Annotated in this window: 53 protein-coding genes (2 of these 53 cut by a window edge); 35 read left to right on the forward strand and 18 right to left on the reverse strand. The window is 63.0% G+C overall.

Going from position 1 to position 57438, the window contains the following annotated elements; genetic code table 11:
• Nucleotides 1-444: the beginning of a TonB-dependent siderophore receptor gene (locus tag Q8L25_RS13150; protein ID WP_308925247.1), read on the reverse strand. Its footprint begins 1803 nt before the window's first position; only the first 444 of its 2247 coding nucleotides appear in the window; its start codon is at nt 442-444; its stop codon lies beyond the left edge, outside the window.
• A gap of 280 nt (nt 445-724) precedes the next feature.
• Between Q8L25_RS13150 and Q8L25_RS13155 the strand changes: the two genes are divergently transcribed.
• Nucleotides 725-1924, forward strand: a complete 1200-nt coding sequence (locus Q8L25_RS13155; RefSeq protein ID WP_308925248.1) for an FAD binding domain-containing protein — start codon at nt 725-727, stop codon at nt 1922-1924.
• 35 nt (nt 1925-1959) lie between these two features.
• Here Q8L25_RS13155 and Q8L25_RS13160 read toward each other — a convergent pair whose 3' ends face one another.
• The 8 genes from Q8L25_RS13160 to Q8L25_RS13195 form a co-directional block, all read right to left on the reverse strand.
• Nucleotides 1960-2718 (reverse strand): glycosyltransferase, encoded by a 759-nt coding sequence (locus Q8L25_RS13160; protein WP_308925249.1) that lies wholly within the window; start codon nt 2716-2718, stop codon nt 1960-1962.
• Nucleotides 2715-3359, reverse strand: a complete 645-nt coding sequence (locus Q8L25_RS13165; protein WP_308925250.1) for a class I SAM-dependent methyltransferase — start codon at nt 3357-3359, stop codon at nt 2715-2717. The genes Q8L25_RS13160 and Q8L25_RS13165 overlap by 4 nt, the downstream gene beginning before the upstream one ends.
• Nucleotides 3356-4126: a PIG-L family deacetylase gene (locus Q8L25_RS13170; RefSeq protein ID WP_308925251.1), complete on the reverse strand. Its 771-nt coding sequence runs from the start codon at nt 4124-4126 to the stop codon at nt 3356-3358. Before Q8L25_RS13170 ends, Q8L25_RS13165 begins: the two co-directional genes overlap by 4 nt.
• A 1-nt stretch (nt 4127) precedes the next feature.
• Entirely contained in the window at nt 4128-5165 is a 1038-nt protein-coding gene (locus tag Q8L25_RS13175; RefSeq protein WP_308925252.1) for an acyl-CoA dehydrogenase, read from the reverse strand.
• Between the two features lie 119 nt (nt 5166-5284).
• Nucleotides 5285-5893: a hypothetical protein gene (locus tag Q8L25_RS13180; protein ID WP_308925253.1), complete on the reverse strand. Its 609-nt coding sequence runs from the start codon at nt 5891-5893 to the stop codon at nt 5285-5287.
• Between the two features lie 106 nt (nt 5894-5999).
• The gene (locus Q8L25_RS13185; protein ID WP_308925254.1) at nt 6000-8072 is read right to left on the reverse strand and encodes a methyl-accepting chemotaxis protein; all 2073 of its coding nucleotides are present in this window, start codon (nt 8070-8072) and stop codon (nt 6000-6002) included.
• Nucleotides 8073-8244: 172 nt separating this feature from the next.
• Nucleotides 8245-8682 carry a hypothetical protein gene (locus Q8L25_RS13190; protein WP_308925255.1) on the reverse strand — a complete coding sequence of 146 codons (438 nt, stop codon included), beginning with the start codon at nt 8680-8682 and terminating at the stop codon, nt 8245-8247.
• 238 nt (nt 8683-8920) lie between these two features.
• Nucleotides 8921-9154 carry a DUF3563 family protein gene (locus Q8L25_RS13195; RefSeq protein WP_374694268.1) on the reverse strand — a complete coding sequence of 78 codons (234 nt, stop codon included), beginning with the start codon at nt 9152-9154 and terminating at the stop codon, nt 8921-8923.
• A gap of 301 nt (nt 9155-9455) precedes the next feature.
• On the opposite strand from Q8L25_RS13195, the gene fucP reads away from it, so the two are divergent.
• Entirely contained in the window at nt 9456-10763 is a 1308-nt protein-coding gene (gene fucP, locus Q8L25_RS13200; RefSeq protein WP_308925256.1) for an L-fucose:H+ symporter permease, read from the forward strand.
• 50 nt (nt 10764-10813) lie between these two features.
• On the opposite strand, the gene Q8L25_RS13205 is transcribed toward fucP, so the two are convergent.
• Nucleotides 10814-11707 (reverse strand): LysR substrate-binding domain-containing protein, encoded by an 894-nt coding sequence (locus Q8L25_RS13205; protein ID WP_308925257.1) that lies wholly within the window; start codon nt 11705-11707, stop codon nt 10814-10816.
• A gap of 151 nt (nt 11708-11858) precedes the next feature.
• Here Q8L25_RS13205 and Q8L25_RS13210 point away from each other — a divergent pair, with 151 nt between their 5' ends.
• Complete coding sequence (locus Q8L25_RS13210; RefSeq protein ID WP_308925258.1) at nt 11859-13361, forward strand: acetyl-CoA hydrolase/transferase family protein; 1503 nt, start codon at nt 11859-11861, stop codon at nt 13359-13361.
• A gap of 24 nt (nt 13362-13385) precedes the next feature.
• Here the strand turns inward: Q8L25_RS13210 and Q8L25_RS13215 are convergent, their stop codons facing one another.
• Nucleotides 13386-13724 carry a hypothetical protein gene (locus Q8L25_RS13215; protein WP_308925259.1) on the reverse strand — a complete coding sequence of 113 codons (339 nt, stop codon included), beginning with the start codon at nt 13722-13724 and terminating at the stop codon, nt 13386-13388.
• A gap of 90 nt (nt 13725-13814) precedes the next feature.
• A complete protein-coding gene (locus Q8L25_RS13220; RefSeq protein ID WP_308925260.1) occupies nt 13815-14483 on the reverse strand; it encodes a TetR/AcrR family transcriptional regulator in 669 nt (222 codons plus the stop codon).
• Nucleotides 14484-14793: 310 nt separating this feature from the next.
• Between Q8L25_RS13220 and Q8L25_RS13225 the strand changes: the two genes are divergently transcribed.
• Together Q8L25_RS13225 and Q8L25_RS13230 are read left to right on the forward strand one after the other, a co-directional pair.
• Complete coding sequence (locus tag Q8L25_RS13225; RefSeq protein ID WP_308925261.1) at nt 14794-15915, forward strand: M14-type cytosolic carboxypeptidase; 1122 nt, start codon at nt 14794-14796, stop codon at nt 15913-15915.
• A gap of 10 nt (nt 15916-15925) precedes the next feature.
• Nucleotides 15926-16390, forward strand: a complete 465-nt coding sequence (locus Q8L25_RS13230; RefSeq protein ID WP_308925262.1) for a CYTH domain-containing protein — start codon at nt 15926-15928, stop codon at nt 16388-16390.
• A 68-nt stretch (nt 16391-16458) separates the two neighbouring features.
• On the opposite strand, the gene Q8L25_RS13235 is transcribed toward Q8L25_RS13230, so the two are convergent.
• The 5 genes from Q8L25_RS13235 to Q8L25_RS13255 form a co-directional block, all read right to left on the reverse strand.
• Nucleotides 16459-17712 carry a DUF2863 family protein gene (locus Q8L25_RS13235; protein WP_308925263.1) on the reverse strand — a complete coding sequence of 418 codons (1254 nt, stop codon included), beginning with the start codon at nt 17710-17712 and terminating at the stop codon, nt 16459-16461.
• A gap of 213 nt (nt 17713-17925) precedes the next feature.
• Complete coding sequence (gene acnA, locus Q8L25_RS13240) at nt 17926-20646, reverse strand: aconitate hydratase AcnA (RefSeq protein ID WP_308925264.1); 2721 nt, start codon at nt 20644-20646, stop codon at nt 17926-17928.
• Nucleotides 20647-20736: 90 nt separating this feature from the next.
• Entirely contained in the window at nt 20737-21288 is a 552-nt protein-coding gene (locus Q8L25_RS13245; RefSeq protein ID WP_308925265.1) for a hypothetical protein, read from the reverse strand.
• A 13-nt stretch (nt 21289-21301) separates the two neighbouring features.
• Nucleotides 21302-22300, reverse strand: a complete 999-nt coding sequence (locus tag Q8L25_RS13250) for an aldolase/citrate lyase family protein (RefSeq protein WP_308925266.1) — start codon at nt 22298-22300, stop codon at nt 21302-21304.
• A 121-nt stretch (nt 22301-22421) separates the two neighbouring features.
• On the reverse strand, nt 22422-23411 hold the full coding sequence (locus Q8L25_RS13255; protein WP_308925267.1) for a malate dehydrogenase: 990 nt from the start codon (nt 23409-23411) through the stop codon (nt 22422-22424).
• A 305-nt stretch (nt 23412-23716) separates the two neighbouring features.
• Here Q8L25_RS13255 and Q8L25_RS13260 point away from each other — a divergent pair, with 305 nt between their 5' ends.
• The 24 genes from Q8L25_RS13260 to rlmD all read left to right on the forward strand — a co-directional run bounded on the left by Q8L25_RS13260 (nt 23717) and on the right by rlmD (nt 50400).
• A complete protein-coding gene (locus tag Q8L25_RS13260; RefSeq protein WP_308925268.1) occupies nt 23717-24583 on the forward strand; it encodes a GntR family transcriptional regulator in 867 nt (288 codons plus the stop codon).
• A gap of 315 nt (nt 24584-24898) precedes the next feature.
• Nucleotides 24899-25321 carry a succinate dehydrogenase, cytochrome b556 subunit gene (sdhC, locus tag Q8L25_RS13265; RefSeq protein WP_152250053.1) on the forward strand — a complete coding sequence of 141 codons (423 nt, stop codon included), beginning with the start codon at nt 24899-24901 and terminating at the stop codon, nt 25319-25321.
• A gap of 2 nt (nt 25322-25323) precedes the next feature.
• Entirely contained in the window at nt 25324-25689 is a 366-nt protein-coding gene (gene sdhD / locus Q8L25_RS13270; RefSeq protein WP_308925269.1) for a succinate dehydrogenase, hydrophobic membrane anchor protein, read from the forward strand.
• A 2-nt stretch (nt 25690-25691) separates the two neighbouring features.
• Nucleotides 25692-27473 (forward strand): succinate dehydrogenase flavoprotein subunit, encoded by a 1782-nt coding sequence (gene sdhA / locus Q8L25_RS13275; protein WP_308925270.1) that lies wholly within the window; start codon nt 25692-25694, stop codon nt 27471-27473.
• Nucleotides 27474-27482: 9 nt separating this feature from the next.
• Nucleotides 27483-28193 carry a succinate dehydrogenase iron-sulfur subunit gene (locus tag Q8L25_RS13280; protein WP_308925271.1) on the forward strand — a complete coding sequence of 237 codons (711 nt, stop codon included), beginning with the start codon at nt 27483-27485 and terminating at the stop codon, nt 28191-28193.
• 127 nt (nt 28194-28320) lie between these two features.
• On the forward strand, nt 28321-28602 hold the full coding sequence (locus tag Q8L25_RS13285) for a succinate dehydrogenase assembly factor 2 (protein ID WP_034752073.1): 282 nt from the start codon (nt 28321-28323) through the stop codon (nt 28600-28602).
• Nucleotides 28603-28723: 121 nt separating this feature from the next.
• A complete protein-coding gene (gene gltA, locus Q8L25_RS13290) occupies nt 28724-30028 on the forward strand; it encodes a citrate synthase (RefSeq protein ID WP_308925272.1) in 1305 nt (434 codons plus the stop codon).
• 54 nt (nt 30029-30082) lie between these two features.
• A complete protein-coding gene (locus tag Q8L25_RS13295; protein WP_308925273.1) occupies nt 30083-30511 on the forward strand; it encodes a helix-turn-helix domain-containing protein in 429 nt (142 codons plus the stop codon).
• Between the two features lie 226 nt (nt 30512-30737).
• On the forward strand, nt 30738-31277 hold the full coding sequence (locus Q8L25_RS13300; RefSeq protein WP_308925274.1) for an NAD(P)H-dependent oxidoreductase: 540 nt from the start codon (nt 30738-30740) through the stop codon (nt 31275-31277).
• 283 nt (nt 31278-31560) lie between these two features.
• Entirely contained in the window at nt 31561-34413 is a 2853-nt protein-coding gene (locus Q8L25_RS13305) for a 2-oxoglutarate dehydrogenase E1 component (protein WP_308925275.1), read from the forward strand.
• 69 nt (nt 34414-34482) lie between these two features.
• Entirely contained in the window at nt 34483-35739 is a 1257-nt protein-coding gene (odhB, locus tag Q8L25_RS13310) for a 2-oxoglutarate dehydrogenase complex dihydrolipoyllysine-residue succinyltransferase (RefSeq protein WP_308925276.1), read from the forward strand.
• 106 nt (nt 35740-35845) lie between these two features.
• Nucleotides 35846-36217 carry a PspC domain-containing protein gene (locus Q8L25_RS13315; protein WP_308925277.1) on the forward strand — a complete coding sequence of 124 codons (372 nt, stop codon included), beginning with the start codon at nt 35846-35848 and terminating at the stop codon, nt 36215-36217.
• Nucleotides 36207-37637: a dihydrolipoyl dehydrogenase gene (lpdA, locus tag Q8L25_RS13320; protein WP_308925278.1), complete on the forward strand. Its 1431-nt coding sequence runs from the start codon at nt 36207-36209 to the stop codon at nt 37635-37637. The genes Q8L25_RS13315 and lpdA overlap by 11 nt, the downstream gene beginning before the upstream one ends.
• A gap of 69 nt (nt 37638-37706) precedes the next feature.
• Nucleotides 37707-38804: a cell division protein ZapE gene (gene zapE, locus Q8L25_RS13325; RefSeq protein WP_308925279.1), complete on the forward strand. Its 1098-nt coding sequence runs from the start codon at nt 37707-37709 to the stop codon at nt 38802-38804.
• Nucleotides 38805-38827: 23 nt separating this feature from the next.
• On the forward strand, nt 38828-39532 hold the full coding sequence (locus Q8L25_RS13330; RefSeq protein WP_308925280.1) for a hypothetical protein: 705 nt from the start codon (nt 38828-38830) through the stop codon (nt 39530-39532).
• 157 nt (nt 39533-39689) lie between these two features.
• Nucleotides 39690-39890 carry a YdcH family protein gene (locus Q8L25_RS13335; protein ID WP_065310554.1) on the forward strand — a complete coding sequence of 67 codons (201 nt, stop codon included), beginning with the start codon at nt 39690-39692 and terminating at the stop codon, nt 39888-39890.
• Nucleotides 39891-39951: 61 nt separating this feature from the next.
• Complete coding sequence (locus Q8L25_RS13340) at nt 39952-41973, forward strand: ATP-dependent DNA helicase (RefSeq protein WP_308925281.1); 2022 nt, start codon at nt 39952-39954, stop codon at nt 41971-41973.
• 267 nt (nt 41974-42240) lie between these two features.
• The gene (locus Q8L25_RS13345; RefSeq protein ID WP_308925282.1) at nt 42241-42846 is read left to right on the forward strand and encodes a toll/interleukin-1 receptor domain-containing protein; all 606 of its coding nucleotides are present in this window, start codon (nt 42241-42243) and stop codon (nt 42844-42846) included.
• A gap of 11 nt (nt 42847-42857) precedes the next feature.
• The gene (locus Q8L25_RS13350; RefSeq protein ID WP_308925283.1) at nt 42858-45191 is read left to right on the forward strand and encodes a tetratricopeptide repeat protein; all 2334 of its coding nucleotides are present in this window, start codon (nt 42858-42860) and stop codon (nt 45189-45191) included.
• A gap of 86 nt (nt 45192-45277) precedes the next feature.
• Nucleotides 45278-46015 (forward strand): 5'/3'-nucleotidase SurE, encoded by a 738-nt coding sequence (gene surE / locus Q8L25_RS13355; protein ID WP_308925284.1) that lies wholly within the window; start codon nt 45278-45280, stop codon nt 46013-46015.
• Nucleotides 46012-46902, forward strand: coding sequence for a protein-L-isoaspartate(D-aspartate) O-methyltransferase (locus Q8L25_RS13360; RefSeq protein WP_308925285.1), 891 nt, complete (start codon nt 46012-46014; stop codon nt 46900-46902). Before surE ends, Q8L25_RS13360 begins: the two co-directional genes overlap by 4 nt.
• 42 nt (nt 46903-46944) lie before the next feature.
• A complete protein-coding gene (locus Q8L25_RS13365) occupies nt 46945-47883 on the forward strand; it encodes a peptidoglycan DD-metalloendopeptidase family protein (RefSeq protein WP_308925286.1) in 939 nt (312 codons plus the stop codon).
• A gap of 8 nt (nt 47884-47891) precedes the next feature.
• Nucleotides 47892-48914 (forward strand): RNA polymerase sigma factor RpoS, encoded by a 1023-nt coding sequence (rpoS, locus tag Q8L25_RS13370; protein ID WP_308925287.1) that lies wholly within the window; start codon nt 47892-47894, stop codon nt 48912-48914.
• A 142-nt stretch (nt 48915-49056) separates the two neighbouring features.
• Nucleotides 49057-50400 carry a 23S rRNA (uracil(1939)-C(5))-methyltransferase RlmD gene (gene rlmD / locus Q8L25_RS13375; protein ID WP_308925288.1) on the forward strand — a complete coding sequence of 448 codons (1344 nt, stop codon included), beginning with the start codon at nt 49057-49059 and terminating at the stop codon, nt 50398-50400.
• Nucleotides 50401-50728: 328 nt separating this feature from the next.
• Here rlmD and Q8L25_RS13380 read toward each other — a convergent pair whose 3' ends face one another.
• The gene (locus Q8L25_RS13380; RefSeq protein ID WP_374694269.1) at nt 50729-51403 is read right to left on the reverse strand and encodes a Bax inhibitor-1/YccA family protein; all 675 of its coding nucleotides are present in this window, start codon (nt 51401-51403) and stop codon (nt 50729-50731) included.
• Between the two features lie 231 nt (nt 51404-51634).
• On the opposite strand from Q8L25_RS13380, the gene ndk reads away from it, so the two are divergent.
• The 6 genes from ndk to hisS all read left to right on the forward strand — a co-directional run.
• The gene (gene ndk, locus Q8L25_RS13385; protein ID WP_308925290.1) at nt 51635-52051 is read left to right on the forward strand and encodes a nucleoside-diphosphate kinase; all 417 of its coding nucleotides are present in this window, start codon (nt 51635-51637) and stop codon (nt 52049-52051) included.
• A gap of 117 nt (nt 52052-52168) precedes the next feature.
• Nucleotides 52169-53344, forward strand: coding sequence for a 23S rRNA (adenine(2503)-C(2))-methyltransferase RlmN (rlmN, locus tag Q8L25_RS13390; protein WP_308925291.1), 1176 nt, complete (start codon nt 52169-52171; stop codon nt 53342-53344).
• 11 nt (nt 53345-53355) lie between these two features.
• Nucleotides 53356-54132: a type IV pilus biogenesis/stability protein PilW gene (gene pilW / locus Q8L25_RS13395; RefSeq protein WP_308925292.1), complete on the forward strand. Its 777-nt coding sequence runs from the start codon at nt 53356-53358 to the stop codon at nt 54130-54132.
• 13 nt (nt 54133-54145) lie between these two features.
• Entirely contained in the window at nt 54146-55108 is a 963-nt protein-coding gene (locus Q8L25_RS13400; RefSeq protein ID WP_308925293.1) for a helix-turn-helix domain-containing protein, read from the forward strand.
• Between the two features lie 40 nt (nt 55109-55148).
• Entirely contained in the window at nt 55149-56423 is a 1275-nt protein-coding gene (ispG, locus tag Q8L25_RS13405) for a flavodoxin-dependent (E)-4-hydroxy-3-methylbut-2-enyl-diphosphate synthase (RefSeq protein WP_308925294.1), read from the forward strand.
• A gap of 58 nt (nt 56424-56481) precedes the next feature.
• Nucleotides 56482-57438, forward strand: the 5' portion of a protein-coding gene (gene hisS / locus Q8L25_RS13410; protein ID WP_308925295.1) for a histidine--tRNA ligase. 405 nt of this gene lie beyond the right edge of the window; 957 of the gene's 1362 nt are visible here — the first part of the coding sequence; the start codon lies at nt 56482-56484; its stop codon lies beyond the right edge, outside the window.

A 57438-nucleotide genomic window follows, 5' to 3' on the forward strand; every position in this document is an offset into this window, starting at 1 on the left:
CTGCATGGCGTCGATCGAATAGCCGCGCGAGAAATATTGCACCCGTTCGCTGTCGACATAGTCGACCGTCACGCCGGGTGTGTTCTGCAGCACTTCGTTCATGTCGAAGAAGGCGCGGTCATCGAGCAACTGGCGGGTGATGACGGTGACCGGTTGCGGGATCTCGCGGTTCGATTCGAAACCCTTGAACAGGGTCGACTTGCCGGAGGCGAGCGAGCGCGAGTTCTCGGTGGAGGTGCCCTTGTCGGCCGTGCCGGTAATGGTGATGGCGGGCAATGTCGCATCGGCGCCATTGGCCTGGGCGTCCGCCACGGCGGTCTCGGCCTGCGCCGAGGTGATCGGCAGCAGCAGGGCGGCGCTGGCGCACAGCAAGGTGATCCTGGCGGCATGCCGTACAGGATGGAGGACGAACATGGGGTGGGCAGTGGCGCGGTGGCGGGACATCGGAACTCCAGAGGGTAGCTTGGTAAATAAGAATCTAAATGATAATCAATCTCATTATAATTATGCCGATGTTGTTACGTCCATGCAATTGTGATTTTCTGTGACAATTAGTGGTGCCAGAGCAACGTTGTCAAAAGCGCTGCTGCATGGCGGCGTTAAGGCAGCACTCATACGCAAGGATGAGTAGCCCATACCCATGGGCGAGTGTGTTTTTTCGCCATTGAGATAAGCTCGGCGGCATGCCTGGATCACAGGCCGTGCCATCTCAAGGAGAAATATCATGCCACTGCTGCATCCCGCCACGTCCCGCCCGCGCGCCGTGATTATCGGCGGTTCGCTCGGCGGCCTGTTCGCCGCCGTTTCACTGCGCGCCATCGGCTGGGACGTGCGGGTGTTCGAGCGTTCGGCCGGCGTGCCGGACAGCCGCGGCGGCGGCATCGTGCTGCAGCCCGAGGTGGAAGCCGTGTTCGACTTCGCCCGGGTGCCGCACGCGGTGCCCCTGGGCGTGGCGTCGCGCGAGCGCATTTACCTCGACCGGCAGGACCAGATCGTCAGCCGCGCCATGATGCCGCAAGTGCAGACGTCCTGGAATACCCTGCATGGCAGCATGCGGCGCGCCTTGCCGCACGATGTGCTGCATGCCGGCGAACGCCTGCTGGGCTTCGAGCAGCAGGGCGCGCGCGTGACCGCGCATTTCGCCGGCGGCCGCAGCGAAGAAGCTGACTTGCTGATCGGCGCCGACGGCGCGCGTTCCACGGTGCGGCAGCAACTGCTGCCGCATATCGCGCCCCATTACGCGGGCTATGTGGCCTGGCGCGGCCTGGCCGCCGAACGCGGCCTGGCGGCGGACCTGCAGGCCAAGCTGAGCGACAGTTTTGCCTTCCAGCAGGGTGAAGATCATATGCTGCTCGAATACCTGGTGCCGGGCGACAATGAGTCGACCCTGGCCGGACAGCGCCGGCGCAACTGGGTCTGGTACCGCAAGATTGCCGCCGGTGACGCGTTGACGCAGGCGCTGACCGACCGCGATGGCGTGGCCCACGCCTTTTCGCTGCCGCCGGGGGCCATGCCGGATGCGGCCATCGCGGCCCTGCGCCACGATGCGGCGCAGCATCTGGCGCCCAGCTTTGCGCGCCTGGTCGAAGCCACGCCCGAACCTTTCGTGCAAGCCATCCTCGACCTGCAGGTGCCGCAGATGGTATTTGGCCGGGTACTGCTGGTGGGCGACGCCGCCTCCGTGCCGCGTCCGCATACGGCCGGCGGCGCGGCCAAGGCGGCCGCCAATGCCCTGAGCCTGGCGCGCAGCCTGCGTTCCGCCGATACGGGCATGGCGATAGACGCGGCGCTGGCGCGCTGGCAGGGGCAGGCGCTGCGCCACGGCAGGCAGATGAGCGAATGGGGTATCGCGCTGGGCGAGCGCATCATGGATATGGCGCCGCACGGCGCATCGGATGGGCGGCCGCGCGAGGGCATGTTTTAGTGTGCTGACTGGCTTCCAGGTCGATATGCCGCGTCTTACGCACTGAGCGTCGGTGCCGGCATCGCCACCGTCGACGCCACCAGTCCTTCGATCACTTCCGCCACCCCCATCGCCCCCACCACCTGCAACAGGGTATCGCCAAAGCCGCCCCTGGCCTTGGCGTCGCGGCGGGCGCTGGTGGTCACGCGCGGCGCGGCGCTCCAGGCGATGCGGGCGCCGCTGGCCTGCAGGGCGGCGACCAGGGCCACGTCTTCGCTGCAGGCCAGCGGCGCGAAGCCGCCGGCGCGCAAATAAGCCTTGGCGCAGACGCCGAAGTTGGCGCCGTGGATATGGCGGTGGCCGTCGCAATCGGTATAGGTGCGGGCAAAATGCTCGCGCAGCGCGCTCGCGTGATCCGCATGCGGCGACCAGTCGTCGACGGCGATGGTGCCGCAGACGGCGTCGGCTTTCTGCGTCAGTTGCATGCACAGCCAGTCGGGCGCGACGCAGGTGTCGGCGTCGGTGAACGCCAGCCAGCGCGCGCCGCGTTCGAGTAGCAGGCTGGCGCCGGCGGCGCGCGCGGCGCCCACGTTGCGCGCCTCGACGGCGATGCAGTCCAGGCGCCAGCGCGCGTCGGCCTGCATGGCGTGCGCGAGCACGATGCGCTGCGAGCGGTCGCTGCAGGCGTCGAGCACGATGACGATGCAGACCGCTTCGCCACAGAGCTGGGCGCAGGTGGCGGCCCTGGTCAGTGCTTCCAGGCAGGCGGCCAGGCAGGCTTCTTCATTATGTACGGGAACCACGACGCCGATCATGCGAAACCTTCTTTCTGCGCCACCGAGCGCTCATCGTTGGACCACACGCCGAGCAGGAAATCGGCTTCTTCGTGACGCACCAGGCAGTGCAGGCCAGGCGCATGCTGGAAGGCGTCGTGCACGCGCACGGTCGACAGGATGCGCTGCGCAAATGGCGCGCGCCAGTGGCACAGGACGATGCTGCCGCCCGGCGCCAGGCCGGCCACGCTGTGCTCGACCACCTGCGCCAGCTCGTCGGCCGACAGGTAATAGGCGATCTCGCTGATGACGATCAGGTCGAATTTTTCCACCCCCTTGGTGGTGCGCGGCCAGTCCTGCGGCAGGCGGTGGCGCTCGAGGGTGACGTTGTCTTCCTGCCGCGCGTCGGCCAGTCTTTGCCGCGCCAGCTGCAACGCTTCGGCGGAAAAATCGGCCGCCAGCAGGCGCTCGCAGCGGCGCGCCAGTTCGAGCGTCAGTTCGCCGTTGCCGCAGCCCGGTTCATAGGCGTTGCGGTAGCGCTGTTGCGGCAGGCAGGCCAGCAGCAGCGCGCGCTTGCGCGCTTCGTACCAGCGCTGGCGCACGCGCCATGGATCGGCATCGTCCTGGTACAGCTGTTCAAAATAGGCGCCGCGCGCGTCGCCGGTGGGTGATGTCAGGTTCATCGGAAGTAGACCTCGCTAGGGTGCAGCAGGCGTTGCAGGGCATGTGGGGCAAGGATGGCCGGCTGGCCGGTGGAAGCGTCGGCCTCGATCTGGCTGGCAAAGCAGCGCACGGCGTCGCGCTTGCGCCGCAGCAGATCGCCGGGCAAGAGCAGGCGGCGCGCGCGCTGCCAGGGCACGCGCGCGTCGCCGGGCACGGCCCAGTGCCAGGTCCAGACCGGCATTTCCACCAGCAGCGCGCCGCAGGCCGGCGCCGCGGCGGCACAGGCGCGCCCGCAGGCTTCATGGTCGGGGTGGCCATCGAAGCGCCAGGTGGTCAGCACGGTGTCGCCAGGGCGCAGGATTTCGCGCAGCATGGCGCCCAGGTGGGCTTCGCGCGCGCTGACGCCGCCGTCGGGCAGGTGCAGGCGCAGCCACGCTGGCGTGATGCCCAGCGCGGTAGCGGCCTGCACCGATTCATCGGGGCGCACGCGGCTCAAACGCTCTTTCGGCCACAGGCTGGAACCGGGATGGCTGGCGCCGCCGTCGGTGACGGCCACCAGCAGCACCTCGCTGCCTTGTTGCGCCAGCAGCTGCAGCAGGCCGCCACAGGCGAGGATTTCATCGTCGGGGTGGGGCGCAACCACCACCGCGCGCGCACTGCCCGGCACCAGTTCGCGCGCCGTGACGGGCGGCAGGGCGGCCAGGCCGGGCCAGGCCTGCCAGTCGGCGTCCGGCGTGCCTGCGCCTTCGATCTGGCGCTCTTGCTCGGGAATCATCAGCATGCGCATGTCACAGCCCCCACGGATGGTCGGCGGCGCCGGCGACAATGCCGCCGAGGGTAGCCTGGTCGCGCTCGGCATGGCTCTGGCGCAGGAAGACCGGCAGGTCGCTTGCCAGGCGGGCAAAGTGCGCATCGCGGCACAGCGGGCCGGCGCCCAGCGCGCGCGTGGTCAATTGCAGCACCAGGGTGGCGCAGTCTTCGACGGCCAGGCGCAGGCGCAGCGCCAGTTCCATCGCGTCGCGCTGGGGATGCTGGTCGATCTCGCGCGCGCCTTCGCGCAGCAGGGCGCCGGCGGCGCGCAGCGCGCAGTCGATCCGCCCCAGTTGCGCCAGGCGCACCGGGTCGGGCGTGGCATGCCCGGCGCGCGCATGCAGGTAGCCGGCCACGGCGCAGGCGGCGCCATACCAGCCGGCCGCGATGCCGGCGCCGCCATGCCAGAAGCCGGGCCGCGCCAGGTAGGCGCCCGGTGCGCCGACCGGGGTGGCATGGGCGGCGGAAAACAGCACGTCGACGCTGGCGCTGCCGGCCATGCCGACCGCCTGCCAGCCCTCTTGCGTGACGGTGACGCCAGCCTGGTTTAACGCCACCGACGCCAGGCAGGCCTCGCCGGCCTCATTCCAGCAGCTGACCAGGGCGTGGCTGAGGCCGGCCGCGCCCGAGCACCAGGCCTTGCGGCCATCGAGCTGCCAGTGGCCATTGGCGCCCTGGTGCAGCTTGACGCGCGCGCCCGGCATTTCCGCGCACCAGACGCCCCAGCTGCTGCCGGGCGCCTCGCCGGCGCCGTCAATTTCAGCCAGGATGGCCAGCGCGTCGGTATGGCCTTCATACAATTTGAGCAGGGACAAATCGACTGCCGCAATTGCCGCCAGCGCCTGCCAGCGCTGCAGGGTGGCGCCGTGGCCAGGGAGCGGCAATCGATCGAGCCCGGTGGCTATCAGGCGCTGCAATTGTTCCAGGGGCGGTTCAGCGTGGGCGGGCAGCAGGGCGGCCAGCGCTTCGGCGCTGAAGGCATCGGGTGGTGCGATGGAATGGGGGGTAGCAGACATTGCAAGCTCCTGTTTTTGGAACAGGTTAGCTTTGTATTTTTGCAATGTATGTACGATCCTGCACAGTCGCCGGCAAACAGAGGCATGTTTGCCGGCTTCCCGTCCAGCCCGGCCGCTGATTATTTGCGCGTGTAGATTTCGTCCGGCACCCAGGTGCCATTTGCCAGCGACAGCAGATACAGCGTGTTGCCATTGATATACATGGCACCCGATGTCGCCGAAGCCGGTTCCGTGCCGGTGTCCAGGATGCAGCTGCGCGACGACGAACTGAAGTTGATGCACCATTTTGCCTGGCCCAGTTCGGTCAGGTATTGCACGGCGCTGCCGGTAATCAGGGTCTTGTACGATGGGATGGCGACATTGACCTTGTCGAGCTTGACGGTGGTGGTCGCGCCGCTGGTGGTGAGCTTGATCGGCGAATCGGCCGAGCCCGTGAAGGTGATGCTGGCATTGGCCGATGTGGTTTGCGTGGCAAGCGGTGTGCCGCTGCAGTTCGACGCGACGAAATACTCGGCCTTGGTGACCACTTCCAGCGTGCCGTCGGCTTTGGCCGACAAGGTCACGCTATCGAGTTCATGATCGTCGCATGGCGCTTGCCAGGTGCCCGCATAGACGGAAAGAGGGGCGGTCACTGTGCCGGTCCCGGTCCCGGTGTCGGGACTGGAAGAACCGCCGCCGCAAGCGGCCAGCAGTGTCGAGGAAACCAGGATGGTCAGCGTCTTTTTCATGTTTTCCTTTGATTGTTGTCTGGCGCCGGAACACCGGCGCGCTTGGATTATATGAAATATTTCTTTGTTGAAACTAACCAAAACTATCCAGGCTTGTGCGTGTGCCTCAGAACGCTTCCCAATCATCGCCCGGCGGCGCCTTGGCACTGGCAGGTTTTGCGGCGGCCAGGCGTTTGGCCGGTGCTGGCGCCGCCTTTTGTGTCTTTATCGGCTGTGCCACGCGCGGCGCGGCGGTTGACGCTGGCGCCGGCTGGCGCAACTGTTCACCAAGCTTGAACACGCCGACCACGTCGGCCAGGTGGTGCGCCTGGTCCTGCAGGCTTTCGGCCGCCGCCGCCGCTTCTTCGACCAGCGCCGCATTCTGCTGCGTCACGCCGTCCATTTGCGCCAGCGCCTGGTTGACCTGGGCGATGCCGTCGCTTTGCTCGCTGGTGGCGACGCTGATGTCGGCCATGATGGCGGTCACCTTGCGCACGCTGTCGACCACTTGCTCCATGGTAGCGCCCGCTTCATCGACCAGCTTGCTGCCGGCCGCCACCTTGTCGACCGAATCGTCGATCAGCAGCTTGATTTCCTTCGCCGCCGCGGCGCTGCGCTGGGCCAGACTGCGCACTTCGGTGGCGACCACCGCGAAGCCACGGCCCTGCTCGCCGGCGCGCGCCGCTTCCACGGCCGCGTTCAGGGCCAGGATATTGGTCTGGAAGGCGATGCCGTCGATCACGCTGATGATGTCGACGATCTTGTTCGACGAGTCATTGATCGAAGTCATGGTGGCGATCACCTTGCCGACCACCACGCCGCTTTGCTGCGCCACTTGCGAAGCGGTGGCGGCCAGCTGATTCGCCTGGCGCGCATGCTCGGCGTTTTCCTTGACGGTGCCGGTCAGCTCCTCGACCGAGGCGGCGGTTTCTTCCAGGGAACTGGCCTGCTGTTCGGTGCGTGCCGACAGGTCGTTATTGCCCTGCGCGATCTCGGCGCTGGAACGGGCCACGTTGTCGGCGCTGGCCTGCACCTGCAGCAGCACGGCGTGGATTTTTTCAACGAACTGATTGAAGCCCTGGCCGATCACGGCCAGCTCGTCGGTGCCCTTGACGTCGAGCTTGACCCGCAGGTCGGCGTCGCCGCTGGACAGGTCGGTCATGGTCGCGCCCAGCCGGCGCAGCGGACGGGTCAGGCGGTTGACAGTGAGAATCAGGATGCCGGCCGTGGCGGCCGCGCACAGCAGGGCGACGATCAGGGTATAGGTGATCAGCTCGCGCGCCGGCGCGGTGGCGACGCTCTTCGGAAAGCTCAGCTCGACGCTCCACGGCGCGATCTCCGGGTGGATCAGCAGGGGTTGCAGCAGGTGGATGATGCCGTTACCGTCTTCATATTCGTAGGGCTGGCCCTGGCGCACCTTGTCCAGGCCGGCGGCCGGCACATCGTCGGCCGGCTTGCCCAGGCGGGCCGGCAAGGGGTGGCTGGCATACAGGCCGCCGTTGGAGATCAATGCCAGCTGGCCGCCTTCGATCACTTTCAGTCCGGCCAGGATGGTCGTCAGGCGGGTCAGCATGAAGTCGGCGCTGGCCGCGCCCTGGAAACCGTCGATCATGATCGGCGCCACCAGCGAGGCCATCAGCACGCTCTTGCCGTCGACCGGATACAGATACGGCTCGGTGAAGACGGGCTTGCCGCTGCGCTTGGGCACGTCATACCAGTCATTGGCGCCCGGCTTCGGGTCGAACACGATGGGTTCGGCCTGCATCTTGCCGCCGGCGCCACGGGTCCAGTAGGGCATGAAGCGGCCACTGGCGTCGTACAGGGGAGCTTGTCCTGCAAACTCGGCATCCTTGCCGTCGAGCGCGTTCGGCTCCCAGGTGACGGTCACGCCGATCAGGTCTTCCGAGCTGGCCAGGGTTGCCTTGCTGAGTTCGTTGATCTGTTCGCGCTGCAGCGCCAGGCTGGCACCGCGCGTGCCGCGCATGGCGCCGGCCAGGCTGGTGACGGCGGACAGGTTGCCGCTGATGCGCGCCTGCAAGGTGCTCGACACTTCGCGCGCCGTGGTGCGGGCCAGGGCCATGGAGGCGGCCTCGGCGTTGGCGCTGCTTTTGAAACCGATCACGGCGGCAGTGATGCCGAGGCTGAAGATGGCCAGCGCGGTGGCGGCGACGCAGATCTTGCTGTTTAAGGAGAGTTGCATGATGGCGTATCCCTGGCAGCGTGGGCGTGCTTGAAAGAGCGGATGGCGGCCGCAAGGGCCGATGGTCGGGCAAGCTGAATTCTCACCAAACGTCACTGAAAGGATAGGGCCGCCGCGTAGTGAAAGTCAATTAAGTTGTGATGCGGAAAATCACATTTGTTGTTTCGAAGCACTACGCGGGGCGTGCCTCATCGGCTGGCCGGCCCCGCTCCAGCGCCTGCCGCAGCGCCGCCAGCAAGGCCGGCAAGGCTGCGTGCAGCGCCGGCATGGACGCTTCCGCCAATGCGGCCTGCGCTTCGCAATGCCCGGACGGCGGGCCCCAGCGCACCTCGGCAGCAACGCTTGCATCGCCGTCCAGTCCCGACACGGTCACCAGCAGCGCCAGCTCATCGGGCTGGTGGTCCGGCACGGCGTCCAGCAGGCACGAGATGCCGAAGCGGTATTCAAGAAAAGCGCCTTGCGACCCGGTGGAAAAGGCAAACACGGACGCGAGTACCTGAGGTGACGCCTGCGCCAGCGACGGCAAGGCAGCCTGGAACAGCGGCAGCAGTTCCGCTTCCATGCGCAGGACAAGAGGATGGTGATGGCTGACGACGGTCATGGTGGACACAGTAGTACCTAAGTAGAATCTCGTAGTAAAACTAGCAAAAATTCGACTTCGCAGCGATAAATGCCATGATGCGTTGCAACATCGTAACTGTTGCAATATTGCCCTGCAGCCCATCCCGGGCTCAAGCCAAAGGCGAGCAGGATGGTGCTATCGGTATTGTCGCGGACGCGCAAGGCGTGGACAAGGGTCTTGCTGACTTTGTTGCGGATATGCGTACAACCAGGTGCTGCGGTGTTGCTTAACGACCCAGGCCGCTCATCCAGCTAGGCTGCGGGTGGGCGCGCGACAGTTCACGCATGCGGTATTCCAGGTCGTAGCGGTCGGTCGATTCGGCCAGGTAGGCTTCTTCGTAAGCGCGTTCGCGGTGGTCAGGACCTTGCGACAGGAAGGTGGTGATGCCTTTGACGATGCTGGTCAGGGTGGCAACGATGTTGTTCGATGGGGTGCTGTGGTACATGAATGTGGTCGACATGGCAGGCTCCGGTTAGTTGGGGTGTAGCAACTGCTGCACCGCAACATAAGTATAGTCCTTTCAAGTTATAAGTACACTTTCGATTTCAAATGTCAGCTATTCAATTATCGAATAATGGTGGTGAAAGCTGCGCAATCCGGGGCTTTCGGGCATAATGCGCCCATACTGAAGTAGTATTACTACGACACTTGAAGGCTGGCTGATGTTGTTTTCAGACCTCGACGCTGCCTGACCCGCTGTGCGGTGCATGACAGATATAAGGCAAGACAACACAACTCTTGGAATTGAAAATGGAGAAGGTATGGAATATGTAAAGCAAGGCCAGGGCGCGCGCGCCACGCAGGCTGGCGCGCAAAACAATACAGGCGCCCTGATCATTGTCACGGTGCTGTTTTTCATGTGGGGACTGCTGACATCGTTGAATGATGTGCTGATTCCCCACTTGCGCTCGATCTACACGCTGACCTATGTGCAGGCGATGCTGGTGCAATTCTGTTTCTTTGGCGCCTATGCCATCGTTTCCATGCCGGCCGGCGCGCTGATCAAGCGCATCGGCTACCAGCGCGGCGTCGTCGCCGGCCTGCTGATCGCGGCCGCCGGCTGCGCCATGTTCTATCCGGCCTCGACCGGCAGCTACGCGCTGTTCCTGCTGGCCTTCTTCATCCTGGCGGCCGGCATCACGGTGCTGCAGGTGGCGGCCAATCCGTATGTGACCGAACTGGGCGACCCGCAAACGGCGTCGAGCCGCCTGACCCTGACGCAAGCGTTCAACTCGCTCGGCACCACGGTGGCGCCGACCCTGGGCGGCATTTTGATCCTGTCGGGCACGGTATTGACGGTGCAGCAGTTCGACCTGCTGCCGGCCGCCGAGCAACTGGCCTACCGCGCCAAGGAAGCGGCCGCCGTGCAGGGGCCGTACCTGGCGCTGGCCGCCACCCTGGTGGTGCTGGCGGTGCTGTTTGCGCTGGCCAAGCTGCCGACGATTTCGCATGCGGACGATGACGTCAAGCTGTCGAGCGACGGCCACAAGGTCTCGATCTGGTCGCACCGCCACCTGGTGCTGGGCGCGCTGGCCATCTTCCTGTACGTGGGCGGCGAAGTGAGCATCGGCAGCTTCCTGATCAACTTCCTGGGCGAGAGCCATATCGCCGGCCTGACGCCGGCCGACGCCGCGCATTTCGTCAGCTACTACTGGGGTGGCGCGATGGTCGGCCGTTTCGTCGGTTTTGCCGTGATGCGCTATGTCAGCCCGGGCAAGACCCTGGCCTTCAACGCCGCCATCGTGATCGCGCTGATCCTGGTCGCCGTGTTCGGCACCGGCCACACCGCCATGTGGGCCCTGATCGCCGTCGGCCTGTTCAATTCCATCATGTTCCCGACCATCTTCAGCATGGCGCTGAACAAGCTGGGCGCGCAAACCGGCCAGGGTTCGGGCATCCTGTGCATGGCCATCGTCGGCGGCGCCATCGTGCCGTTCATCCAGGGTTTCCTGGCCGACCACATGAACTTGCAACTGTCGTTCATCGTGCCGGCCCTGTGCTACACCTTCATCCTGTACTTCGGCTGGAAATACGCCAGCATGTACAACGATGACGCAGCTGTGAAATAACGCGCGGTCGCTGGAAAAAAGAAAGGTGGCCTCGGCCACCTTTTTTGCATTCAGGGCGCGAACCGCGTGCCCAGCACATCCTGGCATACGGCCAGCCAGGCGCGCGCCGCGTGCGACAGGTAACGCCCGTTCCAGATATGCGCCACCTGCCACGCCAGCTCCGGCTCGACGATGCGCACCGCCGCCAGCGGTACACCAGCCAGGCGGTGGATGAACGGTTCGGGCAGCAGCGCCACGCCGAGGCCGGCGGAAGCCATGGCGACCAGCCAGTCCCACTGGCCGCTCTGGGCGGCGATGGCCGGCTCGAAACCGGCCTGCGCAAAATGCTGGCGCAGGCTGCGCGTCAGGGCAAAATCATCCTTCAATAACACCAGCGGCAAGTCGGCCAGCGCCTTGAACGGCAGGGTGGTGCGCTGCTGCTGGAAGGTGTCCGGCTCGGCCAGCGCCCAGATCGGATAGCTGGCGATCCGCACCGTCACCAGGTCCAGCTCGGGGTCGGCCGGCAGCACCGTCATGCCGATCTCCAGTTCGCCGGCCGCCACCTTGCGCTCGATCTGCTGGCCCGTGTCTTCCTGCAGGGTCAGGCTGATCTGCGGATGGCGCGTGCGAAACGCTTTCAGCACGGGCGTGAACAGGACATTGATCATCGGCGGGATACCGACAGTCAGGCTGCCGCGCGCCAGCGCCTGCGTGTCGCGCACTTCCAGGGTCAGCTGGCGCATGCTGGCCAGCATCTGCTGGCCGTGCTGGTAGACGATGCGGCCGGTGTCGGTCAGGCTCAGCTTGCGCCCGTCGCGCACCAGCAGCTGGGCACCGACCTCGTCTTCGAGCTGGCGCACCATCTTGCTGATGGTCGATTGCGTCAGGTGCAGCGATTCGGCCGCCTGCGTAAAGCTCGACAGGCGTACGGTTTCCACGAAATAGCGCAGGGAACGAATATCCAAGATAAGTATCGCTTCGTCAAAGCATGAAAATTGCGACTGGATATATCGCTATTAATTCATGCTATCCATGTATCCCGGATTTTATACTGAAGCCACTTATGGCGCGCATGTATGACCGCCATGTATTTCAAGAATAACCAGGAGTCTTTCGATGTATCAGGATCGCATACGCCACCCGGGCTTGCTCGATAAAATCATGAGCGCCGACCAGGCAGCCACCTTGTTCCAGAGCGGCATGCGTGTCGGCATGAGCGGCTTTACCCGTGCCGGCGACGCCAAGGCCCTGCCGCGCGCACTGGCCGAGCGCGCCCGCCAGGAACCATTTAGCCTGACCTTGATTACCGGCGCCTCGCTGGGCAACGGCAGCGACGGCCTGATGGCCGAGGCCGGCGTGCTGGCACGCCGCATGCCGTTCCAGGTCGACCCGGTCTTGCGCGGCAAGATCAACCAGGGCGAGGTGATGTTCATCGACCAGCATCTGTCGGAAACGGCCGAGCAGCTGCGTTCGGGCAACCTGGCCGCCGTCGATATCGCCGTCATCGAGGCGACCGCGATCACGGCCTTTGGTGCCATCATTCCGACCATGTCGGTCGGTAATTCCGCCGCGTTCGCCCAGCAAGCGACGCAGGTGATCATCGAGATCAACCTGTCGACGCCGCTGGCGCTGGAAGGCTTGCACGACATTTATATTCCACAGACCCTGCCGGGCCGCGAGCCGATTCCGCTGACCCGGGTCGACCAGCGCCTGGGCGGCACGGCGATCGCCATCGATCCCGCCCGCATCGCCGCCATCGTCATCACCGACAGCCCGGACAGCCCGTCGAACGCCTTGCCGCCGGACGCGGAAACCCAGGCGATCGCCGGCCATGTGATCGCCTTTTTGCAAGGCGAAGTGGCGGCCGGGCGCATGGGGCCGGAACTGCTGCCCTTGCAGGCCGGCATCGGGACGATTGCCAACGCCGTGCTGCATGGCCTGATCGGCTCGCCTTTCCGCAACATGACGATGTATTCGGAAGTACTGCAGGACAGCGCCATCGAACTGCTGGACTCGGGCCAGCTGGCGTTTGCGTCGGCTTCGTCGATCACCCTGTCGGCCGCCGTGCATCAAAAGCTGATGGACAATATCGACCATTACCGGTCAAAAATCGTGCTGCGCCCGCAGGAGATCAGCAACCACCCCGAGATCGTGCGCCGGCTCGGCATCATCGCCTTGAACACGGCGCTGGAGTTCGATATCTACGGCAACGTCAACTCCACCCATGTGTGTGGCACGCACATGATGAACGGCATCGGCGGCTCGGGCGACTTTGCGCGCAACGGGCAGGTATCGATGTTTGTCAGCAAGTCGGCCGCCAAGGGCGGGCGCGTGTCGAGCGTGGTGCCGATGGTCTCGCATGTGGACCATACGGAACACGATGTCGATGTGCTGGTGACGGAATGGGGTTATGCCGACCTGCGCGGCCTGGCGCCGCGTGAACGGGCGCCCCTGATCATCGCGCGCTGCACGCATCCGGATTACCGGGACCAGCTGCGCGCGTATTACGACGCGGCCTGCCAGTGTGGTGGTCATACGCCGCATATCCTGGAGCAGGCGCTGTCATGGCATGCGCGCTACCAGGAAACGCAGACCATGCGCGAAGCGTCAAACGGTTAATATTAAACGATTAATATTGATCGATTAATACATCCGCAACGCCCGGGCGCCCAGGCCCAGCAGGGCGAACGTGGTGGTGGCCTGTATGCCCATGAACCACAGGAAATGGGCGTTCATGGCCTTGCGGATGGCCGACAGTTCGCCGCGCACTTCGATGATTTCAGTGCGCAGCTCGCCGCGCAGCTGGGTAAAGTCCGAGCGCACGCCGAGCAGCTTGTCGCTCGGGCGCTGCTCTGTGGTTTTCAGCATCATCTGCTCGTGTTGTAGGTCGGTTTCCATTCTGGTCAAGCGCGCCTCCATCCGGATATCGTTGTCGCTGGCGCGTTGTTTGTCAAGCCGTGCGTTGGCAAAAGTGTCGCTCATGGCGCACTCCTTGATGAGGGGAAAGTCGCCGGAATATATATACGACTTGATCAATGTCCGCCTTTTTCGACTTGCCGGGCTTGCGCTGGGTCAAACGGGAAGCTCTGGCTGGAAGCGCAGCCGTATGCCTTCCGTGACGACCGCCAGCAAGTCGTCCAGGTACGGGCCCGGTTCCATGTGCGGCGTCCACGGATCGCCTTCGTCCATCACGATGCGCAGCGATACCAGGCCGTGCAGCGCCTGCCAGAAGATCTGCGTCATCGCGTGCAGCGCCGCCTCGCCCGCGCGGACCTGGCCGCTGTGCGCCAGTTCGCCGAACAGGTGCAGCGCGTAGGCGTATGGGTCCTGCTCGATATTGCCGTGCTCGACTTCCACCGCGGCGATGGCGGCGTGCGGGCGCAGTTCCATGAACAGCAGCGCGTATTCGTCGCGGTGGCGCAGGCCGTACTGCACATAGGCGCGCCCCACCAGGCCTATGCGCTCCCAGGTGCCGGTGCCGGCTTCGCTGGCGCTGCGCATGGCGTGCACCAGGGCCAGCAAGTCCTTGTCCATGGCCTGACCGATCAGGGTGGCCTTGTCGCGGAACAGGGCGTACACCACGGTGGTGGAAAAACCGGCCGCTTCCGCCACCTTGCGGATCGAGACGGCACGCGCGCCGCCTTTCTTGATGAGGTCCTTGACCACGGCGATGATATGTTCGCGGCGTGCCTGCGCTTCGCGCAGTTTTCTTTCCTGGATATTGCTTAACTTCTTATCCACACTCTTTCCTGATGATCACTAAAAAAAGGAATTATAGGGCGCGGCATGGGCCTGGAATGTTTCCAGTCTTGTTACAAATCATTTTTTTATACGGTTGATGCCATTGCTGGCCGTTTTTTTGCGGCCCGGCCACGCAGTTTGCCAACAATGCCCCTGAATGGTGCGAAAAATCGCCGGCCAGGCTTTGCGAATGGGGGCAAAGGGCGGAAAATGGCGGGATCGCTTACACTGCGTTTTTGCCGTTGCGGCGCGCTCCAGCAGACCGCGCCGTGGCACTGACAACGCCTTTATATCTCTACGGGATCGTTACATGACCATTAAAATCAGCCAGAACTTCGACTCCGGCGCCATCGAGGTGGTGAACGCCGCCAGCGCGGGCGCCATCGACCTGAAGTTGCGCAAGGACAGCCACGCCGACATCCACCAGTGGTTCCACTTCCGCCTGCAAGGCGCGCGCGGCCAGGCCTGCACCCTGCGCTTCCTGAACGCCGGCCAGGCGACGTATCCGGCCGGCTACGAGGGCTACCAGGCCGTGGCCAGCTACGACAGCGAAAACTGGTTCCGCGTGCCGACCGCCTTCGACGGCCAGGTCATGACGATCACGCATACGCCGGAACTCGACAGCGTCTACTACGCCTATTTCGAGCCGTACTCGTGGGAACGCCATCTGCGCCTGCTGGGCGAAGTGGCCGAGCATCCGCTGGCGCGCGTATCCGACCTGGGCAGCACGGTCGATGGCCGCGACATGAACCTGGTCACCATCGGCAACCCGCAGGCGGAAAAGAAAATCTGGATCATCGCCCGCCAGCACCCAGGTGAATCGATGGCCGAATGGTTTGTCGAAGGCCTGATCGACTCGCTGCTGGACGACGCCAACCCGATCGCGCGCAAGTTGCTGCAGCGCGCCGTGTTCCACATCGTGCCGAACATGAATCCCGATGGTTCGATCCGCGGCAACCTGCGCACCAATGCGGCCGGCGCCAACCTGAACCGCGAATGGATGACGCCGTCGCTCGAGTCCAGCCCGGAAGTGCTGTGCGTGAAAAACAAGATCCACGAAACGGGCGTCGACATGTTCTTCGACATCCACGGCGACGAAGCGCTGCCGTACAACTTTGTGGCCGGCAACGAGATGCTGGAAAACTTCACGCCGGAGCAAGCGGCGCACCAGCAGGCCTTCATCGAGCGCTACAAGCAGGCCAGCCCCGACTTCCAGGACAAGTTCGGCTATGCCGCCAGCAAGTACAAGTCCGACATGCTGACCCTGGCGTCGAAATACATCGGCCACCATTTCCAGTGCCTGGCGCTGACCCTGGAAATGCCGTTCAAGGAAAACGCCGACCTGCCCGACCCGGCCGTGGGCTGGAACGGCGCGCGCAGCGCGGCATTGGGCGCGGCCATGCTGCAGCCGATCCTGCTGTCGCTCGATTGAGGACGTGATCATGGGCGTCGAGATCGAACGTAAATTCCTGCTCGCCAATGACGGCTGGCGCGAGCTGGCCGACCCGGAACTGCTGCGCCAGGGCTATCTGTCGTCGACGCGCGAACGCGTGGTGCGCGTGCGCATCGAGGGACACCACGCCATGCTGACCATCAAGGGCGCGAACGTGGGTAACAGCCGTGGCGAATGGGAGTATCCGATTCCGCTGGCGGACGCCAAGGAACTGCTCGACGGCCTGTGCGAGCAGCCGCTGATCGAGAAATACCGGCGCCGCATCATGTATGCGGGCATGGTGTGGGAAGTCGACGAGTTCCTGGGCGCGAATGCCGGCCTGGTGGTGGCCGAGATCGAGCTGCACTCGGAAGACCAGCCGTTTGAAAAGCCGGACTGGATCGGCGTGGAAGTGTCGGATGACGCGCGCTATTACAACGCCAACCTGATACGGCATCCGTATTCGCAATGGTGATCATCAGATAGTGGCTTGAAATGCAAAAAGGCGGAACCTCGGTTCCGCCTTTTTTACGCCTGCATCAATTAATGAAAGTGCTCGGTGCCCTGCGGCGTATCCTCGGGCATTTCCGCATGCGCCAATTCGCCGACCGGGTCGGCAAACAGCGGCGCGCCGCAGTCGTCGCAGTATTCGCCCACATAGCGTTCGGCATGGCGCTTGATCTGCGTGATGCCGGCCGCGTTCAGGTGCTCGATGATTTCATCGACCGGCGTCTTCTGCTTGTCGAGCGCGGCGATGCCGACCTGGATCAGGCCTTCGATCGGCGTGCCGTCCTCGTCCTCCTGGCCGTACAGCGGCCAGACGATGCCGTAGATCACTTCCGGCGCCTGGCGCAGGGTGAACGCGATCCGGTATTCGTCGACCTGGCCGTCGGCCGACTCTTCGCCGAAGCCGGCGATCACGGCGCGCAGTTCCGACGGCTCGATCGCCAGGGTATGCGTCAGGTAGTGCACGGCGGCGCGCACCGAGACCGGACGGATCAGCTTGTCCGCTTCGCGGCAGGCCACGTAATACGCTTCCGGCAGCAGCAGCTCCAGGCCGCAGCCGGGCAGCAGGCGGGCGATGGTCGGCGTGGCCTGGGTGCGCCATTGGTCCAGGGCCGCGCTGCGTTCGGCGATGAAGTCGTTCTGCACCGCCGGCACCTGCCAGCGGAACAGCGGCGCACCGGCAGGGGCCACCACGGCCACCAGCAGGTAGCGCGTATCGGCCAGGAACGGCGCCGTCTCCGGCTCTTTCGTCGATGGCTTGAGGGTCGAACCTTTCAGGGCCGCCTGCGCCAGCTTTTGCGTCTTGGCATAGGTTTCGACATGGCTGCGCGGCAATTGGTCGATCGAATAGAGGGTGGGCGCCATCGCCATTTTGGTGCCGTCGGCCAGCAAGTGGGCGGCAAAGTGCGCCGACAGCACGCCGTGCGCGTCGCCGGCCATCGGGCCGGAGGCGATCGAAAAGCGCGTCCAGGCCAGGATAGGCACGGCCACGAGCAGCGCGTCGTAGCGCACGTCTTCATGGATGATGACGGTCGATTCGCTGACGGCTTCGACGCCGTCCATCAGCACGTCATAGGCGTTCAGGTCTTCCTTGAACAGGTTGCCCAGCGTGTTGTCGATGGTGTCCTGGTGGCCGGTCTTGAGTAACTTCTGGAGATGCGTATCCAGGCTGTGTTCCCAGGACCGCTCTTCGAGACGGCTCGCTGCCTGGACGATCGCCTGGGCAAAGGTGACCAGGCGCTGGCTGTCGGCAGTCAGTTTATGGGATGAATCTTTGGAAGGACGACGCATAGCGGGATAAGAGTCTCGGAAAGTGAAAAAAATGGATCAGTCAAACAATGATAACCCTTATAACCGTATTGTAGAGGATAAGGCCACACGGATGCACAAGCAGAATGCAGATCATGGCGCTTGCGGCAATTTCAAGCCTGGCGCGAATAAAACAGGCGAAAAAAAACGCCGGTCGAGACCGGCGTTTTGTTCACTACGCTGGCGCTGTATCGATTACTCGGCCAGCAATTGGCGCAGCACGAATGGCAGGATGCCGCCGTGCTTGTAGTAATCGACTTCGATCGGGGTGTCGATACGCAGCAGCACGGCCACTTCCTGCGAGCTGCCGTCGGCGCGGTGGATCACCAGGGTCGCCAGTTGCTGCGGCTTGATCTCGCCTTCCAGGCCTTTCAGGTCGAACGTTTCCTTGCCGGTGATGCCCAGGGTCTGCACGCTGTCGTCGCCGATGAATTGCAGCGGCAACACGCCCATGCCGACCAGGTTCGAGCGGTGGATGCGTTCGAACGAACGGGTGATCACGGCTTTCACGCCCAGCAGCTGGGTGCCCTTGGCCGCCCAGTCGCGCGACGAGCCGGTACCGTACTCTTCGCCGCCGAACACCATGGTCGGCGTGCCTTCGGCCACATACTTCATGGCCGCGTCGTAGATCGACATCTGTTCGCCGGAAGGCTGGTGGATCGTGATGCCGCCTTCGACCGCCGAGCCGTCCGCCTTGGCAGGGATCATGCGGTTCTTGATGCGCACGTTGGCAAAGGTGCCGCGCATCATGATTTCATGGTTGCCGCGGCGTGAGCCGTAGGAGTTGAAGTCCGCTTTCAGGACGCCGTTTTCCTTCAGCCATTTGCCGGCCGGGCCGTTTTCCTGGATCGAGCCGGCTGGCGAGATGTGGTCGGTGGTGATCGAGTCGCCGAACACGCCCAGTGCGCGCGCGCCTTCGATGCCGGTGGCCACGGCCGCTGGCGTCATCGAGAAATTGTCGAAGAACGGCGGTTCCGCGATATACGTCGATTTCGGCCAGTTGTAGACCTGGCCCGACACGGTGGTGACTTTTTCCCACAGCTTGCCTGGCGCGCCCTTGACGTCGGCGTAGTTGTCCTTGAACACCTTGGCGTTCATGGCGAACTTCATCATGGCCGACACTTCGGCCGAGGTTGGCCAGATGTCGCCCAGGTAGATATCCTTGCCGCCCTTGCCCTTGCCGACCGGTTCTGTCATCAGGTCGCGCGTCATGTTGCCGGCGATGGCGTAGGCCACCACCAGCGGCGGCGAGGCCAGGAAGTTCGAACGGATGTTCGGGTGGATGCGGGCTTCGAAGTTGCGGTTGCCCGACAACACGGCCGAAGCGACGATATCGTGGGTGGCGATGGCCGCGTTCAGTTCCGGCGTCAGGTCGCCGGCATTGCCGATACAGGTGGTGCAGCCATAGGCGGTCACGCCGAAGCCCAGTTTTTCCAGGTAGGGCAGCAGGCCGGCGGCGGTCAGGTATTCGGTCACGACGCGCGAGCCGGGCGCCAGCGAGGTCTTGATGTGGGGCGCCACTTTCAGGCCCGCTTCGACGGCTTTTTTCGCCAGCAGGCCGGCGGCCAGCATCACGCTCGGATTCGAGGTGTTGGTGCACGAGGTGATCGCGGCGATCAGCACGTCGCCGTTCGACACTTTCACGCCGTTGGTGGTTTCGTACACGGCGGCCAGGTCGTTTGGATTCTTGTTGAAGCCGTTTTCGGTGGTCGGCTTGGCGAACAGTTCGGCGAAGTTCGCTTTCACGTTGCCGATTTCGATACGGTCCTGCGGGCGTTTCGGGCCGGCCAGCGACGGGGCGACCGATGCCAGGTCCAGCTCCACCACGCGGGTGTAGTCGATCTCGCCGGCTTTTGGCACGCCGTACAGGTTCTGCGCCTTGAAGTAGCCCTGGAAGGCATCGATTTCAGCCTTGCTGCGACCAGTGCCCTTGAAGTAGTCGATGGTGGCGTCGTCGACCGGGAAGAAGCCCATGGTGGCGCCGTATTCCGGTGCCATGTTGGCGATCGTGGCGCGGTCGGTCAGGGTCAGCGACTCGGTGCCCTCGCCGAAGAACTCGACGAACTTGCCGACGACTTTCTCTTTGCGCAGCAGTTCGGTAATCGTCAGCACCAGGTCGGTGGCGGTGCAGCCTTCGCGCAGCGCGCCCGACAGGTTCACGCCAATCACGTCCGGCGTCAGGAAGTAGACTGGCTGGCCCAGCATGCCGGCTTCCGCCTCGATGCCGCCCACGCCCCAGCCGACCACGCCGATGCCGTTGATCATGGTGGTGTGCGAGTCGGTGCCGACCAGGGTGTCAGGATAGTACACGTCGCCGGCTTTCTTGCCGGTGCTGTGCACGCCGCGCGCCAGGTATTCCAGGTTGACCTGGTGCACGATGCCGAAGCCCGGCGGCACCACGCCGAAGGTGTCGAAGGCCTGCATGCCCCATTTCATGAACTGGTAGCGCTCGTTATTGCGCGAAAATTCCAGCTTCATGTTCAGGTCCAGCGCTTTCTTTTCGCGGTAGTGATCGATGGTCACCGAGTGGTCGACCACCAGGTCGACCGGCACCAGAGGCTCGATCTTCTTGGCGTCGATACCCATCTTGGCGGCCACGTTGCGCATCGCGGCCAGGTCGGCCAGCAATGGCACGCCGGTGAAGTCCTGCAGTACCACGCGCGCCACCACGAACGGAATCTCGTCGGTGCGCTCGGCGGTCGGGCCCCAGCTCGCCAATTGCTTGACGTGTTCTTCGGTGACCTTCTTGCCGTCGCAGTTGCGCAGCACCGATTCAAGCACGATGCGGATCGACACCGGCAGGCGCGAGACATTAATGCCCAGGCTTTTTTCCAGTGCTGGCAGGGAATAGAGCTGTCCCTTTTTGCTGGCTGAAATATTAAAGTCCTTGAGCGTGTTCAAAGTGTTGCGGGACATGACCTCTCCTTGTTGGGTATCGTCTGTTGATTGATTATTCAGGGTACAAAACATGACTGAGTCCCCGGCCGGGGACTCTTGCCGCGTACATCAGCCGCCGGCAGGTTTGACTACCCCCAGCGATACCGGCGCTTCGGTCGCCAGCGTCGGTTTGGCCTGCTCCGCATCCTTGCATTCATTGGCCAGCTGGCGGTTCTGCTTGGAATCGAGCAGCATGCCTTTGGCCGGGATGCCGATCCAGATCAGTCCGTACAAGCGGTTTTCAAAACGGTGGGCACCGGTGGTGGTGCCGACCCGGCTCAGGCGGTGCAGCCGCTTTTGCCAGCGCAGGGCGATATGCGAGTCATCGGTCGCATTGCTGTAGATGGTGATTTTATTGCCAAGTTCGCAATTGAATTCGGTGGTGGCCGAGCCGGTGGTGTCCGGTTCGTCGGCTTCCTCGTTTGGCTCGGCCGGCATGGCGATCGGTTTCACGGCCTTGGCCGGCGCTTTCGCCTTGGCCTTGGTGGTCTTCACGGCTTTGGCGGTCTTGGCTTTGGCGGGAGCCTTGGTGTCGGTGGCGGCGTAGCTGGCCGGCGCCAGGGCCAGCGTCATGGCGCCCAGCGCGACGCTGCAGGCCAGGGCTAATTTGGAGAGGGACATCGTGGTATTCCTGTCAGTTTTCGGTGGTGCTGGTCGAGGGCGGATTCAGTAATGCAGCGGCCGCCTCGGGCAGGCCCAGGCCCGCCAGCTTGGCGCGTTGCAAAACGGTCCAATAATATCGGTAGCTGGCGCGGTCATGCAAGCGGCCATTCTGCGCGATCGGTCCCCAATTGGCGCGCAGCGCCTCGTTGAGGATATTGCTCGCTTCATTCACCTCGGACAGGCGGGGCGTGAAGGCCTTGATGATGGGCTTGATCTGGTCGGGGTGGATGCTCCACATGCGCGTGTAGCCGAACTCGGCCGTCGCGCGCTGGGCGTCGTTGGCCACCACGGCCGAATCGCGCACGTCGGTGGTCACATTGTGCGACGGCACCTTGCCATGGGCGTGGCAGGCGCTTGCCACTTCCAGCTTGGCGCGCACCACCAGCGGATGCGTGAACTGGCCCGGCGTGCGCATGGCCGCGGCCGGCACGGCGCCGTAGTGGGACGAGACAAAATCCATGATGCCGAACGACAGGCATTCGACCTGGGGCAGGGCGGCGATCGCATACGCGTCGCGCAGCGCGCCGTGGGTCTCGATCAGGATGTGCACCGGCAGGTTGTCGCGGCCGGCGCGGCGCGCGTGCAGGTTGATCAGGTCGATCGCCAGCATGGCGTCCTGCACGCTGTTGACTTTCGGCACGGCGATATACGCGATGCGCTGGGCGGCAGCGCAGACGATTTCCACGTCGCGCGCGAAAAACGGGCTGTCGACGTCGTGCACGCGCACGCCGATGCGGTTGAACTGGTTGCCGTCGCTGGCCAGCAGTTCGGCCACCATCTGCGCATGGGCTTCTTCATTGCCGGCGCTGGCGCCGTCTTCGCAATCGAACGTGATGTCGAACAAAGGACCAAGCTCTTGTTGCAAAGCAATCGATTTACGCATCAGCTTTTCAGAGCCGGCGTAGTGGTCGCAAGCGGCGAGCAACAGCGGCTGGCGTTTGCCCTGGAATAAAACCTCGGAAGGGTGCATGCTTTAAGACATCTTTGTAGATAAGAACTCATTACTGAAACAGCCGCGCCGCGATAAACGCGGTGCGGCCTTGATGGCGGACGGCACAGTGTACGCTGCGCCGCCGGAACTGGACTGGGAATTACGCCAGCAGGTGTTTCACGCCTTCGCGCTCTTCGGTCAGCTCTTTCAGGGTCAGGTTGATGCGCTCTTGCGAGAATGCATCGATTTCCAGGCCTTGAACGATGGTGTATTCGCCGTTTTCCGTGGTGACAGGGAAACCGAACACGGTGCCTTCAGGGATGCCGTACGAACCGTCCGATGGCACACCCATGGTGGTCCACTTGCCGGCGGTGCCCAGCACCCAGTCATGCACGTGGTCGATGGCGGCGTTCGCTGCCGACGCTGCCGACGACAGGCCGCGCGCTTCGATGATGGCCGCGCCGCGCTTGCCGACGGTCGGCAGGAAGGTGTTGGCGTTCCATTCCTGGTCGTTGATCAGGTCTTTCACGGCCTTGCCGTCGACGGTGGCGAAACGGTAGTCAGCATACATGGTTGGCGAGTGATTGCCCCACACGGTCAGCTTCTCGATATCCTTGACGGCGGTGCCGGTCTTGGCGGCGACTTGCGACAGCGCGCGGTTGTGGTCCAGGCGCAGCATGGCGGTGAAGTTTTTCGCCGGCAGCGATGGCGCCGATTTCATGGCGATGTAGGCGTTGGTGTTGGCCGGGTTGCCGACCACCAGTACTTTCACGTTGCGCGAAGCGACGGCGTCGAGCGCCTTGCCTTGCACCGTGAAGATCTGGGCATTGGCTTCCAGCAGGTCCTTGCGTTCCATGCCCGGGCCACGTGGACGGGCACCGACCAGTACGGCCACGTCGACATCCTTGAAGGCGGTCAACGGATCGGAGTGGGCGGTCATTTCCGTCAGCAGCGGGAAGGCGCAATCGTCGATTTCCATCATCACGCCCTTGAGCGCCTTCTGGGCCTTTTCGTCCGCGATTTCAAGCAATTGCAAGATAACAGGCTGGTCCTTGCCGAGCATGTCGCCGTTGGCGATGCGGAACAACAGGGCGTAGCCGATCTGGCCGGCGGCGCCGGTCACTGCAACACGCATAGGGGTTTTTGCCATGATGAATCTCCAAAAATAGGAAAGAAAACGGAATTGAAGCCGGGCTTACGCTTGTTCGGAAAAACTGTAATGATACCAAAACCGGCTGCTGCCACCGATTTGCCGGTGGTGCGCGCCGTCGCGTCCCTGCTGTTTCAGGCCAGAGTGGCTGGCCAACAACAATAAACGCTGATACACCAGTTTTATCGGGGGCAGTGTAGGCCTCCGATTTGTATCTGTCAATCCTATCTTATGTCTTATATAAGACAGATAACCGTCGGGTTTTTACTGGACGCGGACAGTGATTTGTGTTGAAATGTCGGACTATGAATTCCGCCTCGTCCAATCTGACCAACAATGCCACTGCTGCAAGCGGGGCGGTCAGTCCGACCGCGGACGCACCGGTCCCACCGAATCCGCCTGCCGCCGCCGTGACGGCGCCAACGCCGACGCACACTCCCGCCGCCACCGCCGCGTCGCCCACCTTCAGTCCTTTGTATCAGCAGATCAAGGCGCTGATCACGCAAAGCCTGCAATCGGGCGAGTGGAAGCCGGGCGAGCTGATCCCCAGCGAAGTCGAACTGGCCGGCCGTTTCAAGGTCAGCCAGGGCACGGTGCGCAAGGCGATCGATGAGCTGGCCGCCGAAAACCTCGTCATGCGCCGCCAGGGCAAGGGCACGTTCGTGTCGACCCACCACGAGGCGCGCGCGCATTTCCGCTTCCTGCGCCTGGTGCCGGACGAAGGCGTGCCGCATTATCCCGAAAGCAAGTTCATCGAAGTCAAGCGCGTGCGCGCGCCGGCCGACGTGGCGCGCCTGATGGAGCTGAAATCGGGCGACGCCGTCATCTTCATCAAGCGGGTGCAGTATTTCGACGGCGTGCCGACCGTGCTCGAAGAGCTGTGGTTGCCCGGCCTGATCTTCAAGGGCCTGACGGCCGAGCGCCTGGTGGAATACAAGGGGCCGATGTACGGCCTGTTCGAAACCGAATTCGGCACGCGCATGATCCGTGCCTCCGAGCAGATCCGCGCCGTCTGCGCCGATGCGGGCGCGGCCCATTTGTTGAATGTCGAGGCGGGTACACCCTTGCTCAGTTCCGAGCGCGTGTCGTTTACGTATGGCGACAAGCCGGTGGAATTGCGCCGCGGCCTGTACCTGACCAGCCGCCACCATTATCAGAATGAACTCAGCTGAAGCCGCGGGGCGCCAGGCGCCCGAACAAGCGGACAGGCTGACGTCCATCGTTTGAAAAGTGCCCACCGCGAGGCGGGCATTGGAGACAGCAGAAATCGCAGGCAAAGCGCGGCCCGCCAGGCATACGCCACCGGCGGGTCGTTTTTTGCCAGCGTTTCTGTAATTAAATTACGTGAACTACGGAAAGTAGCGCGGGATTGTGTAGTAAAAAACCATTTTGGTTATATGTAACAATAGATATTGGTACGGCTTGCGAAAATCGGCGAAAATCGCGGCTTCCAATATTTAGTTCAGTTCAAAGGGGAGGTTTTTGTTATGTCTGAAGCCGTAAGAGAAGTACCAAAAAAAGAACGGCCGCAATTCCGTAACATTCATGTTACCGAATTGTCGAACTACCGCATGGCGGTTGGCGCCATCGTCTCGATCCTGCATCGTATCAGCGGATTCATCATTTTCGCCCTGCTGCCGTGCATCCTGTACATGCTGGAACTGAGCCTGCGTTCCGAAATGTCCTACGCTTACTTCCAGGGCATCGCCTCGCACTGGTTTGTCAAGCTGATCACGCTGGGCCTGGTCTGGGCCTTCCTGCACCACTTCTGCGCCGGCATCCGCCACCTGTTCATGGACGTGCACGTCGCCATCGAAAAAGAATCGGCCCGCAAGACCGCTTCGTCCGTGCTGGTGGTCAGCCTGGTGCTGACCGCCCTGGTCGCTTTGAAACTGTTTGGAGTATTTTAAACATGGCAGACAATAACATCGGACCGAAACGCCTCGTCGTCGGTGCCCATTACGGCTTGCGCGACTGGCTGGCCCAGCGCGTCACCGCCATCGTCATGGTGGCCTATGTCGCCATCCTGCTGGTCTCGTTCCTGACCGGCCAGAACTTCAGCTATGAAGGCTGGGCCGGTCTGTTCGCTCAGCAATGGTTCAAATTATTCAGCCTGGTAACGTTCCTGGCGCTGTTTTACCACGCATGGGTCGGTATGCGCGATGTCTGGATGGACTACGTGAAAGCCACGGGCCTGCGCCTGGCTCTGCAAATTGCCACCATGCTGTGGTTGATCGCTTGTGCCGGCTGGACGGTACAGATACTCTGGAGTGTGTAATCGTGGCAGCATATAAATCTGCAATTCCTACCCGCCGCTTTGATGCGGTGATCGTTGGCGCCGGCGGTTCCGGCATGCGCGCGTCGTTGCAACTGGCCGAAGCCGGCCTGAACGTCGCTGTACTGTCGAAAGTTTTCCCGACCCGCTCGCACACCGTGGCGGCGCAGGGCGGTATCGGCGCGTCGCTCGGCAACATGGCCGAAGACAACTGGTTCTGGCACATGTTCGACACCGTCAAGGGTGGCGACTATCTGGGCGACCAGGATGCCATCGAATTCATGTGCCGCGAAGCACCAAAAGTCGTGTACGAGCTGGAACACTTCGGCATGCCGTTCGACCGCAACCCTGACGGCACGATCTATCAGCGTCCGTTCGGCGGCCATACGGCCCATTTCGGCGAAAAGCCGGTGCAGCGCGCCTGCGCGGCAGCCGACCGTACCGGTCACGCCCTGCTGCACACGCTGTACCAGCGCAATGTGCGCGCACGTACCCACTTCTTCGTCGAATGGATGGCGCTGGACCTGATCCGTGACGCCGACGGCGACGTGATCGGCGTGGTTGCGCTGGAAATGGAAACCGGCGAATGCATGATCCTGGAAGCCAAGACGACCGTGATGGCCACCGGCGGCGCAGGCCGTATTTTCGCCGCCTCGACCAACGCCTTCATCAACACCGGTGACGGCATGGGCATGGCGGCACGCGCCGGCCTGCCACTGCAGGACATGGAATTCTGGCAGTTCCACCCGACCGGCGTGGCCGGCGCGGGCGTCCTGATCACCGAAGGCGTGCGCGGCGAAGGCGGCATCCTGATCAACTCGGAAGGCGAACGCTTCATGGAGCGCTATGCGCCGACCCTGAAGGATCTGGCGCCGCGCGACTTCGTCTCGCGTTCGATGGACCAGGAAATCAAGGAAGGCCGCGGCTGCGGTCCGAACAAGGACCACGTGATGCTGGACCTGCGCCATATCGGCGCCGACACCATCGCCAAGCGCCTGCCGTCGATCCTGGAAATCGGCCACAAGTTCGCCAACGTCGACGCCACCAAGGAACCGATTCCTGTCGTGCCGACGATTCACTACCAGATGGGCGGCATTCCAACCAACATCCACGGCCAGGTCGTCACCCCGACCGGTCCTGATAACTCGGCAAAAGTCGTCAACGGCCTGTACGCGATCGGCGAATGCGCCTGCGTGTCGGTGCACGGCGCCAACCGCCTGGGCACCAACTCGCTGCTCGACCTGGTGGTCTTCGGCCGCGCGGCCGGCAACCACATCGTCAACAGCGGCCTGAAAGCCAGGGAAAACAAGCCCTTGCCAGCCAATGCCGCCGATTTCGCCATGGGCCGCCTGGCGCGCCTGGAAAACTCGACCGGCACGGAAACCGTGCAGGGCGTGGCGAACGAGATTCGCGCCACCATGCAGAAATACTGTGGCGTGTTCCGTACCGACGCGATGCTGGACCAGGGCGTGGTTGAAATCATGAAGCTCGACGAGCGCCGCAAGCATGTGTCGTTCAAGGACAAGTCGATGGTGTTCAACACCGCCCGCGTGGAAGCGCTGGAACTGGACAACCTCATCGAAACGGCGAAAGCGACCATCGTCTCGGCCGCGGCGCGCAAGGAATCGCGCGGCGCCCACGCCCAGGACGATCACCCGACCCGCGACGACGACAACTGGATGAAGCACACACTGTGGTATTCGGAAGGCAACCGACTGGAATACAAGCCGGTCGTGACCAAGCCGCTGACGGTAGATACCTTCAAACCGAAACCACGTACTTTCTAAGGCTATACCATGGCACGTACTCTCAAATTCAAAATCTACCGCTACGATCCCGACCAGGATGCCAAGCCGTACATGCAAGACCTGACGGTCGAACTGAAAGACACCGACAAGATGCTGCTCGACGCACTGCAGCGCATCAAGGCGGACGTCGATGACTCGCTGGCCCTGCGCCGCTCGTGCCGCGAAGGCGTGTGCGGTTCGGACGCGATGAACATCAACGGCAAGAACGGCCTGGCCTGCACCACCAACCTGAACGAGCTGACCGAGCCTATCGTGCTGCGTCCGCTGCCAGGCTTGCCGGTGATCCGCGACCTGATCGTCGACATGACGCAATTCTTCAAGCAGTACGATTCGATCAAGCCGTTCCTGATCAACGAATCGATCCCGCCTGAAAAAGAGCGCCTGCAAACGCCGGAACAGCGCGAAGAGCTCGATGGCCTGTACGAGTGCATCCTCTGCGCATGCTGCTCCACGTCGTGCCCGTCGTTCTGGTGGAATCCGGACAAATTCGTGGGGCCAGCCGGCCTGTTGCAAGCCTACCGTTTCATCGCCGATTCGCGCGACGAAGCCACCGGCGCGCGCCTGGACAACCTGGAAGATCCGTACCGTCTGTTCCGCTGCCATTCGATCATGAACTGTGTCGACGTTTGCCCGAAAGGTTTGAACCCGAACAAGGCGATCGGCAAGATCAAGGAATTGATGGTACGCCGCGCGATCTGATCGTTCAGAACGTATCCCGCCGGCGCCGCCCCGGCAGGGCAGGGGAGTGGCCCCTGTCCTGCCGGGTGGCGCCGGCAAAGCAGTACCGTGCCGTTTTTTGACGACACGCGCAAGATGGTAAAACCCAATGACAGAATCAATTTTGTCCTCGCATCAGGCCGACCCGGCCAACCGCGCCCGCCTGCGCTGGCGCTCGCGCCGTGGCCTGCTGGAAAACGACATTATCCTGACCCGTTTTCTCGATGCGTATGAAACCGAATTGACCGACGAAGAAGTCGACGCGCTGACGCGTTTGCTCGATTTGTCGGACAATGCGTTAATGGATCTGGTACTGGCCCGTAAAGAGCCGGAAGGCGAAGTCGATCTGCCGCATGTGCGCGCACTGCTGCAACGACTGCGCATTGCCTAGACGCCTGGGCGATATATTGCAAACGGTGCGAGTGGCGCGCTGTAGCTCCGCAAGACGCGGGGCGAATTGCAGCCAGAATTTTTGATTTTAATTTCGACTCACTCCCGAGAAGGAAGAGCCCATGAATACCTCTGACACAAAAGCTACCCTGTCGTTCTCCGATGGCAGCCCATCGCTTGAATTTCCGATCTACAAAGGCACCGTCGGCCCGGACGTCATCGACATCCGCAAGCTGTACGCCGGTAGCGGCAAGTTCACCTACGACCCAGGCTTTATGTCGACCGCCTCGTGCAACTCGTCGATCACCTACATCGACGGCGACAAGGGCGAACTGCTGTACCGTGGTTACCCGATCGAACAGTTGGCCGTCAACGCCGACTTCATGGAATCGTGCTACCTGCTGCTGAACGGCGAACTGCCGAACGCCGAGCAGAAAGCCAAGTTCGTCGACACCGTCACCAAGCACACCATGGTGCACGAGCAGATGCAATTCTTCTTCCGTGGCTTCCGCCGCGACGCGCACCCGATGTCGATCCTGGTCGGCACCGTCGGCGCGCTGGCCTCGTTCTACCATGATTCGCTGGACATCAACGACCCGCGCCACCGCGAAGTGTCGGCCATCCGCCTGATCGCCAAGATGCCGACCCTGGTCGCGATGACCTACAAGTACTCGATCGGCCAGCCGTTCACCTACCCACGCAACGACCTGTCGTACAGCGCCAACTTCATGCACATGATGTTCGCCAATCCGTGCGAAGACTACAAGGTCAACGACGTGCTGGTGCGCGCCCTGGACCGCATCCTGATCCTGCATGCGGATCACGAGCAGAACGCTTCGACCTCGACCGTCCGCCTGGCCGGTTCGTCGGGCGCCAACCCGTTCGCCTGTATCGCTGCCGGTATCGCCTGCCTGTGGGGCCCCGCACACGGCGGCGCCAACGAAGCGGCACTGAACATGCTGAAGGAAATCGGCACCGTCGAGAACATCCCTGCCTTCATCGAACAGGTCAAGGACAAGAACTCGGGCGTCAAGCTGATGGGCTTTGGCCACCGCGTGTACAAGAACTTCGACCCGCGCGCCAAGCTGATGCGTGAAACCTGCTACGAAGTGCTGGCCGAACTGGGCCTGCAGGACGACCCGCTGTTCAAGCTGGCGATGGAACTGGAAAAGATTGCACTGAACGACGAATACTTCGTCTCGCGCAAACTGTACCCGAACGTCGACTTCTACTCGGGCATCGTGCAGTCCGCACTGGGCATCCCGGTATCGCTGTTCACCGGTATCTTCGCCATGGCCCGTACGATCGGCTGGATCGCGCAGTGGAACGAAATGATCGCCGATCCGGAACAGAAAATCGGCCGTCCGCGTCAATTGTTCGTCGGTTCGACCACGCGTGAAGTGCTGCCACTGGACAAGCGCGCATAAGTTTTGCGACTGTCACTGCCGGGCCTTCGGGTCCGGCGCAAAAAAGCGAGCCTGATGGCTCGCTTTTTTTATGCGCCGAAACCCTGGCTGACAGCCGCCAGGCTGGTATGCTCACCGTGGATCAACAGCAAGCGGAACGTGATGAACGAAGAAACCTGCGCCCCCGGCGGCGTGGCACTGGGCGAGACGGGCTTTGGCCATACCTTGTCGCTGATCGGCGGCAAGTACAAGATGCTGATCCTGTATGCGCTGGCGGAACACAAGGTGCTGCGGCATAACGAGCTCAAGCGCCATCTCGGGGGCATCGCCTTCAAGACCCTGAGCGTGGTCCTGAAAGAGCTGGAAGCCGATGCGCTGATCGTCCGCAAGGAATACCCGCAAGTGCCGCCCAAGGTTGAATATTTCCTCTCAAGCAAGGGGGCATCGCTGATCCCCGTGCTCAACACGCTGTGCGAGTGGGGCGAACGGCACAGGCCCACCTAGCAGCGACGGACAATGGCAGGGCTGGGCGGCTGGTCGCGCACGAGTAACTTACTTTTCTTCCTGTATGAGCATTGAATGTGCGTACTTGTGAAAAGTACTCGCCAGGGCTATGCTGTTTTTGCCTCTGCGGGCGCGACCCCGCGCCACGGGGCAGGGTACCGGCTTGCCTGCTTTTCCGGGGCGGAGGACTGGTGCCCACCGATTCCCTTCTCATGAAAGCAGCAATATGAAAACCCTGGTTCTCGTTTTTCATCCCTCGATCGGCACCTCGGTCGCCAACCGGCGCTGGCTGCAGGAAGTGGCGCTGCAGCCGCAGCGCTACACCATCCACGATGTGCAGCAGGCCTACCCTGACGGCCAGATCGACGTGGCGCGGGAGCAGGCGCTGGTCGAGGCGCACGGCAGCGTGGTGCTGCAGTTCCCCGTGTACTGGTTCAACTGTCCGCCGCTGCTCAAGAAGTGGCTCGACGAGGTGCTGGCGCATGGCTGGGCCTACGGCACCGGCGGCAACGCCTTCCGCGGCCGCAAGGTGGCCCTGGCCGTCACGGCCGGCATACGCGAGCAGGACTTCACGCCGCAGGGCAAGTGGCGCACCACCCTGGCGCAGCTGCTGGCGCCGTTCGACGTGACCCTGGCCTATATCGGCGCCGAGAAGCGCCCGTTCTTTGCCTTCTACGGCGCCGAGGATGGCCCGTCGGAGCAGGGCTATGCCGAGCGGCTGGGGCGCAGTGCGCAGGACTATGTGCGCTTCCTGTCCGCACTCTGAGCCGGTTGCGGCGGGATGGGGCGGTGCGCCATTCGCATCAGCGCAACAATCAGGCCCGCACGCCCCGCAAAGCTTACATTTGCTTGCCAAATAAAAGTCAGGCGGCGGTTGTTGCGTTACAATACCGCGTGCTATTCTAAATGACGGTATGCAGAATGCTGGTGCAATAAACAAGCCCTTCCCCACAACTTGATGTGCAATCCGCTAACCGGTCAGGCCGTGTCGCGGAAGGTTAGATTAACCCGCTAATTCCTCGCGAAACGCGAAGAGAGGTGAGCAATATATGCAGCAATTAACGACCAACTCCTACCTGTTCGGTGGGAATGCTCCGTACGTGGAAGACCTGTACGAAGCGTATCTGAACAATCCCGGCTCGGTACCTGACAACTGGCGTGCCTACTTCGACGCCATGCAGCACGTGCCTGCCGTCGACGGCACCAACAAGCCCGACGTCGCCCACGCTTCCGTGGTTGCCTCGTTCGCCGAGCGCGCCAAGGCCGGTCCGATCCGCACCGTGACCGCCTCGTTCGATGCCGAAATGGGCCGCAAGCGCGTCGCCGCCACCCAGCTGATCGCCGCTTACCGCTACCTCGGTTCGCACTGGGCCAACCTGGACCCGCTGCAACGCCAGGAACGTCCGATGATCCCGGAACTGGAACCGAGCTTCTACGGTTTCAACGATGCCGACATGGACACCGTGTTCAACATCAGCAATACCTATTTTGGCCCCGAGACCGCCACCCTGCGCGATCTGCTGAACTACCTGCGCGATACCTACACGCGCTCGATCGGCGCCGAATTCATGTATATCTCCGACCCGGCCGAAAAGCGCTGGCTGCAAGAGAAACTCGAATCGATCCGCTCCACCCCGAATTTTTCCGCTGAGAAAAAAGTCCACATCCTGGACCGCCTGACGGCAGCCGAAGGCCTGGAACGCTATCTGCACACCCGCTACGTCGGCCAGAAGCGCTTCTCGCTCGAAGGCGGCGAAACCTTTATTGCCTCGATGGATGAAACCATCCAGCGCGCCGGCGAAAAAGGCGTGCAGGAAATCGTCATCGGCATGGCCCACCGCGGCCGCCTGAACGTGCTGGTGAACACCCTGGGCAAGGCGCCGCAGGAACTGTTCGAAGAGTTCGAAGGCAAGCACGGCGACGACCTGCCGGCCGGCGACGTGAAATACCACCAGGGCTTCTCGTCCGACATCTCCACCGCAGGCGGCCCGGTCCACCTGTCGCTGGCGTTCAACCCGTCGCACCTGGAAATCGTCAACCCGGTGGTCGAAGGTTCCGTCAAGGCCCGCATGGACCGCCGCGGCGACGCGCAAGGCGCGCAGGTTCTGCCTATCCTGGTGCACGGCGATGCCGCTTTCGCCGGCCAGGGCGTGGTCATGGAAACGCTGAATCTGGCGCAAACGCGTGGCTACCACACCGGCGGCACCGTGCACATCGTCATCAACAACCAGATCGGTTTCACCACCTCCGACCCGCGCGATGCGCGTTCGACCCTGTACTGCTCGGACGTCGTGAAAATGATCGAAGCGCCGGTACTGCACATCAATGCCGACGATCCTGAAGCCGTGGTGCTGGCGACGCAGATCGCGCTCGACTACCGCATGGAATTCAAGAAGGACATCGTCCTCGACATCATCTGCTACCGCAAACTGGGCCACAACGAACAGGATACCCCTGCGTTGACTCAGCCTTTGATGTACAAGAAGATCGGCCAGCATCCAGGCACCCGCAAGCTGTACGCGGACAAGCTGGTGGCGCAGGGCGTGATTCCTGCCGATGGCGGCGACAAGATGGTGGCCGCCTTCCGCGACGCCATGGACGCCGGCAAGCACACGGTCGACCCGGTCATCTCGAACTTCAAGAACAAGTACGCGGTCGACTGGCTGCCGTTCCTGAACAAGAAATGGACCGATTCGGCCGACACCGCCGTGCCGATGACCGAACTGAAACGCCTGGCCACCCGCATCACCACCGTGCCGGAAGACTTCAAGGTCCACTCGCTGGTTGAAAAAGTACTGGGCGACCGTGGCACCATGGGCCGTGGCGAAATGAACCTGGACTGGGGCATGGGCGAACACCTGGCCTACGCGTCGCTGGTTTCGTCCGGCTACGCGATCCGCCTGACCGGCCAGGACGCCGGCCGCGGCACGTTCGTGCACCGTCACGCTGTGCTGCACGACCAGAACCGCGAGCGCTGGGATGCGGGCACCTACATCCCGCTGCAAAACGTGTCCGACAGCCAGGCACCGTTCACCGTCATCGACTCGGTCCTGTCCGAAGAGGCCGTGTTGGCCTTCGAATACGGCTACTCGACCGCCGAACCGAACACGCTGACGATCTGGGAAGCCCAGTTCGGCGACTTCGCCAACGGCGCGCAAGTCGTGATCGACCAGTTCATCAGCTCCGGCGAAGTGAAATGGGGCCGCGCTTCGGGCCTGGTCATGATGCTGCCGCACGGTTACGAAGGCCAGGGTCCGGAACACTCGTCCGCCCGTCCGGAACGTTTCCTGCAGCTGTGCGCTGACAACAACATGCAAGTCGTGCAGCCGACCACGGCCGCGCAGATCTTCCACCTGCTGCGCCGCCAGATGGTGCGCCAGTTCCGCAAGCCTCTGGTGATCATGACGCCGAAGTCGCTGCTGCGCAACAAGGACGCCGGCTCGCCGCTGACCGACCTGGCCAAAGGCAACTTCCAGACCGTGATCGGCGAAGTCGACGAGAAAATCGACGCCAAGAAGGTCAAGCGCGTGATCGCCTGCTCGGGCAAGGTCTACTACGACCTGGTCAACGCACGCAAGACGCGCGGCCAGACCGACACGGCCATCGTGCGCCTGGAACAGCTGTATCCGTTCCCGCACAAGTCGTTCGCTGCGGAACTGAAAAAGTTCCCGAACCTGGTCGAAGTGGTATGGGCCCAGGACGAGCCGCAAAACCAGGGCGCCTGGTTCCAGATCCAGCACAACATCTTCGAAGGCCTGGAAGCCGGTCAACGCCTGGCCTACGCCGGCCGTCCCGCTTCGGCATCGCCGGCTGTCGGTTACTATGACAAGCACTACGCCCAGCAAAAAGATCTGCTGGAAACGGCGTTCTCGAAGCTCAAGGGTTTTATCCTTACCAAGTAAGTTGATGACGGAGCGCCGCCACTGCTACGCAGCGGCGGCGCCGCAATAACAAAATAAACGGAGTTTTACATGGCACAAATCGAAGTCAAAGTACCCCAGTTGTCGGAATCGGTTGCGGAAGCAACCCTGTTGGCATGGCATAAAAAAGTCGGCGAGCCAGTCGCGCGCGACGAAAACATGATCGATATCGAAACCGATAAAGTGGTACTGGAATTGCCGGCACCAGCCGCCGGCGTGATCGTGCAAATCATCAAGGACAACGGCGCCACCGTGGTGGCCGGCGAAGTCATCGCCATCATCGATACCGAAGGTTCGGCCAAGGTCAGCCCGCTGGAAGTGTCGGCCATCCCTGCGCCAGCGCTGGCCGCCGCCGCGCAAGATGCATCGACCGCCTCGGCGCCTGCCGCAGCCACCAAGGGTGACGTGGCGATGCCTGCCGCCGCCAAGATCCTGTCCGAAAAAGGCCTTGCCGCCGGCGACGTCGCCGGTTCCGGCAAAGATGGCCGCGTGACCAAGGGCGACGCCCTGGCCGCCTCCGCCAAGCCTGCCGCCGCCGCGCCTGCGCCGGTTGCCGCCAAGCCGGCCCTGCAGCAAGTTGCCGCACCTGGCGCCGCCAGCCTGGGCGACCGTCCGGAAGAGCGCGTGCCGATGAGCCGCCTGCGCGCGCGTATCGCCGAGCGCCTGCTGCAATCGCAATCGACCAACGCCATCCTGACCACGTTCAATGAAGTGAACATGGCGCCCGTGATGGAACTGCGCAACAAGTACAAGGACAAGTTCGAGAAAGAGCACGGCGTCAAGCTGGGCTTCATGTCGTTCTTCGTCAAGGCCGCCGTCGCCGCCCTGAAAAAGTACCCGATCATCAACGCCTCGGTCGATGGCAATGACATCGTCTACCACGGCTACTTCGATATCGGTATCGCGGTCGGTTCGCCACGCGGCCTGGTGGTGCCTATCCTGCGCAATGCCGACCAGATGTCGATCGCCGAGATCGAAAAGAAAATCGGCGAATTCGGCGCCAAGGCCAAGGAAGGCAAGCTGACCCTGGACGACCTGACCGGCGGCACCTTCTCGATCTCGAACGGCGGCACCTTCGGTTCGATGCTGTCGACCCCGATCATCAACCCGCCACAATCGGCCATCCTGGGCGTGCATGCGACCAAGGACCGTGCTGTCGTGGAAAACGGCCAGATCGTCGTGCGTCCGATGAACTACCTGGCCATGTCGTATGACCACCGCATCATCGACGGCCGCGAAGCCGTGCTGGGCCTGGTCGCGATGAAGGAAGCGCTGGAAGATCCGGCACGCCTGCTGCTGGACCTGTAATACCACGTTCGCCCCGGCGCAGCCGCCGGGGCAGTGCAAGCAGTACCGTTGTCCCCCCCCGTGCCAGAAGACGCAGCTGGCTGATCTCAACTCAAAGAGGATTCCCATGAACGTCTCTGAAGAAATCAAGCGTCTGCATGAGTTACACCTGGCTGGCGCATTAAGCGATAGCGAATTTGCGCAAGCCAAGGCCAAACTATTGGGCGGCATCAACCTGGACAAGCCGGACAACACGTTCGGCGATGGTCCCGCGAACGACCTGGTACAAGAGTTCAGCCGGCTGCGCCGCTCGCGCGGCGACCGTTGGCTGGGCGGTGTATGTGGCGGCCTGGGCCGCGCTTCCGGCATGGAAGCGTGGATCTGGCGCCTGGTGTTCGTGCTGTTTACGCTGACCTTCGGCTTTGGCGTGGTGATTTACCTTCTATTGTGGATTTTCGTCCCGGACGAAGAGATTGGAATAACAAAACATGAGTACTAAACAATTTGACGTCGTCGTCATCGGCGCCGGCCCTGGCGGCTACATCGCCGCCATCCGCGCCGCCCAGCTGGGCTTTACCGTCGCTTGCGTCGACGAGTGGTCGAACGCCAAGGGCGGCGCCGCTCCTGGCGGTACCTGCACCAACGTCGGCTGCATCCCGTCGAAAGCGCTGCTGCAGTCGTCCGAGCATTTCGAACACGCGGGCCACAGCTTCGCCGAGCACGGCATCGATGTCGCCGGCCTGAAACTGAACCTGGGCCAGATGTTGAAGCGCAAGGATACCGTCGTCAAGCAGAACAACGACGGCATCCTGTACCTGTTCAAGAAGAACAAGATCGCCTTCTTCCACGGCCGCGCCTCGTTCGCCGGCGCCGCTGGCGAAGGCTACGAGATCAGCGTGGTTGGCGCCGCCAACGAAACGTTGACGACCAAGCACGTCATCATCGCCACCGGTTCCAACGCACGCGAGCTGCCGGGTGCGCCATTCGACGAGAAGCTGATCCTGTCGAACACCGGCGCACTGGCGATCGACGCCGTACCGGCCAAGCTGGGCGTGATCGGCGCCGGCGTGATCGGCCTGGAAATGGGCAGCGTATGGCGCCGCCTGGGTTCCGACGTGACCATCCTCGAAGGCCTGCCGGTATTGCTGGGCGCGGTCGACGAGCAGATCGCCAAGGAAGCGGGCAAGCTGTTTGCCAAGCAAGGCCTGAAGATCAGCCTGGGTTGCAAGATCGGCACCATCACGCCGGGCAAGAAAGACGTCAGCGTGGAATACGTCGATGCCAAGGGCGAAGCTGTCACCGCCGTATTCGACAAGCTGATCATTTCGATCGGCCGTACGCCGAACACCAACGGCCTGGCTGCCGATAAAGTCGGCCTGCAACTGGACGAGCGCGGCTTCATCGCCGTCGACGGCGACTGCAAGACCAACCTGCCGAACGTGTGGGCGGTGGGCGACGTGGTGCGCGGCCCGATGCTGGCGCACAAGGCCGAAGAAGAAGGCGTTGCCGTGGCCGAGCGTATCGCCGGCCAGCATGGCCACACCAACTTCAACACGATTCCCTGGGTGATCTACACCTCGCCGGAAATCGCGTGGGTCGGCAAGACCGAGCAGACGCTGAAAGCCGAAGGCATCGCCTACAAGGCCGGCAGCTTCCCGTTCCTGGCCAACGGCCGTGCGCGCGCGCTGGGCGATACGTCCGGCATGGTCAAGTTCCTGGCCGACGCGACCACCGACGAAATCCTCGGCGTGCACATCGTCGGTCCGATGGCCTCCGAGTTGATTTCGGAAGCCGTGGTGGCGATGGAATTCAAGGCTTCGGCCGAAGACATCGCGCGCATCTGCCACGCCCACCCGTCCCTGTCGGAAGCGACCAAGGAAGCGGCGCTGGCGGTTGACAAGCGTACCTTGAACTTTTAATCGTAGTTAGTCTTACAGGGGCGCTCGCGGTGTTGGCCGCCAGCGCCCCTGCGCGTTGAATCGAGTCCCATGAACGTAGAAGAGTTTTACCAGAACGCGTTGCAGCAGCGCGATTTCAAGGCCGACGCGGCACAGCGCCGCGCCGTCGACCGCCTGCAACTGTGCTATGACGAATGGGTGGCCTACAAGGGCCAGCGATCGAGCACCTTCAAGCGCCTGATCAATCGCCCATCCGTGCCGAAAGGCGTGTACATGTGGGGCGGGGTAGGGCGCGGCAAGTCCTTCTTGATGGACAGTTTTTATTCGGTGGTGCCGCTGGTGCGCAAGACGCGCCTGCACTTCCATGAATTCATGCGCGGCGTGCACCAGCAGCTCGATGAACTGAAAGGCGTGGCCGACCCGCTCGACGAGGTCGCCAAACGAATCGCCAAGAAATACCGCCTGATCTGCTTCGATGAATTCCACGTCTCCGACATCGCCGACGCGATGATCCTGTACAACCTGCTGTCTGCCCTGTTCGACAACGGCGTGTCCTTCATCATGACCTCGAACTACGATCCCGACCTGCTGTATCCGGACGGCCTGCACCGCGACCGCATGCTGCCGACCATCGCGCTGCTCAAGGCCAAGCTCGACGTGATGAATGTCGACGCCGGCGTCGACTACCGCGGCCGTGCGCTGGAACAGGTCGACAGTTACTATACGCCGCTGGGCGCGGCCACCGACAAGGCGCTGCGCGACGCCTACACGCGCATTGCCGAGACGGCCGACGAAGACGCGCGCATCCGCATCGAGAGCCGCGAAATCCACTGCCTGCGCCGCGCCGGTGGCATCATCTGGTTCGACTTCGCCACCCTGTGCGGCGGACCCCGCTCGCAAAATGATTATCTTGAAATCGCCAGCCGCTTTCATACAGTGATATTGTCGGCGATACCGGCCATGTCGGCGGCGCAGTCGTCCGAGGCGCGCCGCTTCACCTGGCTGATCGACGTGTTTTACGACCAGAAGGTGAAACTGATCATGTCGGCCGAAGTGCCGCCCGAGCAGCTGTATACGAACGGCATGCTGGCCAATGAATTTCACCGTACCGTATCGCGCATCGTCGAAATGCAATCGCGCGAATACATGGAAAAAGAACAGCGCGGCGCGGCCGACGCGATCGTTTGAAACAAGGCAGGCAAAGGATGAAAATGATGGCAAGAATCAAGTTGGGCATGGCCTTGGGCCTGGCGCTGCTGCTGTCGGCTTGCGCCGTGCAGAACAAGGCGGCCATGGATGAGGTGGGCATGCCGCAGGTGCCGCCCACCGTGACGATGGCCGAGGCTGACGCCAAGCTCAAGCAGGTCGCCAGCGAACGCGCCGCCGCCGAGAGCGCTTATGCGGCGCGCGAACTGGTGTGCTATGACCGCTTTTTTGTGAACAACTGCCTGGACCAGGCCAAGGAAACGCGCCGCGTGACTCTGGTGCGCCTGCGCGCCATCGAAGCCGAGGCCAGCCATTTCCAGCGGGCCGAATCGGTACGCCTGCGTGACGCCGACCTGGCGCGCACGCAACAGGACGCACGTGACGAGCTGGCCGAGCGCACCGCCGCCACCTCGAAGGCCGTGAAAGTGGTCACGCCGGAAGCCAGGCCGGCCAAGCCGGCCGGCCCGACCCTGGCCGAACGCCAGGCCCAGCACGCTGCTGAAGTGAAGCAACAGGCTGCGCAAGATGCCGCCGAGGCGCCGCAGCGCGCCGCGCGCGAGGCCAATTTTGCGCGCAAGCAGGCCGAAGCGGTAAAACGCCAGGAAAGAGTCGCCAAGCGCCTGGCCGAGCGCGAGAAAGCGGCCGCCGCCAAGGCCGCCCGCGCGGCCGCTGCCGCCAGCGCACCGCCGCCGCCGATCGGCGATAACTGAATTGGCCATGGCCGGCCGCAATGGCTGGCCCTGAAATGGCGTGCCGTATCGCGCGCGGCAGGTTAAACTACGGCCTTGCCGGTGATGCCGGCGCAGAGTCAGCGCAGGCGCGCCACGCCTGCGCCCGTTTACTCCCACATTATCTGGAACGCAACACATGAGCGATGCACAGCATATACAGCGGCGCCTGATTGAACTGGACGTCGAACACCGTGACCTCGATGCCGTCATCGAGTTGCTGGTGCTCGATGGCCATCATGACGAGCTGCAACTGCGGCGCCTGAAAAAGCGCAAATTGCAATTGAAAGACCATATCACCTTGCTGAAAATGCAATTGGTGCCCGATGTGCCCGCCTGAGGGACGCCAGTAGCGTCCGGCCCAGTCCTTACCTAAGTTTATTTTGACCGATCACCAATTATTGCCTGCCAGCCAAGACGGCTTGCCGCCCGAGCCAGCCGACGTCGTGGCAGCCGAACCCGGCAAGCACGACGCCGACATCGAACGCCTGTTCGGCGCCGGCGGCCCGCTGGGCCCGGCGGTGGGCAGCTACAAGCCGCGCCGCTCGCAAACCGAGATGGCCAAGGCCATCGCCCACGCCATCGACAGCCAGACCACCCTGATCGCCGAGGCGGGCACGGGTACCGGCAAGACCTTTGCCTACCTGGTGCCGGCCCTGATGTGGGGCGGCAAGACGATTGTTTCCACCGGTACCAAGAATTTGCAGGATCAATTGTTCCTGCGCGATATCCCAACCGTGCGCGCCGCGCTGCAGGCGCCGGTCTCGGTGGCCCTGCTGAAGGGCCGCTCGAACTACGTCTGTCATTACCACCTGGAACGCACCTTGCAGAACGGCCGCATGACCTCGCGCGACGACGTCGGCCATCTGCGCGAGATTTCACGCTTCCTGAAAATGACCAGTTCCGGCGACAAGGCGGAATTGGCCAAGGTGCCCGAGAACGCCATGATCTGGAACCTGGTCACGTCCACGCGCGACACCTGCATGGGCGCCGAATGCCAGTATTACCAGGATTGCTTCGTGATGAAGGCGCGCAAGGAAGCCCAGCAGGCCGACGTGGTGGTGGTCAACCACCATTTGTTCTTCGCCGACGTGGCCCTGAAAGACACCGGCGTGGCCGAATTGCTGCCGTCCGCCAATACCATCATCTTCGATGAGGCGCACCAGCTGCCCGATACCGCCACCTTGTTCTTTGGCAATACGGTGTCGACCTCGCAAATCCTGGAGCTGTGCCGCGACGTGCTGGCCGAAGGGCTGGCCCATGCGCGTGGCATCGACTGGGCCAAGACGGTGACAGTGGTGGAAAAAGCCGCGCGCGACCTGCGCCTGACCTTCCCGCAAGACATCGTGCGCCTGTCCTTGCCGCAGATCGCGCCGTCGAGCGATTTCTTTCCTGCGCTGGAGACTCTCAAGGATGAGCTTGACGGCATGGTGGCCGTGCTCGAGACCCAGGCCGAACGGGCCGAGACGCTGGAACAGTGCCGCGTGCGCGGCGTGGAACTGGCGCAGCAGCTGAGCAGCTGGAAGTTCGACCCGAAGGCAAAGATCGCCGCCGGCGAGGAAGCCGTGTTCTGGGTCGAGGCGTTTTCCAGCTCCTTGCAACTGCACAAGACGCCGCTGTCGATCGCGCCCATTTTCAACAACCAGCGCGAAGGCACGCCGCGCAGCTGGATCTTTACCTCGGCCACCCTGGCCGTTAAAAACGACTTCAAGCATTTTTCCGAACAGATGGGGCTGACGGGCGAACCGTCGCATACCTGGCCGTCGCCGTTCGACTATGGCCAGCAGGGCTTGCTGTTCGTGCCGCAAAACCTGCCGCAGCCCAATTCGCTGGGCTACACGGATGCCGTCATCGACTGCGCCTTGCCGATCATCGAGGCGGCCGGCGGGCGCACCTTCTTCCTGTGCACCACCTTGCGCGCCGTGAAGCGGGCGGCCGAACGGCTGGCCGACGAATTCAAGCAGCGCGGCCTGGACTTCCCGCTGTTCGTGCAGGGTGACCGTGGCCGCACCGAATTGCTGGACCAGTTCCGCGCGGCCGGCAATGGCGTGCTGATCGGCAGTCAGAGTTTCTGGGAAGGCGTTGACGTGCGCGGCGACGCCTTGTCCTTGGTCATCATCGACAAGCTGCCGTTCGCGCCGCCCGACGATCCGGTACTGGCGGCGCGCATCGAGGTGATGGAAAAGCAGGGCAAGAACGGTTTCATGCACCATTCGCTGCCGGAAGCCATCATCAACCTGAAGCAGGGCGCCGGCCGGCTGATCCGCGACGAGGGCGACCGCGGCGTGCTGATGATCTGCGATCCGCGATTGATTTCCAAGCCGTATGGCAAGCGCATCTGGCAAAGCCTGCCGCCGTTCAAGCGCACGCGCGACACGGCCGAGGTGATCGAGTTTTTCCGCAGCCTGCCGGCCAAGTCGTAGGCACCTTCCTGGCTGGCGCGCCCGCGCCGGCCAGTTTCCCTTTTTAATCAAGTACCTGGCGCATGGCCGCGCAGCTTGCGTGCGCGCCTGATACGCCAATAATTGGCATATTCAGGCTTGATTCTGGCATGTTTCGGCGTCGCGGCCTGAGGCGACGATGTTTGCGCGTGCGCAAATATGGACGTGCTCAGCGGTTTACAGTGGACGCAGTCCTTGTCGGTCAACATGCGGTGACGGGAGGGTAGTACCGGGAACAGGGGGGATGCCATGGATATCCGCTACGGCTGTTTCTTAAGCTATGCGCACGGAAATTTCGCTTTCATGAACAAGTTCAAGAACGATCTCGTGGAAGCCCTGTCGTGCTACCTGGAACCCCACCTCGACCGCGAAGACGCCCTGTTCATCGACAGCGAACAGCTCGGTGGCGGCGATGACCTCGACCGTCGCGTGGCGCGCGCCATGTGCGAAAGCGTGTGCATGATCGTGCTGTACACGCCCAAATACGAAGCCCATGGCTATACGCGGCGCGAGTTTGCCGCCATGCAATTGATCGAGCAGGAGCGCCGCAGCTGGTACGAACTGCCCAGCCATTTGATCATCCCCATCATCATGACGCAGCACCCCGACGGCCTGCCGGCGCAAATCGCCGGCCCCGGCTTCTACGTCGATTTTTCCGCCTACACGCTGGCCAGCGGCGACCTGAAATCGAATCCGCAATATCTGCCCGATATCAAGAAAATCGTGCAGCGCATCGCCCGGCATTATCAATTGCTCAAGCGCTCGACACCGCCAGGTCATGATTGCAGCCGCTTCGTCCTGCCGGATATCCCGCCGCAGTGGCGCGCGGTGCCGCCCCCTCACTTCCCACGTTAAAGGTCCCCGCCATGGAATGCCCACGCCTGTCCCTGCCGCCTTTGAGCGCCCCTGGTGAAGTCGTCACCTTTTACTCCTACAAGGGCGGTACCGGCCGCACCATGGCCCTGTCGAATATCGCGGTGCTGCTGGCGCGCCGCGACAACGCCAGCGTGCCGGTGTTGATGCTGGACTGGGACATGGAGGCGCCCGGCCTGCACCATTATTTCGAGCAGCACGAGGAGTGTCCTGGCGTGCTGGAGTTCTTCGAGGCTTGCCGCGAACAGCTCGAACGCCTGGGCGCCATGCATCCGGCGGGCCACGGGCCGGGCGGCGAGCAGGACTATGCGGCGCTGGCCGAGCGCGTGCTCGACGCCATCGACTGGCAGCAATACGTGGTGCGGGTCGACCAGGGCAGTCCCTTGTACCTGATGCGCGCCGGGCGTTTCGACGCCAGCTACAGCGAACGGCTGGCGCAGATGCGCTGGGATCAGTTGTTCGACGCCTGCCCGGCGCTGTTTCGCTGCTTTGCCGATACCCTGGCGCGGCACTTCCGCTACGTGCTGGTCGATTCGCGCACCGGCCGCACCGACAGCGCCGGCATCTGCACCACCTTGCTGCCCAGGAAACTGGTGGTGGTCTTCACGCCGAACCGGCAAAGCCTGGAAGGCGTCGATGCGCTGGTGACGCGCGCCATCGAATACCGGCGCAGTCATGAAGATGAACAACGCCAGCTGCTGGTGTATCCGCTGCCGTCGCGCATCGAAATGGGCGACGGCGCACAGCGTGCGGAATGGCGCCGCGGCGACAGCTACAAGGGTATCGCCGGCTACCAGCCGATGTTCGAGCGCCTGCTGCGTACCTCGTACGGCCTGTCGCAGATCGCGCTCGACAGCTATTTCGATGAAGTCCAGCTGCAGCAGACCAAGACCTTCGCCTATGGCGAGCAGCTGGCCGTGCGCATCGACCAGGGCGGCGACCGTTTTTCGCTGACGCGCACCTTCGAAGCCTTTCTGCAATGGCTGACGGGCGGCTATTTTCCGTGGCAGTCGAGCCGCGAGATCGGCCTGCTGGCCGCCATCGACGAGGCACGGCGGGCGCTGCAGCTCGAACCGGGCCGCGCCGTGGCCCTGCCGCTGGCGCGCGACCTGGCCCGGCTGGGCGAGCTGTACCGCAAAGACGGCCGGCCGGAACAGGCGCTCGACGCCTTCCGGCAAAGCGTCGAGATCCGCACCCGCATATTGGGTGGCGAGCATATCGATACCCTGGCCGGCAAGAGCGGCATGGCGCGCCTGCTGCGCCAGCTGGGCAGCCTGGGCGAAGCGCGCCAGCTGGAAGAAGACGTGGCCGAGGCACGCGAGCGGCTGCAGGGCGCCGAACATGCCGATACCCTGGCTGCCAAGGCCTGCCTGGCGCAGACCCTGATGCGCCAGGGCGATTATGCGGCCGCGCTGGCCCTGCAGGATGCGGTGCTGGCCAGCCAGTTGCGCCAGCTGGGCAATGAGCATCCCCGCACCCTGAGCGCGATGGACTGCCGCGCCACCACCTTGTTGCACATGGGCAGTCTGGACGAGGCGCGGCAATTGCTGGAGACCGTGGTGGCCGCGCGCGCGCGCCTGTTTGGCGCCGAGCATGGCGACACCCTGCACAGCAAGCTCGCGCTGGCCCAGGTGCTGGGCCGGCAGGGCGACCTGGACGGTGCGCGCCAGTTGCTCGACGCCATATTGCAGGCGCAGGAACGCACCCTGGGCCTCGACCATCCGGCCACCCTGGCCACGCGCGACCGCCTGGCCGATATCGTGTCCGGGCTGGGCGACTGGGCCGGTGCGCGCCTGCTGCATGAAAACCAGGTGGCGGCGCGCGAGCGCACGCGCGGACTCGACCATCCTGAAACACTGATGAGCCAGCGCAAGCTGGCCGAGGCGCTGCTGCGGCGCGGTGAACTCGAGGCCGCCCGCAGCGTGCAGGAGCAGGTGCTGGAAGTGCATGCGCGCGTGCTGGGCGAGCATCATCTCGATACCTTGCACAGCCGCAAGCAGCTGGCCGGCACCATGCAGCAGCAAGCCATCCTGGCCGACCACGGCGTGTCCGATACGGACGCGCCGGAGAGCCTGGCCAGCATGATCGCCATGCTGCAGGGCATGATCGAGCGCGAGCAATATCGCCAGGCCGGCGAACTGGCCGAACACCTGAAGTCCTGCCTGCTGCGCCCCGGCGTGCCGGGCAAGCTGCGCAAGCGCGGCATGGCCCAGCTCAAGCACCTGTACAAGCTGCAGGGTGACCTCGACGCGCTGTTTGCGCTGCAGGAAGATGAAGTGCAGGCGCTGGAGGGGGCGTTGTCGGAAGCGGGTATCGAACAGCGTTGAATCGGGGTTGTTTGTAATGCAAAAAAATGCCGTATTGCATCGTCGTCCACGCGCAGCAGAAGCGTTGCTTCGGGTAAAATCTCGGCATGAGAATTTTAATCAGTAATGACGATGGCTACCTGGCGCCGGGCCTGGCCGCCCTGGCCGATGCCTTGGCGCCGATCGCCGAGATCGTGGTGGTGGCGCCCGACAGCAATCGCTCGGGCGCGTCCAATTCCCTGTCGCTGGACCGGCCGCTGTCGGTGCACAAGGCCGGCAACGGCTTTTATTATGTCAACGGTACGCCGACCGACTGCGTGCACGTGGCGCTGACCGGCATGATGCTGGAGCGGCCCGACCTGGTGGTGTCTGGCATCAACAACGGCCCCAACATGGGCGACGACACCCTGTATTCGGGAACGGTGGCGGCCGCCACGGAAGGCTATCTGTTCGGCATCCCGGCGATCGCCTTCTCGCAGGCCGAGTATGGCTGGGTCAATCTCGATGCGGCCGCGCGCGTGGCGCGCGACATCGTCGAGCGCCGCTTCGACGAATTGCAAAAGCCGTATCTGCTGAACGTGAATATTCCTGCCATTCCATACGAGCAGCTGCAGGGCATTACCGCCACCCGGCTGGGCAAGCGCCATTCGGCCGAGCCGGTGATCCGCGCGCTCGATCCGCGCGGCCGCGAAATTTTCTGGATCGGTCCGGTGGGCGCGACCCGCGAAGCCGGTCCCGGCACCGACTTTCATGCGGTGGCGCAAGGGCAGGTGTCGATCACGCCGCTGCAGATCGACCTGACCCATGTGGCGCAACTCGACGCGCTGTCGAAAGGCCTGGCATGAGCGACAAGCCGCGCAGTTTCCCTTTGTCGCTCGATGCGCTGGCCGGCAAGCCGTCGCGCCAGGGCGCGGCGCCCACGCTGGCCCAGTCGCGCATCGCCACGCCGCAAACGGCGACCCAGAACAAGGCGCAAAACGCCGTGCGCGGCGCTGCGCCCACTTATGGCGCGCCCAACGGCATCACGCCGTCACGCGCGCAGGCGATCGCCAACCAGCGCGCGCAGCCCTTGCCGGCGGCGGCACCCAGGCAAAATCCGCTGGTCTCGGACGCGGTGCGGCGTGCCATGGTGGCGCGCATCGTCAAGCAGGGCGTCAAGGACCAGCTGGTGCTCGACGCCATGCAGGCCGTGCCGCGCCATCTGTTCATGGACGAGGCGTTCGCCTCGCAGGCGTATATCGACGCGTCCTTGCCGATCGGCCACCAGCAAACCATTTCCCAACCGTATATCGTGGCGCGCATGATCGAAGTGATGCGCAATGGTGGCGCCCTGCAGCGCGTGCTCGAGATCGGCACCGGCTGCGGCTACCAGGCGACGGTGCTGTCGCGGGTGGCGAAGGAGGTGTTTTCCATCGAGCGCATCAAGCCGCTGCACGAGCTGGCCAAGGCCAACTTGCGCCCGCTGCGCGTGCCGAACCTGCGTTTGCAGTACGGAGATGGTATGCTCGGTCTGCCGCAGGCGGCGCCCTTTGACGGGATCATCCTTGCCGCAGCCGGCCTGGAAGTGCCGCAAGCCCTGTTGGAGCAATTGACGATAGGCGGGCGCCTGGTGGCGCCGGTGGGCGACAAATTGCAGCATTTACAACTCATTACCCGGGTAGGAAAAATGGAGTGGACCAGCGCAGCGCTGGAAGACTGCCATTTCGTGCCTTTGCGCCCGGGCACCATCTGATCCGCGGATCAGCCAGCAAGCAGGACAGATAACGACATGCGAATGATGAAACAAACCAAGGTACTCCTCAGCGCCATCACGCTGGCCATGCTGCTCAGCGCTTGCGGCACCACCGGCGTGCAGGCGCCCGTGGTCGAACGCCAGCATACGCCAGGCACGGCCTCGGCCAGCGAGGCGCGTGACCGCGATCCGGCCCTGTACACCGTCAAACGCGGCGACACCCTGTTGCGCATCGCGCTTGAACATGGCCAGAACTACCGCGACCTGGCGGCATGGAATAACATCAGCGATGTGAACGACATCAAGGTCGACCAGGTATTGCGCGTGCTGCCGCCGACCGGCGACACGGGCGGCGCCCAGACCTCGGCCGTCGTCATGCCGGCCATTACCGAAGTGCGCCGCGCCGCGCCGGTGGTGCCGAAAAAGAACGGTCCGCGCGGCGAGAAGCGGCCGTATTCCGATGCCACCCTGGCCGAACTGCGCAGCGATGCCGGCGTGGCCGAGTCCCCGCCAGCGGCCCCGCCGGCGGCGCCGCTGGCCGTGCCGGCCAAAGCCGCCGTGGCCACCAGCGGGACCGGCGCGCCGGCCGCCGCCGTGGTCGCCGCCGGCGATGAAAAGCTCAGCTGGATGTGGCCGTCAGAAGGCAAGGTGATCGGTACCTTCGACGAAGGCAAGAACAAGGGCGTCGATATCGCCGGCAAGGCCGGCCAGCAAGTGGTGGCCGCCGGCGCCGGAAAAGTAATGTACGCTGGCAGCGGCATCCGAGGTTATGGTAACCTTGTTATCGTGAAGCACAGTAACAGTTTATTGTCGGCTTACGCGCATAACCGCAGCATTCTGGTGAAGGAAGGGCAGAGCGTCAACAAGGGCCAGGCCATCGCCGAAATGGGCGATTCCGATGCCGACCGCGTCAAGCTCCACTTTGAAATCCGCCAGCAGGGCAAGCCTGTCGATCCGTCCAAGTTCCTGCCTAACCGTTAGGTAAAGCAATGAAAAACACGCCGCACGATCCGCATGATGACGAACCGGACCCGCACGACGAAGTGGCGGACGAGGTACTGACTGATGATGACGGCGAGCTCGACGGCATAGATCCGGCCGGGGCCGGTGACGCGGTGGTTGCCACCGTGGTGGTCGACAGCGTCGACGAATTGAAAAAAGTGCTGGCGGCCGAACTGTCGACCGATACCACCCAGCACTACCTGAACCAGATCGGCACGCGTCCGCTGCTGACGGCGCCGCAGGAAGTGCATTACGCGACCCTGGCCAAGCAGGGCAATTTCGAAGCGCGGCAAACCATGATCGAGCACAACCTGCGCCTGGTCGTGTCGATCGCCAAGCATTACATCAACCGCGGCGTGGTGCTGCTCGACATGATCGAGGAAGGCAACATCGGCCTGATGCGTGCCATCGACAAGTTCGAGCCCGAGCGCGGTTTCCGTTTTTCTACCTACGCCACCTGGTGGATACGCCAGAGCATCGAGCGCGCCATCATGAACCAGGCGCGCACGGTGCGCCTGCCGGTGCACATGGTGCGCGAACTGAATCAGATCCTGCGCGGCAAATACCACCTCGAAGCGCAGCACCACGACGGCAAGGATGCGTCGGCCGAAGACATCGCCCACCTGGTGGGGCGGCCGGTGGAGGAGGTGCAGGATATCCTGGCGCTGTCCGAACACGCCACCTCGCTCGACGCCCCGCTCGACAACGATCCGCAATCTTCCCTGATGGACATGCTGCCCGGCGCCAGCGAAGACAGTCCCGACGCGCGCGCCGAACACCATGAAATGACGGTGCTGGTGCGCGACTGGCTGAGCAAACTGCCCGACAAGCAGCGCGTGGTGATCATGCGCCGCTTCGGTCTCGACAACGACGATCCGGCCACCCTGGAAACCCTGGCCGAGGAAATGGGCGTCACGCGCGAACGGGTACGCCAGATCCAGCAGGAGGCCCTGATCAAATTGAAACGGGCCATGGCGGCACGCGGCGTGGTGCGCGACTCCTTGCTCTGACTGTTCCAACACAGGCTGGCCCGGCTATTCGGGGCCTGCATCTGCTATCATACGCCCCGCTCGCGGCGCCTGACCTTTCCCTGTTCTCCTTCAAGTTTCAGCGCGGCCCTGCGTCCTGGCCCACTTTTACCTATTGATCGCTATGCAAGAAAATATCATCGAAATCAAATCGCTCGACATGGACGCGCGCGGCGTCGGCCATATCGAGAATGAAGACGGCTCGCCGGGCAAGGTCGTGTTCGTCGAAGGCGCCTTGCCGGGCGAACGGGTCAGCTTCGTGACGTTCAAGAAGAAGAAGAACTGGGAAGCGGCCCGCATGACGGCGCTGCACCGCGAGTCGTCGCTGCGCGTCACGCCCAAGTGCAAGCATTTCGATTACTGCGGCGGCTGCTCGATGCAGCACCTGGAGCCATCGGCCCAGGTCGCCATCAAGCAGCGTGTGCTGGAAGACAACCTCTGGCATATCGGCAAGGTGCGCGCCGAGAACATCATGCGCCCGATGTACGGCCCAACCTGGGGCTACCGCTACCGCGCGCGCCTGTCGGTGCGCCACGTAAAGAAAAAAGAGACGGTGCTGGTCGGTTTCCATGAAAAGAAATCGGCCTTTGTCGCCGATATCGACAGCTGCGAAATCCTGCCGCCGCATATCTCCGCCATGCTGCTGCCGCTGCGCGCGCTGATCGGTTCGCTGTCCATCTTCGACCAGATGCCGCAGATCGAGCTGGCCATCGGCGAAGACGTTACCGCCATGGTGCTGCGCATCATGGCGCCGTTGACCGCGGACGATGAAACCAAGCTGAAAGCGTTTGCCGACGAATACGGCGTGCAATGGTGGCTGCAGGTAAAAGGGCCGGAGACGGCGGTGCCGTTCTATCCGCTCGACAAGCAGCTGCATTACCTGCTGCCGGAATTCAACGTGCGCATGCCGTTCAAGCCGGTCGACTTTACCCAGGTGAACCACCATATCAACCGCGTGCTGGTGTCGAAAGCGCTGCGCCTGCTGGAAGTCCAATCGACAGATCGCGTGGCCGACCTGTTCTGCGGCCTGGGCAATTTCACCTTGCCGCTGGCGACGCAGGGCAGCGAAGTGGTCGGCATCGAAGGCAGCACCACCCTGACCGAGCGCGCGCTGGAAAACGCGCTGGCCAATGGCTTGTCGGAAAAAACCTCGTTCTCGACCCGCAATCTGTTCGAAGTCACCACCGACGACCTGATCGCCCTGGGCAAGTTCGACCGCATCCTGGTCGACCCGCCGCGCGACGGCGCCATGGCCCTGTGCCAGGCGCTGGTGGGCTTGGCGCAGGTGCGCCCGGAGATGCTGCCCAAACGTATCGTCTATGTATCGTGCAGCCCGTCGACCCTGGCGCGCGACGCCGGCATCCTGGTGCTGGAAGCCGGTTACAAGCTCAGCAAGGCGGGTGTAGTGAACATGTTTCCGCATACTTCGCATGTGGAGTCGATGGCGGTGTTTGATCTGATGGCGTAAAGCGTAAAAACAGCGGGCCGGAGACGCGGGCCCGAGAAAATGCCGATGGCTGCGTTGCAGCTCCTTGCCCTCGACATTTTTCGGGCCCGCTTGGCCCGGATAGCCTGTGCAGGGGACGGGGGTTCTAACGAGCCTTGCTGATGAGCTTGTTTTTGGCGATGCGATTTGATGGACGTAAAAAAACCGGCCGAAGCCGGTTTTTTTGTTGCTGCATCATTCCAATTATAAGCGCTTCGCAAAAACGTTCAGGGCAAGGCGTGGCGCCGAAGGCAGTACGCTAGTACGGCGAGGCGCCGCAACGCAGCCATGGGCGTTTTTGTAACGGCGCTTAATCGCGGCTGCCGCCGGCGAAGCCCAGCAGGGACAGCAGGCTGGTGAAGATGTTGTACACGTCCAGGTAGATGCGCAGGGTGGCCGAGATGTAGTTGGTCTCGCCGCCGTTGATGATCTGCTGCACGTCATACAGGATGTAGGCCGAGAAGATCGCAATCGCCACGACCGAGATCACGATCGACAGTGCCGACAGGCCCAGGAAGATATTCGCTACCGACGCCAGGATCAGCACGATCACGCCGGCGAACAGCCATTTGCCCATTGCCGAAAAATCACGCTTCGATACCGTGGCGATAGTCGCCATCACGGCCAGGATGGTGGCCGTGCCGCCGAAGGCCGTCATGATCAGCATGCCGCCGTTCGAGTAGCCCAGGGTGCGGGTCAGGATAGGCGTGAGCATCAGGCCCATGAAGAAAGTGAAGCCCAGCAGGACGGCGACGCCGAGGCCCGAGTTCTTGGTTTTTTCAATCGCGTACATGAAGCCGAACGCCACCACCATGAAGATGATGAAGCCCATGCCGCCGGTCAGCATCGGCAGGTGCATCTGCACACCGATGAAAGCGCCCAGCACGGTCGGTATCATGGACAGCGCCAGCAGCCAGTAGGTATTGCGCAAGACCTGGTGGCGTACTTGTTGCATGCCTCCCGACAGGTCAAAGGTGCGTTGCATGTTCTGATTCATAAAGCCTCCGTGTTGTCAAATCGATTTACTTCTTTGTGCAAGGATAGCATGGACCCGCTTTTTTGCAAAAAAACCAGCTTAAGATTCCATTAAACGCATCCGGGTTGCAGGAACCTGACTGTCATGCTGGGTGACATGAAGCGTAGTATGGTAAAATCGAAGGTTGATTGAACTATCAATTATTGTTTTAAACCTTTCTTTTTATTGGAGTTTTCACACATGGCAATCGAACGCACCCTGTCAATCATCAAACCAGACGCAGTTGCAAAAAACGTAATCGGCCAAATCTACAGCCGTTTCGAAAACGCTGGCCTGAAGATCGTTGCAGCCCGCATGACCCAACTGACGCGCGAACAAGCTGAAGGCTTCTACGCAGCGCACAAAGAGCGCGGCTTCTTCAACGACCTGGTGACCTTCATGGTTTCCGGTCCAGTCATGATCCAGGCCCTGGAAGGCGAAAACGCCGTTCTGGCCCACCGTGACCTGATGGGCGCAACGGATCCGAAAAAAGCGGAAAAAGGCACGATCCGCGCCGATTTCGCCGATTCGATCGATGCCAACGCCGTACACGGTTCGGACGCTGTCGAAGCTGGTCAAGTGGAAATCGCTTACTTCTTCCCAGAACTGAAGGCCTAATCGCCTTGGATAACGTTATTTCCTGGCGTTATCTGTGAAATAACTTTATCACCCCTGTTCCCGCTGCGCCTGATTTTTCTGTGCGCGCGGGGACGGATTTTTAGAATAGGCAACATCATGACGACGACTACCCTCACCAACTTGCTGGACCTCGATCCCGCGCAGCTGATCGCTTATTGCGCCGAGTTGGGAGAGAAACCGTTTCGTGCGAAACAATTGCAACGCTGGATACATCAGTTTGGCGCCTCCGACTTCGACGCCATGACCGACCTGGCCAAGTCGCTGCGCGACAAGCTGGCCACGCGTGCCGAAGTGCGCGCCCCGGCCATCATCAGCGACCATACCTCCACCGACGGCACGCGCAAGTGGCTGGTCGACGTGGGCAATGGCAATGCCGTGGAAACCGTGTTCATCCCGGAAGAAAATCGCGGCACCCTGTGCATTTCGACCCAGGCCGGCTGCGCCGTCAACTGCCGTTTCTGCTCGACCGGCAAGCAGGGCTTCAACCGCAACCTCAGCGTGGGCGAGATCATCGGCCAGCTGTGGATGGCGGAATTCGAACTGCGCCGCACCAAGGGCATCGAGCCGGGCCCGAAGGGCGAACGCCAGATCACCAACGTGGTGATGATGGGCATGGGCGAGCCGCTGCTGAACTTCGAGCCGACCGTCACCGCCCTCAAATTGATGCTCGACGATAACGCCTACGGCCTGTCGCGCCGCCGCGTGACCCTGTCGACCTCGGGCGTGGTGCCGATGATGGACAAGTTGTCGCAGGAAGTGCCGGTGGCGCTGGCCGTCTCGCTGCACGCCTCGAACGATACCTTGCGCGATGGCTTGATTCCGCTGAACAAGAAATACCCGTTGAAGGAGTTGATGGCGGCCTGCAAGCGCTATCTGGAATTCGCGCCGCGCGACTTCATCACCTTCGAATACTGCATGCTGGACGGCGTCAACGACAGCGACGAACACGCGCGCGAACTGCTGGCGCTGGTGCAGGACCGCGAGTTCGGCGTGAACTGCAAGTTCAACCTGATCCCGTTCAATCCCTTCCCCGAGTCGGGCCTGTTCCGCTCGAAAAACCCGCGCATCAAGGCGTTTGCCCAGGTGCTGATGGATGGCGGCATCATCACCACCGTGCGCAAGACGCGCGGCGACGATATCGATGCGGCCTGCGGCCAGCTGGCCGGCGAAGTCAAGGACCGCACGCGGGTGCAGGAGCGGATGGAAAAGATGACGGAATACCAGCAAAAGTTCGGCGCCAATTTCGGCAAGATCGTCGAGATCCGCTCCTGATGCGGGGAGGCATGGCTTACCCTCGCGCGCTTGCCGTGGCTGCTGTCAGCCTGGCCGTGCTGCTGGCCGGCTGTGCTTCCACCTCGGACGACGGGCAGGCCGCCTCCTTGCGCGAACGTGCCGCGCTGCGCCTGCAGCTGGCCAGCGCCTACTATGAGCAAGGCCAGTTCGGCGTTGCCTTGACAGAGGTGGAGCGGGCGCTTACTCTGGCGCCGGGCGACGCCCAGGCTTACGGCATGCGCGCGCTGATCCTCGCCGCCATGCGCCAGCCTGCGCCTGCTGAAAAAGATTTTCTTTACGCATTGCGCCTTGCGCCCCACAATCCCGAGTTGAGCAATAATTACGGCCAGTTCCTGTGCCAGACCGGGCGCGCGGCGCAATCGCTGGCGTATTTTGACGCGGCGCTGCAAGATGCTGCCTATCTGTCGCCGGAAAAGGCGCTGAACAATGGCGGCGCTTGCAGTCTGGCAATGAAAGATTATGCGCGTGCGAGCGCTTACTGGCTGCGCGCGGAGCGCTTGGCGCCGGGCGTGGCAAGCACTTACGCCGGACTGGCGCGCACGTATTACGAACAGCAGGACTACCGGCAGGCGGCGCGCTATCTGGAGCGCCTCGGCGGTGTAACGATTATGGAAAGCCAGACGGCCGATGTGCTGTGGCTAGCGATCAAGGTGCGGCATAAGCTCGGAGATGCGGGTGCGGAAGCTGGCCTGGTGGCGCAATTGCGCCGCCACCATTCCGGCTCGCCCGAATATGCTGCTTATCAAAGTGGGGCGTTTGATGAGTGAGACAGGGATACCAATGAATTCAGAGCGGGCAGAAACACCTCAGCAGCAGCCGCAGGGCAATCTTGCGTCGGCAGGCGCGCAACTGAAGGCGCAGCGCGAAGCACTGGGCTGGCCGGTGGAGCAGGTGGCTGAGCAGCTCAAGCTGGCGCCGCGCCAGGTGGTGGCGCTGGAAGAGGGCGATGTGGCGGCCTTGCCGAACCTGGCCGTGGTGCGCGGTTTCGTGCGCGCCTATGCCAAGGTGGTGCGGCTCGATGCGGCGCCGCTGGTGGCGATGATCGCAGTCCATCCGCCGACGCCGGTGCACGAACACCAGGCCGCGCCTGCGCGCCGCGATATTTCGGCCACGTTTTCCGAGTCGCGCTTTCCGTCGATGACGCAGCGCTCATCGCATTCCGGCGTGTGGATCGCCGGCGCCGTGGCCGTGGTGGCCGCCGCCGCTTTTGGCGCCTATAAAATGGGTTATGTGCCGGAGACCCTGTTTGCCCATGGCGACAAGGAAGCCGTGCACACGGGCGTGACCGCGCCGGTGGAAACCACCCTGATCAAGCCGGGCCAGGATCTGTCGCCGGTGCAGACGCCGTCGGTGCCATTGATTTCCGTGCCGCCACCGGCCGGGGCAGGGACCAGCACCAGCACCGATACGCCGGCACCCGCTCCAGCGTCAACCTTGGCCGCAGCGCCTGCCACCGTGCCAGCGCCGGCAGCCGAGACGCCAGCGGCAGCGCCGGCCGTCGCCAGCGCCAATGCGCTGGTCCTGAAGGTGGAACAGGATTCCTGGGTTGAAATTCGCCGCCCCGGCAGCACGCCGCTGATTTCGCGCCTGGTCAAGGCGGGCAGCACGGAAACGTTCGATATCACCGGCCCGGCCGTGCTGGTGGTGGGCAAGCCTGACGTGGTGCAGGCCACCCTGCGCGGCGCCAGGCTGGACCTGCCGACCATCTCGGGCGGCACGATTGCCCGCGTGAATATCAAGTAACGGCTTCAAGTAACTCGTTCAACAAGACAAGACTATGAATATGGCTACCTCGAATACAGCGATCGGCTCCGGCCCGTCCGGCCGGCGCGACAGCCGCAAGGTGCTGGTCGCCCACGGCCAGCGCCAGATCTGGGTGGGCGGCGACGCCCCCGTGGTGGTGCAGTCGATGACCAATACCGATACCGCCGACGCCATCGGCACGGCGATCCAGATCAAGGAACTGGCGCGTGCCGGTTCGGAACTGGTGCGCTTGACGGTGGACCGGCCCGAAGCGGCGATGGCCGTGCCGTATATCCGCGACCAGCTCGACAAGATGGGCATCGACGTGCCGCTGGTAGGGGACTTTCACTATAACGGCCACACTCTGCTGAACGACTATCCCGATTGCGCACGCGCGCTGTCGAAGTACCGTATCAATCCGGGCAACGTCGGCAAGGGCGCCAAGCGCGACACGCAATACGCGCAGATGATCGAAGCGGCCTGCCGCTACGACAAGCCGGTGCGCATCGGCGTGAACTGGGGCAGCCTGGACCAGGCCCTGCTGGCGCGTATCATGGATGAAAACGCGGGCCGCGCCGAGCCATGGCCGGCGCAAGCCGTGATGTATGAAGCGCTGGTGACCTCGGCGATCGAAAACGCCGTGCGCGCCGAAGAGCTGGGCCTGGCGCGCGACAAGATCATCCTGTCGTGCAAGGTGTCCGGCGTGCAGGACCTGATCGCCGTCTACCGCGAGCTGGCCAAACGCTGCGACTACCCGCTGCACCTGGGCCTGACCGAAGCGGGCATGGGCAGCAAGGGCATCGTCGCCTCCACGGCGGCGCTGTCGGTATTGCTGCAAGAGGGCATCGGCGACACCATCCGCATTTCGCTCACGCCCGAACCGGGCGGCGACCGCACGCGCGAAGTGATCGTCGGCCAGGAGATTCTGCAGACCATGGGCCTGCGCAAGTTTGCGCCGATGGTGATCGCTTGCCCAGGCTGCGGCCGCACGACGTCCACCACCTTCCAGGAACTGGCCGACAATATCCAGACCTATCTGCGCGAGCAGATGCCGGAATGGAAAAAATTGTATCCGGGCGTGGAAGCGATGAACGTGGCCGTGATGGGCTGCATCGTCAACGGTCCGGGAGAATCGAAACATGCGAATATCGGCATCAGCCTGCCCGGCACCGGCGAATCGCCGGCCGCGCCGGTGTTTGTCGATGGCGAAAAAGTCGTCACCCTGCGTGGCGAGCGCATCGTCGAGGAATTCCAGGACATTGTCCTGAAGTATGTAAAAAGCCATTATGGCAAGACTGCGCCGGTTGCCGCGTAGGTTGGATTAGCCTTCCGGGCGTAATCCGACAATCAAGTTAAAGCAAAGAAGAACACATATGTCCGAAAATAAAAAAGCCGATAAAATCACCGCCGTCAAAGGCATGAACGACGTGCTGCCGGCCGATGCGCCGCTGTGGGAGTTGTTTGAAAACACGGCACAGTCGGTGCTGCAAAGCTATGGCTTCCAGCAGATCCGCACGCCGATCGTGGAAGAAACGAAATTGTTCGCGCGCGCCATCGGCGCCGTCACCGATATCGTCGAAAAGGAAATGTATTCGTTCACCGATTCGATGAACGGCGACAACCTGACCCTGCGCCCTGAAGGCACGGCGGGCGTGGTGCGCGCGGTGGTCGAACACAATCTGGTCTACGAAGGCCCGAAACGCCTGTGGTACAAGGGCCAGATGTTCCGCCACGAGCGCCCGCAGAAGGGCCGCTACCGCCAGTTCCACCAGTTCGGGGTGGAAGCGATCGGTTTCACGGGCCCGGATATCGACGCCGAAATCATCATGCTGTCGCGCCGCCTGTGGGATGACCTGGGCCTGGAAGGCATCCGCCTGGAACTGAACTCGATCGGCGACGCGGCCGAGCGCCTGCGCCACCGCGCCGACCTGATCACCTACCTGGAAAGCCACAGCGAGCTGCTCGACGAAGAAGCCAAGCGCCGCCTGCACAGCAATCCGCTGCGCATCCTGGACACCAAGAACCCTGCCATGCAGGAACTGGTGAATGGCGCGCCGAAACTGCTGGAGTACCTGGGCGAGGAATCGCTGGCGCACTTCCACGGCCTGCAGAAGATTTTGAACCACAACAATATTCCGTTCACCATCAATCCACGCCTGGTGCGCGGCCTCGATTACTACAACCGCACGGTGTTCGAGTGGGTCAGCGACAAGCTGGGCGCGCAAGGCACGGTGTGTGCCGGCGGCCGCTATGACGGCATGGTCGAAATGTTCGGCGGTAAGTCGACCCCGGCCGTCGGCTTCGGCATGGGCGTCGAGCGCCTGGTGCTG

Origin of the sequence: Janthinobacterium sp. J1-1 (genome assembly GCF_030944405.1) — a bacterium.
GTDB lineage: Bacteria > Pseudomonadota > Gammaproteobacteria > Burkholderiales > Burkholderiaceae_D > Janthinobacterium.

Bases quoted from the DNA above. Each gene is read 5' to 3' on its own strand.
- Q8L25_RS13155 (WP_308925248.1), top strand. From the start codon at position 725: ATGCCACTGCTGCATCCCGCCACGTCCCGCCCGCGCGCCGTGATTATC.
- Q8L25_RS13160 (WP_308925249.1), bottom strand. From the start codon at position 2,718: ATGATCGGCGTCGTGGTTCCCGTACATAATGAAGAAGCCTGCCTGGCC.
- Q8L25_RS13165 (WP_308925250.1), bottom strand. From the start codon at position 3,359: ATGAACCTGACATCACCCACCGGCGACGCGCGCGGCGCCTATTTTGAA.
- Q8L25_RS13170 (WP_308925251.1), bottom strand. From the start codon at position 4,126: ATGCGCATGCTGATGATTCCCGAGCAAGAGCGCCAGATCGAAGGCGCA.
- Q8L25_RS13175 (WP_308925252.1), bottom strand. From the start codon at position 5,165: ATGTCTGCTACCCCCCATTCCATCGCACCACCCGATGCCTTCAGCGCC.
- Q8L25_RS13180 (WP_308925253.1), bottom strand. From the start codon at position 5,893: ATGAAAAAGACGCTGACCATCCTGGTTTCCTCGACACTGCTGGCCGCT.
- Q8L25_RS13185 (WP_308925254.1), bottom strand. From the start codon at position 8,072: ATGCAACTCTCCTTAAACAGCAAGATCTGCGTCGCCGCCACCGCGCTG.
- Q8L25_RS13195 (WP_374694268.1), bottom strand. From the start codon at position 9,154: ATGTCGACCACATTCATGTACCACAGCACCCCATCGAACAACATCGTT.
- fucP (WP_308925256.1), top strand. From the start codon at position 9,456: ATGGAATATGTAAAGCAAGGCCAGGGCGCGCGCGCCACGCAGGCTGGC.
- Q8L25_RS13210 (WP_308925258.1), top strand. From the start codon at position 11,859: ATGTATCAGGATCGCATACGCCACCCGGGCTTGCTCGATAAAATCATG.
- Q8L25_RS13215 (WP_308925259.1), bottom strand. From the start codon at position 13,724: ATGAGCGACACTTTTGCCAACGCACGGCTTGACAAACAACGCGCCAGC.
- Q8L25_RS13225 (WP_308925261.1), top strand. From the start codon at position 14,794: ATGACCATTAAAATCAGCCAGAACTTCGACTCCGGCGCCATCGAGGTG.
- Q8L25_RS13230 (WP_308925262.1), top strand. From the start codon at position 15,926: ATGGGCGTCGAGATCGAACGTAAATTCCTGCTCGCCAATGACGGCTGG.
- Q8L25_RS13235 (WP_308925263.1), bottom strand. From the start codon at position 17,712: ATGCGTCGTCCTTCCAAAGATTCATCCCATAAACTGACTGCCGACAGC.
- acnA (WP_308925264.1), bottom strand. From the start codon at position 20,646: ATGTCCCGCAACACTTTGAACACGCTCAAGGACTTTAATATTTCAGCC.
- Q8L25_RS13245 (WP_308925265.1), bottom strand. From the start codon at position 21,288: ATGTCCCTCTCCAAATTAGCCCTGGCCTGCAGCGTCGCGCTGGGCGCC.
- Q8L25_RS13250 (WP_308925266.1), bottom strand. From the start codon at position 22,300: ATGCACCCTTCCGAGGTTTTATTCCAGGGCAAACGCCAGCCGCTGTTG.
- Q8L25_RS13255 (WP_308925267.1), bottom strand. From the start codon at position 23,411: ATGGCAAAAACCCCTATGCGTGTTGCAGTGACCGGCGCCGCCGGCCAG.
- Q8L25_RS13260 (WP_308925268.1), top strand. From the start codon at position 23,717: ATGAATTCCGCCTCGTCCAATCTGACCAACAATGCCACTGCTGCAAGC.
- sdhC (WP_152250053.1), top strand. From the start codon at position 24,899: ATGTCTGAAGCCGTAAGAGAAGTACCAAAAAAAGAACGGCCGCAATTC.
- sdhD (WP_308925269.1), top strand. From the start codon at position 25,324: ATGGCAGACAATAACATCGGACCGAAACGCCTCGTCGTCGGTGCCCAT.
- Q8L25_RS13280 (WP_308925271.1), top strand. From the start codon at position 27,483: ATGGCACGTACTCTCAAATTCAAAATCTACCGCTACGATCCCGACCAG.
- Q8L25_RS13285 (WP_034752073.1), top strand. From the start codon at position 28,321: ATGACAGAATCAATTTTGTCCTCGCATCAGGCCGACCCGGCCAACCGC.
- gltA (WP_308925272.1), top strand. From the start codon at position 28,724: ATGAATACCTCTGACACAAAAGCTACCCTGTCGTTCTCCGATGGCAGC.
- Q8L25_RS13295 (WP_308925273.1), top strand. From the start codon at position 30,083: ATGGCTCGCTTTTTTTATGCGCCGAAACCCTGGCTGACAGCCGCCAGG.
- Q8L25_RS13300 (WP_308925274.1), top strand. From the start codon at position 30,738: ATGAAAACCCTGGTTCTCGTTTTTCATCCCTCGATCGGCACCTCGGTC.
- Q8L25_RS13305 (WP_308925275.1), top strand. From the start codon at position 31,561: ATGCAGCAATTAACGACCAACTCCTACCTGTTCGGTGGGAATGCTCCG.
- odhB (WP_308925276.1), top strand. From the start codon at position 34,483: ATGGCACAAATCGAAGTCAAAGTACCCCAGTTGTCGGAATCGGTTGCG.
- Q8L25_RS13315 (WP_308925277.1), top strand. From the start codon at position 35,846: ATGAACGTCTCTGAAGAAATCAAGCGTCTGCATGAGTTACACCTGGCT.
- lpdA (WP_308925278.1), top strand. From the start codon at position 36,207: ATGAGTACTAAACAATTTGACGTCGTCGTCATCGGCGCCGGCCCTGGC.
- zapE (WP_308925279.1), top strand. From the start codon at position 37,707: ATGAACGTAGAAGAGTTTTACCAGAACGCGTTGCAGCAGCGCGATTTC.
- Q8L25_RS13330 (WP_308925280.1), top strand. From the start codon at position 38,828: ATGATGGCAAGAATCAAGTTGGGCATGGCCTTGGGCCTGGCGCTGCTG.
- Q8L25_RS13335 (WP_065310554.1), top strand. From the start codon at position 39,690: ATGAGCGATGCACAGCATATACAGCGGCGCCTGATTGAACTGGACGTC.
- Q8L25_RS13345 (WP_308925282.1), top strand. From the start codon at position 42,241: ATGGATATCCGCTACGGCTGTTTCTTAAGCTATGCGCACGGAAATTTC.
- Q8L25_RS13350 (WP_308925283.1), top strand. From the start codon at position 42,858: ATGGAATGCCCACGCCTGTCCCTGCCGCCTTTGAGCGCCCCTGGTGAA.
- surE (WP_308925284.1), top strand. From the start codon at position 45,278: ATGAGAATTTTAATCAGTAATGACGATGGCTACCTGGCGCCGGGCCTG.
- Q8L25_RS13360 (WP_308925285.1), top strand. From the start codon at position 46,012: ATGAGCGACAAGCCGCGCAGTTTCCCTTTGTCGCTCGATGCGCTGGCC.
- Q8L25_RS13365 (WP_308925286.1), top strand. From the start codon at position 46,945: ATGATGAAACAAACCAAGGTACTCCTCAGCGCCATCACGCTGGCCATG.
- rpoS (WP_308925287.1), top strand. From the start codon at position 47,892: ATGAAAAACACGCCGCACGATCCGCATGATGACGAACCGGACCCGCAC.
- rlmD (WP_308925288.1), top strand. From the start codon at position 49,057: ATGCAAGAAAATATCATCGAAATCAAATCGCTCGACATGGACGCGCGC.
- Q8L25_RS13380 (WP_374694269.1), bottom strand. From the start codon at position 51,403: ATGCAACGCACCTTTGACCTGTCGGGAGGCATGCAACAAGTACGCCAC.
- ndk (WP_308925290.1), top strand. From the start codon at position 51,635: ATGGCAATCGAACGCACCCTGTCAATCATCAAACCAGACGCAGTTGCA.
- rlmN (WP_308925291.1), top strand. From the start codon at position 52,169: ATGACGACGACTACCCTCACCAACTTGCTGGACCTCGATCCCGCGCAG.
- pilW (WP_308925292.1), top strand. From the start codon at position 53,356: ATGGCTTACCCTCGCGCGCTTGCCGTGGCTGCTGTCAGCCTGGCCGTG.
- Q8L25_RS13400 (WP_308925293.1), top strand. From the start codon at position 54,146: ATGAATTCAGAGCGGGCAGAAACACCTCAGCAGCAGCCGCAGGGCAAT.
- ispG (WP_308925294.1), top strand. From the start codon at position 55,149: ATGGCTACCTCGAATACAGCGATCGGCTCCGGCCCGTCCGGCCGGCGC.